General features: G+C 68.9%; 53 protein-coding genes (1 of these 53 only partly in view). 31 read left to right on the top strand and 22 right to left on the bottom strand.

Going from position 1 to position 56,122, the window contains the following annotated elements:
* The first annotated feature begins 347 nt into the window (after positions 1–347).
* The 9 genes from flgK (at position 348) to ACW174_RS00645 (ending at position 10,186) form a co-directional block, all read left to right on the top strand.
* A complete protein-coding gene (flgK, locus tag ACW174_RS00685) occupies positions 348–2,465 on the top strand; it encodes a flagellar hook-associated protein FlgK (protein ID WP_492015779.1) in 2,118 nt (705 codons plus the stop codon).
* A complete protein-coding gene (locus ACW174_RS00680) occupies positions 2,465–3,391 on the top strand; it encodes a flagellin (RefSeq protein ID WP_492015778.1) in 927 nt (308 codons plus the stop codon). Before flgK ends, ACW174_RS00680 begins: the two co-directional genes overlap by 1 nt.
* A gap of 64 nt (positions 3,392–3,455) precedes the next feature.
* Positions 3,456–4,700: a putative DNA modification/repair radical SAM protein gene (locus ACW174_RS00675; protein WP_492015777.1), complete on the top strand. Its 1,245-nt coding sequence runs from the start codon at positions 3,456–3,458 to the stop codon at positions 4,698–4,700.
* Complete coding sequence (locus ACW174_RS00670; protein WP_492015776.1) at positions 4,700–6,127, top strand: UdgX family uracil-DNA binding protein; 1,428 nt, start codon at positions 4,700–4,702, stop codon at positions 6,125–6,127. The genes ACW174_RS00675 and ACW174_RS00670 overlap by 1 nt, the downstream gene beginning before the upstream one ends.
* A gap of 118 nt (positions 6,128–6,245) precedes the next feature.
* Positions 6,246–7,472: an ABC transporter permease gene (locus ACW174_RS00665; RefSeq protein ID WP_492015775.1), complete on the top strand. Its 1,227-nt coding sequence runs from the start codon at positions 6,246–6,248 to the stop codon at positions 7,470–7,472.
* Positions 7,469–8,266: an ABC transporter ATP-binding protein gene (locus ACW174_RS00660; protein ID WP_492015774.1), complete on the top strand. Its 798-nt coding sequence runs from the start codon at positions 7,469–7,471 to the stop codon at positions 8,264–8,266. Before ACW174_RS00665 ends, ACW174_RS00660 begins: the two co-directional genes overlap by 4 nt.
* 13 nt (positions 8,267–8,279) lie before the next feature.
* Entirely contained in the window at positions 8,280–9,218 is a 939-nt protein-coding gene (locus tag ACW174_RS00655; RefSeq protein ID WP_492015773.1) for an MlaD family protein, read from the top strand.
* On the top strand, positions 9,215–9,850 hold the full coding sequence (locus ACW174_RS00650; RefSeq protein WP_492015772.1) for an ABC-type transport auxiliary lipoprotein family protein: 636 nt from the start codon (positions 9,215–9,217) through the stop codon (positions 9,848–9,850). The genes ACW174_RS00655 and ACW174_RS00650 overlap by 4 nt, the downstream gene beginning before the upstream one ends.
* Before the next feature lie 18 nt (positions 9,851–9,868).
* A complete protein-coding gene (locus tag ACW174_RS00645) occupies positions 9,869–10,186 on the top strand; it encodes a hypothetical protein (protein ID WP_492015771.1) in 318 nt (105 codons plus the stop codon).
* Here ACW174_RS00645 and ACW174_RS00640 read toward each other — a convergent pair.
* On the bottom strand, positions 10,183–10,770 hold the full coding sequence (locus ACW174_RS00640) for a TetR/AcrR family transcriptional regulator (protein ID WP_492015770.1): 588 nt from the start codon (positions 10,768–10,770) through the stop codon (positions 10,183–10,185). The two genes, ACW174_RS00645 and ACW174_RS00640, sit on opposite strands and share 4 nt — an antisense overlap.
* Positions 10,771–10,839: 69 nt before the next feature.
* On the opposite strand from ACW174_RS00640, the gene ACW174_RS00635 reads away from it, so the two are divergent.
* Complete coding sequence (locus tag ACW174_RS00635) at positions 10,840–11,466, top strand: hypothetical protein (RefSeq protein WP_492015769.1); 627 nt, start codon at positions 10,840–10,842, stop codon at positions 11,464–11,466.
* On the top strand, positions 11,463–11,819 hold the full coding sequence (locus ACW174_RS00630; protein WP_492015768.1) for a VOC family protein: 357 nt from the start codon (positions 11,463–11,465) through the stop codon (positions 11,817–11,819). Before ACW174_RS00635 ends, ACW174_RS00630 begins: the two co-directional genes overlap by 4 nt.
* On the opposite strand, the gene ACW174_RS00625 is transcribed toward ACW174_RS00630, so the two are convergent.
* From ACW174_RS00625 to ACW174_RS00615, 3 genes are read right to left on the bottom strand one after another with little or no spacing between them, the layout of a single operon-like run.
* On the bottom strand, positions 11,816–12,661 hold the full coding sequence (locus ACW174_RS00625; RefSeq protein WP_492015767.1) for a toxic anion resistance protein: 846 nt from the start codon (positions 12,659–12,661) through the stop codon (positions 11,816–11,818). The genes ACW174_RS00630 and ACW174_RS00625 overlap by 4 nt on opposite strands.
* Before the next feature lie 50 nt (positions 12,662–12,711).
* The gene (locus ACW174_RS00620; protein ID WP_492015766.1) at positions 12,712–13,365 is read right to left on the bottom strand and encodes a 3-oxoacid CoA-transferase subunit B; all 654 of its coding nucleotides are present in this window, start codon (positions 13,363–13,365) and stop codon (positions 12,712–12,714) included.
* A gap of 2 nt (positions 13,366–13,367) precedes the next feature.
* Positions 13,368–14,072 (bottom strand): CoA transferase subunit A, encoded by a 705-nt coding sequence (locus tag ACW174_RS00615; protein WP_492015765.1) that lies wholly within the window; start codon positions 14,070–14,072, stop codon positions 13,368–13,370.
* 144 nt (positions 14,073–14,216) lie between these two features.
* Between ACW174_RS00615 and ACW174_RS00610 the strand changes: the two genes are divergently transcribed.
* The 7 genes from ACW174_RS00610 to ACW174_RS00580 all read left to right on the top strand — a co-directional run bounded on the left by ACW174_RS00610 (position 14,217) and on the right by ACW174_RS00580 (position 22,463).
* Positions 14,217–15,242, top strand: a complete 1,026-nt coding sequence (locus ACW174_RS00610; RefSeq protein WP_492015764.1) for an SAM-dependent methyltransferase — start codon at positions 14,217–14,219, stop codon at positions 15,240–15,242.
* Between the two features lie 13 nt (positions 15,243–15,255).
* Entirely contained in the window at positions 15,256–15,669 is a 414-nt protein-coding gene (locus ACW174_RS00605) for a DUF2177 family protein (protein ID WP_492015763.1), read from the top strand.
* A gap of 120 nt (positions 15,670–15,789) precedes the next feature.
* The gene (locus ACW174_RS00600; RefSeq protein ID WP_492015762.1) at positions 15,790–16,686 is read left to right on the top strand and encodes an SGNH/GDSL hydrolase family protein; all 897 of its coding nucleotides are present in this window, start codon (positions 15,790–15,792) and stop codon (positions 16,684–16,686) included.
* 2 nt (positions 16,687–16,688) lie between these two features.
* Complete coding sequence (locus ACW174_RS00595) at positions 16,689–17,963, top strand: GDSL-type esterase/lipase family protein (RefSeq protein ID WP_492015761.1); 1,275 nt, start codon at positions 16,689–16,691, stop codon at positions 17,961–17,963.
* The gene (locus tag ACW174_RS00590) at positions 17,963–19,378 is read left to right on the top strand and encodes an MBOAT family O-acyltransferase (RefSeq protein ID WP_492015760.1); all 1,416 of its coding nucleotides are present in this window, start codon (positions 17,963–17,965) and stop codon (positions 19,376–19,378) included. Before ACW174_RS00595 ends, ACW174_RS00590 begins: the two co-directional genes overlap by 1 nt.
* Before the next feature lie 16 nt (positions 19,379–19,394).
* Positions 19,395–19,937 carry a hypothetical protein gene (locus ACW174_RS00585; protein ID WP_492015759.1) on the top strand — a complete coding sequence of 181 codons (543 nt, stop codon included), beginning with the start codon at positions 19,395–19,397 and terminating at the stop codon, positions 19,935–19,937.
* A 78-nt stretch (positions 19,938–20,015) separates the two neighbouring features.
* Positions 20,016–22,463 carry a S9 family peptidase gene (locus ACW174_RS00580; RefSeq protein ID WP_492015758.1) on the top strand — a complete coding sequence of 816 codons (2,448 nt, stop codon included), beginning with the start codon at positions 20,016–20,018 and terminating at the stop codon, positions 22,461–22,463.
* A 272-nt stretch (positions 22,464–22,735) separates the two neighbouring features.
* On the opposite strand, the gene ACW174_RS00575 is transcribed toward ACW174_RS00580, so the two are convergent.
* Positions 22,736–24,412, bottom strand: coding sequence for an alkaline phosphatase D family protein (locus ACW174_RS00575; protein ID WP_492015757.1), 1,677 nt, complete (start codon positions 24,410–24,412; stop codon positions 22,736–22,738).
* 8 nt (positions 24,413–24,420) lie between these two features.
* On the bottom strand, positions 24,421–27,000 hold the full coding sequence (locus tag ACW174_RS00570; RefSeq protein ID WP_492015756.1) for a TonB-dependent receptor: 2,580 nt from the start codon (positions 26,998–27,000) through the stop codon (positions 24,421–24,423).
* Between the two features lie 231 nt (positions 27,001–27,231).
* Here ACW174_RS00570 and ACW174_RS00565 point away from each other — a divergent pair, with 231 nt between their 5' ends.
* The 6 genes from ACW174_RS00565 (at position 27,232) to ACW174_RS00540 (ending at position 33,251) form a co-directional block, all read left to right on the top strand.
* Complete coding sequence (locus ACW174_RS00565) at positions 27,232–28,644, top strand: circularly permuted type 2 ATP-grasp protein (protein ID WP_492015755.1); 1,413 nt, start codon at positions 27,232–27,234, stop codon at positions 28,642–28,644.
* A 51-nt stretch (positions 28,645–28,695) separates the two neighbouring features.
* Positions 28,696–29,628, top strand: a complete 933-nt coding sequence (locus ACW174_RS00560) for an alpha-E domain-containing protein (RefSeq protein WP_492015754.1) — start codon at positions 28,696–28,698, stop codon at positions 29,626–29,628.
* Between the two features lies 1 nt (position 29,629).
* Positions 29,630–30,454 carry a transglutaminase family protein gene (locus ACW174_RS00555; RefSeq protein WP_492015753.1) on the top strand — a complete coding sequence of 275 codons (825 nt, stop codon included), beginning with the start codon at positions 29,630–29,632 and terminating at the stop codon, positions 30,452–30,454.
* Between the two features lie 73 nt (positions 30,455–30,527).
* Positions 30,528–31,292 (top strand): proteasome-type protease, encoded by a 765-nt coding sequence (locus ACW174_RS00550; protein ID WP_492015752.1) that lies wholly within the window; start codon positions 30,528–30,530, stop codon positions 31,290–31,292.
* A gap of 62 nt (positions 31,293–31,354) precedes the next feature.
* Positions 31,355–31,807, top strand: a complete 453-nt coding sequence (locus ACW174_RS00545) for an acyl-CoA thioesterase (RefSeq protein ID WP_492015751.1) — start codon at positions 31,355–31,357, stop codon at positions 31,805–31,807.
* Positions 31,808–31,844: 37 nt separating this feature from the next.
* Entirely contained in the window at positions 31,845–33,251 is a 1,407-nt protein-coding gene (locus ACW174_RS00540; RefSeq protein ID WP_492015750.1) for a glycoside hydrolase family 47 protein, read from the top strand.
* Between the two features lies 1 nt (position 33,252).
* Here ACW174_RS00540 and ACW174_RS00535 read toward each other — a convergent pair whose 3' ends face one another.
* Both ACW174_RS00535 and ACW174_RS00530 read right to left on the bottom strand, forming a co-directional pair.
* Complete coding sequence (locus tag ACW174_RS00535) at positions 33,253–34,812, bottom strand: sensor histidine kinase (RefSeq protein WP_492015749.1); 1,560 nt, start codon at positions 34,810–34,812, stop codon at positions 33,253–33,255.
* Positions 34,813–34,955: 143 nt separating this feature from the next.
* Positions 34,956–37,292 carry a GH92 family glycosyl hydrolase gene (locus tag ACW174_RS00530; protein WP_492015748.1) on the bottom strand — a complete coding sequence of 779 codons (2,337 nt, stop codon included), beginning with the start codon at positions 37,290–37,292 and terminating at the stop codon, positions 34,956–34,958.
* Between the two features lie 225 nt (positions 37,293–37,517).
* On the opposite strand from ACW174_RS00530, the gene ACW174_RS00525 reads away from it, so the two are divergent.
* Positions 37,518–38,087, top strand: coding sequence for a cytochrome b (locus ACW174_RS00525; RefSeq protein ID WP_492015747.1), 570 nt, complete (start codon positions 37,518–37,520; stop codon positions 38,085–38,087).
* Positions 38,088–38,098: 11 nt separating this feature from the next.
* Here ACW174_RS00525 and ACW174_RS00520 read toward each other — a convergent pair whose 3' ends face one another.
* Genes ACW174_RS00520 through ACW174_RS00495 form a run of 6 tightly spaced genes read right to left on the bottom strand, consistent with a single transcriptional unit; the run spans position 38,099 to position 42,834 of the window.
* Positions 38,099–38,731 carry a methyltransferase family protein gene (locus tag ACW174_RS00520; RefSeq protein ID WP_492015746.1) on the bottom strand — a complete coding sequence of 211 codons (633 nt, stop codon included), beginning with the start codon at positions 38,729–38,731 and terminating at the stop codon, positions 38,099–38,101.
* Between the two features lie 11 nt (positions 38,732–38,742).
* Positions 38,743–39,390: a tetratricopeptide repeat protein gene (locus ACW174_RS00515; RefSeq protein ID WP_492015745.1), complete on the bottom strand. Its 648-nt coding sequence runs from the start codon at positions 39,388–39,390 to the stop codon at positions 38,743–38,745.
* Between the two features lie 22 nt (positions 39,391–39,412).
* The gene (locus tag ACW174_RS00510) at positions 39,413–40,165 is read right to left on the bottom strand and encodes an SDR family NAD(P)-dependent oxidoreductase (RefSeq protein WP_492015744.1); all 753 of its coding nucleotides are present in this window, start codon (positions 40,163–40,165) and stop codon (positions 39,413–39,415) included.
* Positions 40,155–40,832 (bottom strand): iron-containing redox enzyme family protein, encoded by a 678-nt coding sequence (locus tag ACW174_RS00505; protein ID WP_492015743.1) that lies wholly within the window; start codon positions 40,830–40,832, stop codon positions 40,155–40,157. The genes ACW174_RS00510 and ACW174_RS00505 overlap by 11 nt, the downstream gene beginning before the upstream one ends.
* An 8-nt stretch (positions 40,833–40,840) precedes the next feature.
* Positions 40,841–42,265 carry an AMP-binding protein gene (locus ACW174_RS00500; RefSeq protein ID WP_492015742.1) on the bottom strand — a complete coding sequence of 475 codons (1,425 nt, stop codon included), beginning with the start codon at positions 42,263–42,265 and terminating at the stop codon, positions 40,841–40,843.
* A complete protein-coding gene (locus ACW174_RS00495) occupies positions 42,262–42,834 on the bottom strand; it encodes a thermostable hemolysin (RefSeq protein WP_492015741.1) in 573 nt (190 codons plus the stop codon). Before ACW174_RS00495 ends, ACW174_RS00500 begins: the two co-directional genes overlap by 4 nt.
* Positions 42,835–43,071: 237 nt before the next feature.
* Here ACW174_RS00495 and ACW174_RS00490 point away from each other — a divergent pair, with 237 nt between their 5' ends.
* The 3 genes from ACW174_RS00490 to ACW174_RS00480 all read left to right on the top strand — a co-directional run bounded on the left by ACW174_RS00490 (position 43,072) and on the right by ACW174_RS00480 (position 47,086).
* Complete coding sequence (locus tag ACW174_RS00490; protein ID WP_492015740.1) at positions 43,072–43,635, top strand: RNA polymerase sigma factor; 564 nt, start codon at positions 43,072–43,074, stop codon at positions 43,633–43,635.
* A gap of 85 nt (positions 43,636–43,720) precedes the next feature.
* Positions 43,721–44,692, top strand: a complete 972-nt coding sequence (locus ACW174_RS00485; protein ID WP_492015739.1) for a FecR family protein — start codon at positions 43,721–43,723, stop codon at positions 44,690–44,692.
* A 21-nt stretch (positions 44,693–44,713) separates the two neighbouring features.
* The gene (locus ACW174_RS00480; protein ID WP_492015738.1) at positions 44,714–47,086 is read left to right on the top strand and encodes a TonB-dependent receptor; all 2,373 of its coding nucleotides are present in this window, start codon (positions 44,714–44,716) and stop codon (positions 47,084–47,086) included.
* Here the strand turns inward: ACW174_RS00480 and ACW174_RS00475 are convergent, their stop codons facing one another.
* The 6 genes from ACW174_RS00475 to ACW174_RS00450 form a co-directional block, all read right to left on the bottom strand.
* Positions 47,087–47,776 carry a VIT1/CCC1 transporter family protein gene (locus ACW174_RS00475; protein WP_492015737.1) on the bottom strand — a complete coding sequence of 230 codons (690 nt, stop codon included), beginning with the start codon at positions 47,774–47,776 and terminating at the stop codon, positions 47,087–47,089.
* A gap of 214 nt (positions 47,777–47,990) precedes the next feature.
* On the bottom strand, positions 47,991–48,182 hold the full coding sequence (locus ACW174_RS00470; RefSeq protein ID WP_492015736.1) for a ComEA family DNA-binding protein: 192 nt from the start codon (positions 48,180–48,182) through the stop codon (positions 47,991–47,993).
* Positions 48,179–48,388, bottom strand: coding sequence for a hypothetical protein (locus ACW174_RS00465; RefSeq protein WP_492015735.1), 210 nt, complete (start codon positions 48,386–48,388; stop codon positions 48,179–48,181). Before ACW174_RS00465 ends, ACW174_RS00470 begins: the two co-directional genes overlap by 4 nt.
* 6 nt (positions 48,389–48,394) lie before the next feature.
* Positions 48,395–48,658 carry a DUF2171 domain-containing protein gene (locus ACW174_RS00460; protein ID WP_492015734.1) on the bottom strand — a complete coding sequence of 88 codons (264 nt, stop codon included), beginning with the start codon at positions 48,656–48,658 and terminating at the stop codon, positions 48,395–48,397.
* Positions 48,659–48,860: 202 nt separating this feature from the next.
* Positions 48,861–49,160 (bottom strand): hypothetical protein, encoded by a 300-nt coding sequence (locus tag ACW174_RS00455; protein WP_492015733.1) that lies wholly within the window; start codon positions 49,158–49,160, stop codon positions 48,861–48,863.
* A 73-nt stretch (positions 49,161–49,233) separates the two neighbouring features.
* A complete protein-coding gene (locus tag ACW174_RS00450) occupies positions 49,234–50,544 on the bottom strand; it encodes a cation:proton antiporter (protein WP_492015732.1) in 1,311 nt (436 codons plus the stop codon).
* Between the two features lie 351 nt (positions 50,545–50,895).
* On the opposite strand from ACW174_RS00450, the gene ACW174_RS00445 reads away from it, so the two are divergent.
* The gene (locus tag ACW174_RS00445; protein WP_492015731.1) at positions 50,896–52,551 is read left to right on the top strand and encodes an ATP-binding protein; all 1,656 of its coding nucleotides are present in this window, start codon (positions 50,896–50,898) and stop codon (positions 52,549–52,551) included.
* Between the two features lie 241 nt (positions 52,552–52,792).
* Here ACW174_RS00445 and ACW174_RS00440 read toward each other — a convergent pair whose 3' ends face one another.
* Positions 52,793–53,557 (bottom strand): sterol desaturase family protein, encoded by a 765-nt coding sequence (locus ACW174_RS00440; RefSeq protein WP_492015730.1) that lies wholly within the window; start codon positions 53,555–53,557, stop codon positions 52,793–52,795.
* Positions 53,558–53,594: 37 nt separating this feature from the next.
* Here ACW174_RS00440 and ACW174_RS00435 point away from each other — a divergent pair, with 37 nt between their 5' ends.
* On the top strand, positions 53,595–54,116 hold the full coding sequence (locus tag ACW174_RS00435; RefSeq protein ID WP_492015729.1) for a sterol desaturase family protein: 522 nt from the start codon (positions 53,595–53,597) through the stop codon (positions 54,114–54,116).
* On the opposite strand, the gene fni is transcribed toward ACW174_RS00435, so the two are convergent.
* Entirely contained in the window at positions 54,083–55,126 is a 1,044-nt protein-coding gene (fni, locus tag ACW174_RS00430; RefSeq protein WP_492015728.1) for a type 2 isopentenyl-diphosphate Delta-isomerase, read from the bottom strand. The genes ACW174_RS00435 and fni overlap by 34 nt on opposite strands.
* A 124-nt stretch (positions 55,127–55,250) precedes the next feature.
* Here fni and ACW174_RS00425 point away from each other — a divergent pair, with 124 nt between their 5' ends.
* Positions 55,251–56,122 carry the 5' portion of a polyprenyl synthetase family protein gene (locus ACW174_RS00425; RefSeq protein WP_492015727.1) on the top strand. The gene runs 58 nt beyond the window's last position, so 872 of the gene's 930 nt are visible here — the first part of the coding sequence; the start codon lies at positions 55,251–55,253; its stop codon lies beyond the right edge, outside the window.

The following is a 56,122-nucleotide window of genomic DNA, read 5'->3' as shown; positions in this document are numbered from 1 at the left end:
CGGAAGGCCCGGCGCAAGTCGCGGGCCACAGCGGGTTTGACCTCCAGACGTCTGATTTTGCTGACATTTGTTATCTGGTGATCGGGCCCGGGCGGCAGGCCGTGCGGTCATATCTTGCCGCGTGCCGACCAAACTTGCCCGGCGCCGTTCGCCGCCCCCGGGCCGCCCCGGGCCCCGTCCGGCCAACTGGCCCGGCGTTTGCGCCCCTTGCCGGTCATGAGACAGGCGCGAAACGCGATCTTGCGTAAATACAATGAGTTGTCTGGCGGAGCTGATCGGGCTGCCGGGCAAAAAGCGCGCGCCGACTGGCAGACCTTGCCGGGCGCCCGTTCGATGGAGGTCCGCGCATGTCGGTAACCAGCATCCTGAACAACGCCAACACCGGGCTGATCGCGGCCCAGACCCAGTTGCGCGTGGTTTCGGACAACGTCTCCAACGTCAACACGCCCGGCTATGTCCGTAAGGTCGCCGATCAGGTCGCTCTGTCCAGTCAGGGGGTCGGCAGCGGCGTCGAGGTCACCCGCGTTCGTCTGGCCACCGACCGCTTCCTGCAAGCCGCCAGCATGAGCGCCAATTCCGAGGCGTCGCGCCAGGGCGTGCGGTACGAGCTGTATGACCGCATCCAGTCGCTGTTCGGTGATCCGGGCGGGACCAGCGGCTTCTTCTCGCAGGTGGACAGCATCTTCGCCTCGTTCGCGTCGAGCGCCGAAGACCCGACCTCATCGCCCCGCCGTCAGGACGCCCTGTTCAAGACCCAGGCGCTGTTCGACGAGTCCACCCGGATCGCCAACCAGATCCAGGCGGTGCGCGAGGACGCGGACGGCCGGATCCAGACCGCGGTTGAGTCCGCCAACAACCTGCTGACGCAGATCGAGGCGCTCAACGTCCAGATCTCGCGGGCCAAGGTCAGCAACGGCGATGCGTCCGGCGCCGAGACGGCGCAGGCCGCGCTGGTGGATCAGCTGTCCAGCCTGATGGACATCCGGGTTTCGGCCCGCGGTGTCGGCGGCGTCTCGATCCGCACGGGCAACGGCGCCCTGCTGGCGGGGGAGGGGGCGGCGACCCTGTCCTACCAGCGCGCGGGCACCGTCACGAGCGAGACGTCCTTCAACGAAATCTGGATCACGGAGCCGGGCGGCACCAAGCTGTCGCTGATCGACAGCGTGACCTCGGGCGAGATCAAGGGACTGGTCGAGCTGCGCGACACCGAGGCGCCGGCCGCCGCGGCGCGTCTGGCCGAACTGGTGACCCATGTCGCGGACGAGCTGAACCGCGCGCACAACGCCAATGCCTCGGCGCCGGCGCCGAACAGCCTGAACGGCCGCAATGTCGGGCAGTCGCTGGAAAGCGCCGTGGCCGGTTTCACCGGTCGCACGACCATCGCGGTGACCAATCAGGCCGGAGTGATCCAGCAGCGGGTGGACATCGTTTTCAGTGGCGCGACCATGACGGTCAACGGCGTCGCGGCCGACCCCACGACCTTCCTGGCGACCCTGAACACCCAGCTGGGCGGGGCGGCGACGGCGGCGTTCGTCGACGGCAAGCTGTCGATCGCGACCACCAATACGGCCAATGGCGTCGCCATCGCCGACGATCCGACGTCCCCGTCGACCAAGGCGGGGCGGGGTTTTTCGCACTATTTCGGCCTGAACGATCTGATCACGACGGATCGTCCCGCGCTGTACGACACCGGCCTGACCCTGGCGTCGCCGCACGGCTTCACCGCCGGCGAGAAGATGACCTTCCGCTTCAGCAGCGAGACCGGGTCCAGGATCCGAGACATCGAGGTGGCGGTGCCCGCGGGCGGCACGGTCGGCGACCTGATCAACGCCCTGAACAACGCCGCCACCGGCGTCGGCGCGCACGGAAACTTCTCGCTGGGCGCCGACGGGTCGTTGACCTTCAACGGCAACGGCAATCCGCCGTCGACGCTGAGCGTTCTGAACGACAATACGGTCCAGATTCCGTCCGGCGTGTCGGCGTCGGAGCTGTTCGGGATCGGCGCGGGCGTGCGCGCGTCGCGGGCGGACGGCTTCGCGCTGCGGGCGGACATCCGGCAGAACCCGACGAAGCTGGCGCTGGGGCAGTTGAATCTGTCGGCGGCCGTCGGAACGGTGGCGCTGAGCACCGGTGACGGCCGCGGCGCCCTGGGGCTGGCGGATGCGGGTCAGCGGACGGCGAATTTCCAGGCGGCGGGCGGGTCGTCCGGCGGCGCGATCTCCGTCTCTCGCTACGCTTCGGAACTGGCGGGCGATATCGGCGGCAAGGCCACCGCCGCCAAGAACCGCAAGGAAACCACGGAGGCCCTCTTCACCGAGGCGACCGCGCGCCGGACCGGGCACGAGGGGGTCAATCTGGATGAGGAGCTGGTGCTGATGACGACCTACCAGCAGGCCTTCAACGCTTCGGCCCGCCTGATCCAGGCGGCCCGCGACATGTATGACACGCTTCTGGGGATGATCTGATGACCCGCGTCGCGACCTTCGGCAACTACCAGACGGCCCTTCTCAACCTCATGAGCGCCCAGAGCCGGGGCGCCGAGGCGCAGGCGCGGGTCTCGACCCAGAAGAACGCCACCGACCTGACCGGCTTCGGGCGGCAATCCGAGACGCTGACGGCCCTCAAGGGGTCGCAGAGCCGGATCCAGGGCTTCATGGACACGGCGGAGGCGGTGTCGGCGCGACTGACGACGCAGGATCTGGCGCTGACCCAGATCGGCGACGGGGTCGAGGCCCTGCGCACCGCGATCGGCAACGCCCTGTCCTCGGATTCCTCGACCTCGCTGATGCTGGAGATGGAGGGACAGTTCCAGACCATCCGCGGCGGCCTGAACATGCGCCACCAGGGCGGCTATCTGTTCGCCGGGGCGCAGGTGAACACCCCGCCGATGGACATCTCCAACCTGTCCCAGCTGGGGGCGGCGCCGAGCGTGGCCTCGGTCTTCCACAACGACACTCTCAAGACCGCCAGCCGCGTCGCCGAGGGCACGACGCTGGAGACCGGCTTCCTGGCCAACGAGATCGGGACCGACGTCATGGGCATCCTGCGCGATATCCAGCAGTTCAATGACGGCGCCAACGGGCCGCTGACCGGCAAGCTGACCGAGACGCAGAAGACCTTCCTGACCACCCAACTGTCGAGGCTGGAGGCGGCGGGCAAGGGCGTGATCGACAAGACCGCCACCACCGGCTCGCTGGCCAATCAGGTCGAAAGCATCGGCAAGGGCCACAAGGCGCAGATGGAATCGCTGGACGAACTGGTCTCGAACCGCACCGACGCCGACATGGCCAAGGCGGTGACGGACCTGGAGCTGTCGCAGATCGCCATCCAGGCCTCGGCCCAGGTGATCAGCCAGCTGCGTCAGGTCTCGCTGCTCAACTTCCTGAGTTAAATCCGGAAAATCGGCAACGGCCACGCTGGACAGTTGCTCTCCCTATGGAACATAGTGGGAACAAATGGCTCAACTCGATCTCCGGCAGAAGCTTTCCGTCCTCGCCGACGCGGCCAAATATGACGCCAGTTGCTCATCCTCCGGCACGTCGAAACGCGACTCGATGGGCGGCAAGGGCATCGGCTCGACGGAAGGCATGGGCATTTGTCACGCCTACACGCCGGACGGACGCTGCGTGTCCCTGCTCAAAATCCTGCTGACCAATTTCTGCATCTACGACTGCGCCTACTGCATCAACCGGGCGAGTTCGAACGTGCCGCGCGCCCGGTTCAATGTGCAGGAGGTGGTGGACCTGACGCTGAACTTCTATCGCCGGAACTATATCGAGGGCCTGTTCCTGTCGTCGGGCATCATCCGCTCGGGCGACTATACGATGGAGCAGCTGGTCCTGGTGGCGAAGACCCTGCGCGAGGATCACGACTTCCGCGGCTATATCCACCTGAAGCTGATCCCGGAGGCGGATCCGAAACTGGTCGAGCAGGCGGGGCTGTATGCCGACCGGCTGTCGGCCAATATCGAACTGCCGCGCGACGAGGCGCTGAAACGGCTGGCGCCGCAGAAGGACGTCGGCGTCATCAAGAAGGCGATGGGGCAGGTGCGGCTGGGCGTCGAGGCGGCCAAGCCGGAGAAGCGCGACCGGATCAAGCCGCCCAAATTCGCGCCGGCGGGCCAGTCGACCCAGCTGATCGTGGGCGCCGATGGGGCGCCGGACACGGAGATCATCGACCGGTCGGCGTCGCTGTACGGCGGCTATGGCCTGCGCCGGGTCTATTATTCCGCCTTCAGCCCGATCCCGGACGCCTCGTCCAGCCTGCCGCTGTCGAAGCCGCCGTTGATGCGCGAGCATCGGCTGTACCAGGCCGATTGGCTGATGCGGTTCTACGGCTTCGCGCCGGGGGAGATCGGCGAGGCGGCGACGCCGGACGGGATGCTGGATCTGGCCATCGATCCCAAGCTGGCCTGGGCGCTGAACCGGCGTGAGCAGTTCCCGGTCAATGTGAACACCGCGCCGCGCGAGGCGCTGCTGCGGGTGCCGGGATTGGGGGTGAAGTCGGTGAACCGGATGATTTCGGTGCGGCGCTACCGGACCCTGCGGCTGGAGGATGTGGCGCGGCTGTGCCGGGGCATCGACAAGGTGCGGCCCTTCATTACGGCGCTGGACTGGACGCCGGGCGGGCTGACCGACGCCGTCGACCTGCGCGCCCGCATCGCGCCGGACCCGAAGCCGGTGCAGATGAGCCTGTTCTGATGCCTGTCGCAGTGCTGGACGGCGAAACGGATTTCGACGGCTGGCGCAAGGCGGCGCGGCGGTTCCGCTCGGCCGGGGTGAGACCGGAAGAGGCGTCGTTCCGGGTCGGCGAAGGGAGCGCCGGCCTGTTCGACCAGATCGCGGCGCCGGTCGGGGAGGGGGCGCAGTTTCCGGTGCCCCGGGCCTTCGTCGATCTGGCCGAAAACGTGATCCTGCATCGCTCGGTCGACCGGTTCGACCTGCTGTATCGCCTGCTGTGGCGGCTGGAGCGGGAGCCGGACCTGATCAAGGTGGTGTCGGACCGCGATGTGGCCGACGCCTTCGAGCGCGCGAAGAACGTCAGCCGGGCCAGCCACAAGATGAAGGCCTTCGCCCGTTTCCGGCTGGCCGAGGACGAGAAGGGCGAGGCCTGGGTGGCCTGGTTCGAGCCTGCGCATCGGGTGCTGGAGAAGACCGCGCCCTTCTTCGCGCGGCGGTACACGACCATGCGCTGGTCGATCCTGACGCCGGACGGATCCGCCTTCTGGGATCTGGAGCGGTTGACCTTCGGCCCGTCGGCGACGCGCGACATGGCGCCGGCGGAGGACGAGGTCGAGGATTTCTGGAAGACCTATTATGCGTCGACCTTCAATCCGGCGCGGCTGAAGACGAAGACCATGCAGGGCGAGATGCCCAAGCGGTACTGGGCCAACCTGCCGGAAGCGGCGCTGATCCCCGAGATGATCGCGGCGGCGTCGTCGCGGACGGAGGCGATGGTCGCCGCGCCGGCGCCCGAGCCGAACGCGCGTCTGGCCAAGACCCTGTCGCGAATGAACCGGGACCGGTCGTTCGACGAAGGCTTCACGCCGTCCAGTCTGGAGGAACTGGACCAGGCGGTTCAGGCCTGTCGCCGGTGCCCGCTGTGGCGGGACGCGACGCAGGGGGTGTGCGGGCAGGGGCCGCGACGCGCGCGGCTGATGATCGTGGGCGAGCAGCCGGGGGATCACGAGGACCTGTCGGGCCAGCCGTTCGTCGGGCCGGCGGGGCAGGTGCTGGACGCCGCCCTGGAAGAGGCGGGCATCGACCGCGACGACACCTTCGTCACCAATGCGGTCAAGCATTTCAAGCACGAGCCGCGCGGCAAGAAGCGGATCCACCAGACGCCGACCACCAGTGAGATCAGCGCCTGTCGCTGGTGGCTGGACGCCGAGCGGACGCTGGTGAAGCCCAAGGTGATCTTGACCCTGGGCGGGACGGCGGCGCTGGGCGTGCTGGGCCGCAAGGTGGCGGTGACGAAGGAGCGGGGGCAGCCGCTGCCGCTGTCCGACGCGACGGCCCTGCTGACGGTGCACCCCTCCTATCTGCTGCGGATTCCGGATCGGGAGGCGGCGGCGATGGAGCGGGCGCGGTTCGTTGAGGATCTGAAAAAGGTCCGGCAGCTGCTTTGATACGTAAATGGCGGAAACCGTGGCTGAACGAATACGGTTGAACCGCGTTGTGACAGGCGCCGGAGCTTTGCCGTAGAGCAGTCATAGGCAATCGATACGCGGCGTTTTAGGTAGGGGCATGGCTGCAGCGGATTTCCAGATCGACGAGGGCGGGCAGGGCCTGACCCTGCGTCTCACCGGTGACTGGACCGCGACCGAACTGGGTCGTGTTTCCGGACGGCTGGACGACGGCCTGAACGGGCGCGAAGTGACGGCGGTGGACCTGTCTGAACTGGGCCGGTTCGACACCGCCGGGGCGCTGGCCGTCATCCAGGCCGGTCACGCCAAATTGCCGAAAACCGCCTGGGACGAACGCCCCGAGGCGGGGCGAACCTATGCGATGGTCGAGCGGCTGGAGCGCGAGAGCGCGGGACCGCCGAAACGCTCGCCGGGCTGGATCCGCACCTTCGCCAAGGTCGGGCGCGGCGTGCAGGACATCGTCGCCGAGGCGACGCTGTCGATGGCCTTCCTGGGCCGTCTGATCGTCGCGACGGGAACGACCGTTCGATACCTGCTTCTGGCGGTTCTGGGCTGGCTGGTGCTGGCCTGGGGCGCGGTGGTCAAGGGCGTCAACCGCGCCGAGGGCGATCGCCTGATCTCCAAGGGTCGGGCGCTGAAGAGCCACCAATTCATACGTTGGCCCGCCTGGTTCAGCCAGGGCGAGCGCGCGGGACTGGACGCCATTCCCATCGTGGCGGTCACCAACTTCTTCATCGGGGCCGTCATCGCCTTCCTGGGCGCCAATCTGCTGACCCAGTTCGGGGCCGGGGTGTTCACGGTGCAGCTGGTCGCCGTGGCGACCCTGCGCGAGCTGGCCGTGCTGATCACCGCCATCCTGCTGGCCGGTCGATCCGCCTCGTCCTTCGCGGCCGAGATCGGCTCGATGCGGATGAACCAGGAGGTCGACGCCATGCAGGTGATGGGCGTCAATCCGTTCCAGGCCCTGGTCATTCCAAGGCTGGCCGCCATGGTCGTCATGATGCCGATCCTGACCTTCATCGGCATGCTGGCCGGGCTGCTGGGCGGGCTTCTGGTGACGTGGAGCCAGCTCAGCTACGGGCCGTCCTTCTTCATCCAGCGCATCAGCGAAGACCCCAATATGGGCACCCACCTGATGGTCGGCATGATCAAGGCGCCGGTGTTCGCCATCGTCATCGCCGCCATCGGCTGCCGTCAGGGCATGGCCGTCGCCGGGGATGTGGAAAGCCTCGGTCGCCGGGTGACGGCGGCCGTGGTGCAGGCGATCTTCGCCATCATCTCGCTGGACGCCGTCTTCGCCCTGATCTTCCTGGAGCTGAACATATGACGGCTCCCAACAGTCCGGCGTCCGAGCCGAAGACCGAGAACCTGATCGAGGTGCGCGGCCTGCTGAGCCAGTTCGGCGAGCGGACGATCCACGAGAACCTGGATCTCGACCTGCAACGGGGCGAGGTTCTGGGCGTGGTCGGCGGGTCCGGCACCGGCAAGACCGTGCTGCTGAACACCATCATCGGCCTGAAAGAACCCGAGGGCGGGTCGGTCAGCATTCTGGGGCATGACCGCGCCACCATGACCGGTGAGGATGAGGCGGATGTGGAGCGCCGGACCGGCATCCTGTTCCAGCAAGGGGCCCTGTTCTCGTCGCTGAGCGTGATCGACAATGTGGCCTCGCCGCTGGTGGAGCACACCCGTCTGTCCCGCGACGTGATCCGCGAACTGGCCGAGATGAAGATCGCCATGGTCGGGCTGAAGCCGGAATCGCACCATCTGAAGCCGGCTGAACTGTCGGGCGGGATGCGCAAGCGGGTCGGGCTGGCCCGCGCCCTGGCGCTGGACCCGGAGCTGCTGTTCCTCGATGAGCCGACGGCGGGACTGGATCCCATCGGGGCCGCCGCCTTTGACGAGCTGATCCGCCAGCTGTCCGACGACCTCGGCCTGACGGTCTTCATGATCACCCACGACCTCGACAGCCTGTACGCGATCACCGATCAGGTCGCCGTGCTGGCGGACAAGCATGTGGTGGCCAAGGCCCCCGTGCGTGAACTCGAACATTCGGACCATCCGTGGATCCGCGAATATTTCCTTGGTCCGCGCGGTCGCGCGGGCGCCAAGGCGGCTTGAGGAGAGCCGAGGAATGGAAAGAGACGCCCACTACGCCGCCGTCGGCATCGCCACCATCGCCCTTCTGGCGGCGCTGGCCGTGTTCACGATCTGGCTGGCCCGCCTGCAGTTCAACAGCGAGTACGATGTCTATGACATCGTCTTCTACGGCCCCGTGCGCGGGCTGTCGGAAGGCGGCGAGGTGCATTTCAACGGCATCCGCGTCGGCGAGGTCACGGACCTGAACCTGGACCCGAACAAGGGTGACCAGGTCATCGCCCGCATCCGGGTGGACGCGACCACGCCGGTGCGCGTGACCAGCCGCGCCCAACTGGAGCCGCAGGGGATCACCGGTCTGAACTACATCCAGATCACGGCCGGCAACCCGAACAGCAACATCCTGAAGGAGCAGTACCCCGACAACGTGGTGCCGGTGATCCAGAGCCAGCCGTCGCCGATCGCGGAACTGCTGAGCGGCTCGGGCACGGTGCTGGCGCAGACGGTGGACGCCCTGAACCGCATCAACCGGGTGCTGTCGGATGACAACGTCCGCAGCTTCTCGACCAGCCTGAAGAACATCGAGTCCCTGACGACCGAGCTGGAAGCCCGCAAGGGGATGCTGGAGCAGCTGGAGCAGGCCCTGACCCGCGCCAACGCCGCCGTCGGCGAATATGAGCGGCTGGCCATCAGCACCCGTCGGGTGGTCGAGGGCGACGGCGCCGCCGCGGTCCGCAACGTCAACTCCGCCGCCGAGGAGGCCCGCGAGGCCGTGGCCTCGATCAACCGGTCGGCGACCAACCTCGAGCGGCCGCTGGGCGACTTCGCCACCACCGGACTGCCGCAACTGCAGCAGTCGATCCAGCAACTGGACGAGGCGACCCGGTCGCTGCAGTCGCTGATCGATGACGTGCGGGCCAGCCCGCGGGAGTTCATCTCGCGTCCGCAATCCCGCGAAATGGAGGTCCAGCCGTGATCCGCATCCTGAAGGGCGCCGCCGCCCTCGCCGCCGTCGCCGCGCTGGGCGGCTGCTCCCTGTTGTCGACGCCCGATCCGGTGCAGCTGTACCGCTTCGGCAATCTGCCCTCGGGGGTCAGCGAGCATGAAACGCCGGCCGCGTCCGTGCAGGTGGCCATGCGTCGTCCCGAGTTCGCCCAGGCCGTGCGCGAGGATCGCATTCTGGGCGTCACCGGCACCGAGGCGGCCTATATCGCCGGCGCGCGCTGGGTCAGCTCGGCCGACATCCTGTTCAGCGACTCGCTGGAGAGCGCCTTCGCCTCGCAGGCCCGGCGGGTGCGGCTGATCGGGCCGCGCGAGCTGACCCGGGCGTCGCAGGCGCTGGACATCGACGTGCGCACCTTCGAGGCCCGCTACGCCTCGCCCGGGGCGGCGCCCGTGGCCACCATCATCGCCCGCGTCCGTCTGCTGAATGCGCAGGAGCGGTCGGTGACGGCCGAGCGCGTCTTCACGGTCGAGCAGCCGGCGAGCGAGAACCGCGTCGGTCCCATCGTCAGCGCCTTTGACGCGGCGACCCGCGACCTGAATACCCAGATCGTCGAGTGGACGGACCAGAACGCCCGCAACCTGCCGACGACGCTGGCGAACTAGCGCGCGGGCAACGAGCAGGTGCTGGGCTGGATCAAGCGCTACCATGCCGGTCTTGTCCGGCGGGGGGAGACCGTGCCCGACATCCGGCGTTACGGTCAGGCTCAGATCATCGCCGGGCCATGGATGATTGGGCTGCTGATCACCATTGTGGGCACAGCTGTCATTGAGCATTTCACGAGCCCCGCATCGTGGGGCGTCAGGCTGGCGATCACGCTATCCATAATGGTCCCGTTGATCGTGGGCATGATCTACTCAATGTGTGTCTTCCTGTTCGCCGCTATCCGAACGGACGTCCGACGCCATCGCGCGACCAAGCAGGCGGCCGCGCGGGATTAGCGCGTCAGCAGACGACGGGCCAAAACGCCGGACGCACAGGCGACCTCACCCGCCAGCCACATCCTCAGCATGGCCAGCGTGCCTGCGGCGGCGCCCATGGCGACGAGGGAGGCGGGCGGCGATCCCGCCCCGGGCTCGGGCAGGCGATCCTCGATCATGCCCGCCAGCTTGCGCTGCAGCTTGGCGCCCAGCGGGGGTTCGAACAGCAGGCGGGCGTTCGCCCGCTGCTCCCAGACATGATCGAGCATGAACTGGATGGAGCCGAGCTGACCCCGGCCCGCCGCGGCGTCGGCCAGCGGGGTAAACAGGGGCTCGATGACGGCGACGAGCACGTCGTCCTTGTTGCGGAAATGCTCATAGAAGGTCGAGCGGCCGACCCCCGCCGCCTCGATCAGATCGGCGGTGCGGATCGCGCCGTAGCGGCGGCTGAACAGCAGGCCGACGAAGGCGTCCGAGATCGCCTTGCGGGTGCGCTGTGTGCGGCGGTCGAGGGCCTGATCCATCGGCGGACGATAGCCATCCGGCGCGCCCGGGTCACGGAGCCGATGGCGGACAATCCGGCCGGATCGTCCGGAAGCGGACATCGGGGCAGGTTCGTCTCTCGTGTTCGCGGATCGCCTTGCCCAGACCTGCGGCATCAACGGGAGGTCGGGATGGATATGAGACAGGAAGCGCGGCAGGCGGGAGCCCTGATGCTGGCGGGGACCGGGGCGTCGGTGATGCTGATGCTGCATCACCCCACGTCCCTGAAAGGGGCGGACGACGGCCTGTTGATGCACGACTGGAGCAATGGGGCGGTGCATGGGGGGATGATCGTCTGCCTGCTGGTCATCGCGCTGGGCGTCTCGACGGTGCCGCGCTGGCTGGGCGAGCGTCATCTGTCGGTGAGGGCGGGGCGGATGCTGTTCACGGGCGGGGTCGCCGCGCTGGTCGTGGCGGCGCTGGTGAACGGGTTCGCGGCGGAGCGGCTGGCGGGGCCGGCGGCGGCAATCCAGTTTCCGGTGCTGGCGGCGCTGAACCAGACCGCGGCCGTGTTCGGCATGCTGTCTGTGGCGGCGGCGACGGCGCTGTGGGCGATGCGGATGCTGAGGCTGGGTCCGGTCGCGAAGGCGGCCGGAGGCGCGGGGCTGGCGGCGGCGGTGCTGGCGATCGGCTGGCTGATCCATGGCGGCGGCGCCTTTGGCCTGATCCCGGCTGTTGTCGCGACAGGGGTGTTCGCGGCATGGTCCGCGCTGACTGCGGCCTGCCTGTTGCGGGTCCCTTCGGAGCCGAGCGCATGACCGACCTGCACCGCGTCACCGCCATCGTGCCGGCCCGCGACCTGGACGCCAGCACGGCCTTCTACGGACGGCTGGGGCTGGAGGTGGTCAGCGACCACGGCGACTACCGCATCCTGTCGGACGGACGGGGCTGGCATCTGCACCTGACCCGGACGCCGGACTGGCCCGCGCGGATCGAGGACAATGCGCTGGGCCTGTACCTCTATGTCGAGGACGTGGACGCCGTGGCCGGGCGGGTGCGCGAGCGGATCATCAACGACGACCAGCCTCGTCTGAAGCCGTGGGGGACCTATGAGTTCGCCGTGAGCGACCCGAACGGGACGCTGGTCCGGATCGGGCGGGTCGTCACCTAGAGCGGGCGGCGGATTTCGGCCAGTCGGGCTTCCACTCCGGCCCTGCGGTCGCGGGCGGCCGTGATGCCGGCGAGGGCGCGGTCGATGCGGACCAGCAGGTCGCCGCGGAGGCGCAGCAGGCGCTCGCGGTCGGGGCGAACCGTCTTCGGACGGCGACCGGACAGGCCGAGCGCCTCCTTCCAGTCGTCCCGCCACAGGGCGGCGCCCTCGGCGCAGGGCTTCAGCAGGTCGGCGAAGCGGGCGTCGGTGTTCTGGGCGTTGCGCAGCAGGGGCAGGGCGGCGACGGCGGCGTTGCGGCAGGCGTCCAGCGTGGCCTTGCGGGCTTTCAGCGGATGGGCGGTGTCGGTCTCGGCGGCCGCGTGACCGCTGATGCGGCGGGCGGCGGCGGCGAGGTGGGCGTCGAGGCTGATGACGGCGTTGCGGACCTCGCCCCAGGCGCCGTCCAGCGCGCCCGAGCGGCGGCTGACGCCCTCGATCCAGCCGGTCAGGTCGCGGGCGACCTCATCGACGGAGGCGGCGGCGCGGGCGTAGGCGGCGCGAAAGGCCTTGAGGCGACGGCCCCGGCTGTCGAACAGGCCCGCCAGACCCCGGCGCGGCTCCAGCGCCTCGGGACGGAGGCTCTCCAGCACCGAGCGGGCATGGGTCAGCCGGGCATGGGCCTCGGTCAGGTCGCCGGTGCGGGCGGCGGACAGGGCGCGCTCGATGGTCTGGACGGCCGCGAGACGCGCGGGCTCGGCGAAGGCGTCGGCCTGCTCGTCCTGCCAAGCGTCATGGATGGCGTCCACCTGTGCGGCGTCGGGCGCGGGCGCATTGCCCTGCCAGCGATAGGAACCGTCCGCCATGTGATACTCCCACCCAACAGGCTCTCCCGGCCCATTGGGTGGAAGGTTAACTACGCCTTCAGGCTGTCGGCAACGGTGTAGCTCGCTTCGGTCTTGGCGGCGACCTCCTCGAGGGTGACGCCGTCGGCCAGTTCGATCAGTTCCAGGCCCGCGCCGTCCGGCTTGACGTCGAAGACGCACAGGTCGGTGATGATGCGGCTGACCACGCCCGTGCCGGTCAGGGGCAGGGTGCAGGATTTCAGCACCTTGGACTGGCCGTGCTTGTTGGCGTGATCCATGACCACGACCACGCGCTTGACGCCCGCGACCAGATCCATGGCGCCGCCCATGCCCTTCACCAGCTTGCCCGGGATCATCCAGTTGGCGATGTCGCCGTTCTCGGCCACTTCCATGGCGCCCAGGATGGACAGGTTGATGTGGCCGCCGCGGATCATGGCGAAGCTGTCGGAACTGGAGAAGTACGACGACTCCGGGATCGCCGTGATCGTCTGCTTCCCGGCGTTGATCAGGTCGGCGTCCACATCCTCATCATAGGGGAAGGGGCCCATGCCCAGCATGCCGTTCTCGGACTGGAGGGTGACCTCCATGCCGTCGGGAATGTAGTTGGCGACCAGGGTCGGGATGCCGATGCCGAGGTTGACGTAGAACCCGTCCTGGAGCTCTTTCGCGGCGCGCTCAGCCAGTTGTTCGCGAGTACGGGCCATGGTTACGCGGTCTCCCGGCTGCGGATGGTGCGCTGTTCGATGCGCTTTTCGGACACGGTCTGGACGATGCGGTCGACGTAGATGCCCGGCGTGTGGATGTGGTCCGGGTCGAGGGAGCCGACGGGGACGATTTCCTCGACCTCGACGACGGTGGTCTTGCCGGCCGTCGCCATCATCGGATTGAAGTTGCGGGCCGTCTTGCGGAAGACGAGGTTGCCGCGCTCGTCGGCCTTCCACGCCTTGACGATGGCCAGGTCGGCGACGAGGCCGGTTTCCATGACGTAGTCGCGGCCCCCGAAGTTGCGGACCTCCTTGCCGTCGGCGACCAGGGTGCCGACGCCGGTGGCGGTGAAGAAGGCGGGGATGCCCGCGCCGCCGGCGCGGATGCGCTCGGCGAGAGTGCCCTGGGGGTTGAACTCCAGCTGGAGCTCGCCGGCCAGATACTGGCGCTCGAACTCCTTGTTCTCGCCGACGTAGGACGAGATCATCTTGGCGATCTGCTTCGTCTCCAGCAGCTGGCCGAGGCCGAAGCCGTCGACGCCGGCGTTGTTGGAGATGACGGTGATCCCCTTGACGCCGCTGTCGCGCAGGCCGGCGATCAGCTTTTCAGGGATGCCGCACAGGCCGAAGCCGCCGGACATGACGGTCATGCCGTCGAACGTCAGGCCCTCGAGCGCAGACGCCACGTCGGGGAAGATCTTCCGCATCGCTTCCTCATGTTTTCACTGTCTGATGAATATCGACAGCCTTTGGTCGTCCCTAACGCGGGGGACGGGGCGGGGCAAGTGTGGCGGATCGTGCGGAAGAGAAACAGGCCGCATCCAAACGGCAGCGCTGGGCGTATTCAGCCCATGAGCATCGTCAACGCCGCCATTCGTCATCTGCAGGACGCGCCCTTCCCGGACTTCGTCACGCGTCCGGCCATCGACAGCCTGGTCAGCGAGGCGCGGCGCCGGCTGGATCGGGACGGGCCGCACGACGAGGCGGGGTTCGCCCGGGAGATGGCGGCCCGCGCCATCGCCGAGCACACGGCGGCGGCCAATGAGCAGCACTATGAACTGCCGCCCGAGTTCTTCCGCATCTGTCTGGGCGAGCGGCTGAAATATTCCTGCTGCCTGTATCCGGAGGCCACCACGACGCTGGATCAGGCGGAGGTCGAGGCGCTGACGGCGACGTGCGACCATGCGGAACTGGCCGACGGGCAGACCATCCTGGAACTGGGCTGCGGCTGGGGCTCGCTGAGCCTGTGGATGGCCGAGCACTATCCGAACAGCCGGATTACGGCGGTGTCGAACAGCCATGGCCAGCGCGGCCATATCGAGGCGCAGGCGGCGGCGCGGGGGCTGACCAATCTGACGGTCATCACCTGCGACATGAACGACTTCCAGACCGACGCCCTGTTCGACCGGATCGTCTCGGTGGAGATGTTCGAGCACATGGCCAACTGGCGGGCGCTGCTGACGCGGGCCAGGGGCTGGCTGAAGGCGGACGGGCGGGTGTTCGTGCACATTTTCACCCACCGCGACGCGCCCTATCGCTTCGACCACACCGACAGCGGCGACTTCATCGCCCAGCATTTCTTCACCGGCGGGGTGATGCCCAGCCGGGGCCTGATGCGCCAGTTCCCCGACCTGTTCGAGGTCGAGCAGGAGTGGACCTGGAACGGGGTCAACTACCAGCGGACCGCCGACGACTGGCTGAAGAACATGGACGCGCAGTCCGAGCGGGTGATGGAACTGATGCGCGAGACCTATGGCGCCGACGCCGAGCTTTGGCGGCGGCGCTGGCGGCGGTTCTACATGGCGACGGCGGGCCTGTTCGGGAACGACGGCGGCAACACATGGGCGGTCAGCCACTACCGGCTGAAGCCCGCCTGAGGGGAGAGATGCGATGCTGAAATATGTGGTCGCCTATCTGGGCGCGGGACTGACCTTCGCGGCGATCGACGCGGTCTGGCTGACGACGATGACGGACCGGCTGTACAAGCCGGTGCTGGGCCCGATCCTGGCCGACAAGCCCGACATGAAGGCGGCGGTGGCCTTCTATCTGATCTCGATCGGCGCGACGGTGTTTCTGGCCATCGCCCCGGCCCTGAAGGAGGGAAACTGGACCCGCGCCCTGATCAACGGCGCCGTGCTGGGCTTCGTCTGCTACGCCACCTATGACCTGACCAATCAGGCGACGCTGGCCAACTGGTCGATGAAGCTGACGCTGATCGATCTGGCCTGGGGCACGGTGTTGACCTCGACCTGCGCGACCGTCGGCTATTTCGCGGCGTCGTGGGCGCAGGCGAAGTGGGGCTGACGTCTCGCCCTGACTTTCGGGCAACGCGTTAACCTTTTTCTTCCCCTGAGGCGGGCGTCGGATGGCAGGCGGGCGCTGATCGGGTAAAAGAGCCGGACAGGCAGTGTCCGGGGGCGGCGAGTGAAGGTCGGTATCAACGCATTGACGGCGGTGTTCGTGGTCGGCGTGGTCGCGGGTCTGGCGCTGACGCCGGACGGACGCGACTGGATGCGCCGTCCGACCCTGCTGCTGGGCGGACAGGCCTCGGCCTCCGCGCCGCCGTCCGCGGAAACCGAAAGCGAAACCGAGGCCGCGCCGGTTGTGGCGCCCGTGGCGCCCGCGCCGGTCGCCGTCGCCGTGACCCCGCTGAGCGCCCGTCTGGCGCGCGGTCCGCTGCGGATCGGGGTGTTCGGGGATTCGATGGCCGACGGCCTGTACACCGGCCTGTACCGCGACCTGCACGGCCAGCCGAACGTCAGCGTGACCAAATTCTCGCAGGTGTCGACCGGCCTCAGCCGCTACGACTATGTGGACATCCAGGCGAAGACGCGCGGCCAGCTGGACGCGCAGCCGGTGGATGTGGCGGTGGTGCTGTTCGGCACCAATGACGCCCAGGGGATCGAACTGGACGGAACGGTCCACGCCTTCGGCACCGACGGCTGGAAGGCGGCCTATGCCAAGCGGATCACCGATCTGGTGGCCCTGCTGCGGAGCCGCGACGTGGCCGTCTACTGGATCGGCCTGCCGCGTATGAAGCGCGAGAGCTTTGACGGCCGCATGGCCCTGATCAACGGCGTCGTGTCCGAGCGGATGCGGGCGCTGGGCGTGCCCTATATCGAAACGGCGACCCTGACCTCGAACGGCGCGGGCGGCTATGAGGCCTATCTGCCGAACGGCGAGGGCAAGCGCACCCTGATGCGGGCCAACGACGGGATTCACATGTCGATGGCCGGATACCTGCGGATGAGCGCGCCGGTGGCCGAGCGGCTGAAGCGCGATGCGGGGCTGACCGCCCCGACCCAAACGCCCGCGGCCTGATCGTGAACGCGGCGCCCGGCGCCCTGATCGCTCTGCTGCTGCTCGCCGCGCCTGCCGTGGCCCAGACCCCCTATGTCGCCGCGCCGCCGCTGGAGCCGGGGATCGGCGTGTGCGCGGGCGGGCTGTGTCAGCCGGAGGCGCTGGACGGTGTGTTCGCGGCGCTGGCGGCGACCGAGGCCGGAACGCGCGACCGGCCCGTCCACGTGCTTCAGATCGGCGACAGCCACACGGCGGGAGACCGCATCACCGGCAAGCTGAGGGCCGACCTGCAGCAGCGCTTCGGTCGGGCCGGGCGGGGCGTGATGCCGCCGGGCGTCCCCTACGACGGCTATGCCCCCTATCAGGTCCTCGTGGCCCAACGCGGCTGGCTTATGGAAACGGCGCCGTTGCAGTCGGCGACGCCGTCGGGCTTTCAACGCATGGGCCTGGCGGGCGTGCGGGCCGTGGCGCGGCGTGACGCCGTCATGGGGTTCGAGCTTGAGCCCGGTGCGAGCGCGACGGGGCTGGGGGTCTGCGGGCGCTCCGGGCTGGACGGGCGCGGTGTCGTGATCGAGGCGGGCGGGATCGGCCGCGAGCTGGATCTCGGCGACGGGGTGGTCGAGGTCTGTCGCACCCTGAGCTTTCCGGGGCCGATGTCATCGGTCCGGCTGACGGCGGCGGGCGAAGGGGCGGTGATCGATTCCGTTCGGCTGGTCGGCGCGCAACGGGGCGTCTCCGTGTCCAACCTGGGACGGGTCGGGGCGAGCCTGCGCGACCTGGCGGCGCGGGAGGAAGGGATCGCCTTGGCGGAACTGGCGGCGTGGTCGCCGGACCTGATCGTGCTGGCCTTCGGCACCAATGACGGCTTCGACGACGAGCTGGACGGGGCGGCTTACGAGACGCTGCTGCGCGGGCAGATCGCGCGTCTGCGGCGGCTGGCGCCGGGGGCGGCGCTGATGGTGCTGGGCGCGCCGGATGCGCTGCGCGGCGGCGTGACGGGCGGGTGCAGCGCCGACGGGATGCGGGCGCCGCCGCCGAAGCTGGCGGTGGTCCGGGACGTGCAACGCCGGGTCGCCGCCGATCTGGGCGTTGCGTTCTGGGACTGGCACGGACGGATGGGGGGAGACTGTTCGGCGGATCGTCTGGCGCTGGGGGCCGAGCCCCTGATGCGCGGCGACCGGGTGCATTTCACGAGCGCGGGGGCCGACTGGATCGGCGGCATCCTGTCGGGCGACCTGCTGGGCGCCTATGACGGCTGGAAGGCTGAGCATGCCGTCGAGCCGGGGAGCGCGGAGTAGTGCTGTTCCCCACGCTCGCCTTCGGCGTCTTCTTCCTGTTCGTCTATTTCACCTCGTGGTCGCTGGATCGCGAGAACGGGCGGCGGAAACTGTTTCTGCTGCTGGCCAGCTGGTTCTTCTACGCCCAATGGGACTGGCGGTTCGTCGGGCTGCTGATCGCGTCGGCGGTGCTGAACTGGGGCGTGGCGGCGCTGATCGCGCGGAAGATGGAGCGGGACGGGCCGGAGGCAAGGCGGGCCTGGCTGGTCGGGCTGGGTGTCGCGGCCAATCTGCTGATCCTGGGCTTCTTCAAATACTACGGCTTCTTCGTCGAACAGGCGGGCGACCTGCTGGGGCGGTTCGGCTGGGAGCGCGACCTGCCGCTGCTGCAGATCGTGCTGCCGGTGGGGATCAGCTTCTTCACCTTCCAGGGCATCAGCTATGTCGTGGACGTGCATCGCGGGAAGACGCCGCCAGCCAAGAGCCTGCTCGACGTCATGCTGCTGATGAGCTTCTTCCCGCATCTGGTGGCGGGGCCGATCGTGCGGGCGTCGGACCTGCTGCCCCAGTTCGAGCGGGCGCCGCGGCTGACGCGGGAGATGGCGACGCACGGTTTGCTGCTGATCTGCTGGGGCCTGTTCAAGAAGACGGTGATCGCGTCCGAGCTGTCGGTGAATCTGGTTGATCCGGTCTTCTTCGATCCGTCGGCCCATTCGGCCATCGACATCGCGGCGGCGGTCTATGGCTATGCGGTCCAGATCTACTGCGACTTCTCGGCCTATTCGGACATGGCGATCGGGATCGCGGCCCTGCTGGGCTATTCCTTCCCGCGAAACTTCGACCAGCCTTACCGGGCCAGTTCGATGCAGAGCTTCTGGCGGCGGTGGCATATCAGCCTGTCCAGCTGGCTGCGCGACTATCTGTATGTGCCGTTGGGCGGGGGCCGGAAGGGGCTGTTCGCCAGCTGTATCAACGTCTTCATCACCATGGTGCTGGGCGGGCTGTGGCACGGGGCGGCGTGGACGTTTCTGGCCTGGGGCGCGCTGCACGGCGGGGTGCAGGTGGTCGAGCGGCTCGGTCGCGCGATATTCGGCGACCGCAAGGTGATGCCGACGGTGCTGGAGGTGCTGATCACCTTCCATATCGTCTGCCTGGGCTGGATCCTGTTCCGGGCCGAGACCTTCGAGCTGGCCATGGCCATGCTGGCGGGGCTGGGCCGCGTGGGGCCGGTGACGATGCTGACGCCGCTGCTGCTGACGCTGATCGTCGGCGGGCTGGCGATGCACTGGCTGCCGCCGCGCGCCATCGAGGGGGTGGCCGAGCGGCTGAAGACGGCGCCGTCGATCACCCTGGGACTGCTGGTCGGGATCGCCATCCTGCTGGTCGAGGCCGTGCGGCCCGAGGGCGTGGCGCCCTTCATCTATTTCCAGTTCTGAGGCGTTTGCAGCGACGATGACCGACGAAAAGGATCAGAGCGGGAAGGGCGGGGTTCCGCTGGAGCCCTTCCCGGTGCACCGGCCGGAATCGCCCTTCCCGCCGCTGTACGAGAGCCTGCCGCAGACGCCTGCGCCGCAGGACCCGCCGAGCGACTGGATCGCCGCCGCCGATGCGCACGACCTGCCGACCGCGCCGGAGCCCGAGCCGGCGGTCGGGAACCGGCTGGTGGCGCTGAGCCGGTTCGCCTTTCCACCCGAACCGCCCATCGACGATGAGGGGCTGGCGGCGCGCGACCTGCGCTGGACCAGCCGGGCCATCGTGATCGCGGCGGTCTTCCTGCTGGTGTTCAATGCGGTGTCGCCGCTGAACTGGTCGCACCAGCAGGCGCCGGGCTGGGTGTCAGAGACGGTGGAGAAGGTGTCGGAGGCCTGGGTCGGGCAACTGGCGCTGGTCGGGACCGACCTGCCGCGCCACGGGCTGCGCGACGCCTGGTTCGATGCGAAGGATGCGCGCTTCGTCGGGCAGGACCCGGCGCCCGGGCGCGCCGATACGCCCTGAGACGTTGACTTGACCGGGCCGGGAAACGCCTTCTAGCGTGCGCCGCCCGCAAGTCGGCGGGGCTTAAGGGGCTGTCTCATGCGTCATCGTCTGCTCGGTCGGGCCATGCCCGCCTTCGTGCTTCTGGCCGCCTTCGCGGGACCGGCGCTGGCGCAGGATCCGTTGGCCTACCAGCAGCCGCCCGCGCCGATCGCCGACATTCTCGATACGAAGCCGACGCCGACCCCGAGCCTGAGCCCGGATCATACGACGCTGGCGCTGTTCGACCGCTCGAACCTGCCGCCGATCGCGGAACTGGCCGAGCCGATGCTGCGGCTGGGCGGCTACCGGATCAATCCGCGCAACAACGGACAGGCCAACAGCCGGGTCAGCTGGCTGACGGGGCTGAGCTTCCAGCCGATCGCGGGCGGGGCGGCGCGGACGGTGCAACTGCCGGCCAATGCGCGCTTCCTCTCGCCGACGTGGTCGCCGGACGGGACGTCGGTGGCCCTGCTGATGGATGCCCCGACGGGGCTGGAGCTGTGGGTGGTGGATGTGGCCACGGCCCGCGCGCGCAAGCTGACCGAGGCCCGCGTCAACGCCACCTCGGGCGCGGCCTTCGACTGGACGCCGGACAGCGCCGGACTGGTGGTGCGGATGACGCCGCAGGGCCGCGGCGCCGCGCCGGACGTCACGCGCGCGCCGACCGGACCGACCGTGGCCGAGAGCATGGGGCGGGTGGCCCCGGCCCGGACCTATCAGGATCTGCTGTCCAATCCGGGCGACGAAGCCCTGTTCGACCACTACTTCACCTCGCAGCTGACCTTTGTGCCGATCAACGGCCGGGGCGCGCGGGACCTAGGCGCGCCGGCGGTCTATCTGGGGGCCAACACCTCGCCGGACGGGCGCTATGTGCTGACCACCACGGTCAAGCGGCCCTACAGCTATGTGGTCCCGGCCGCGCTGTTCCCGTCGGAGACGCGGGTGATCGACCTGCAGGGGCGCACCGTGCATCAGGTGTCCGACCTGCCGCTGCGCGACAACATCCCGACCCCGTTCGATGCGGTGGCGCCGGGGCCGCGCTCGGTGCAGTGGCGGGCCGACGCGCCCTCGACCCTGGTCTGGGTCGAGGCGCAGGACGGGGGCGATCCCCGCACGGCGGCGGAGGTGCGTGACCGCGTCTTCATGCTGGCCGCGCCGTTCAACGCCCAGCCCACGACCCTGATCGACCTCAAGGAACGCTATGGCGGCGTGACCTGGGGCGATGCGGATACGGCGCTGGTCAACAGCCGCTGGTTCAACACCCGCCACGAGACGCGCTACGTCGTCGATCCCTCCAATCCGGGGACCGGCCGGGTGCTGCTGGAGCGCAACTATCAGGCCCGCTACGACGATCCCGGCTCGCCGGTGACGGAGGCCAACGCGGCCGGTTTCGAGGTGGCGCAGTTCACCGCCGACGGTCGCCTGCTGGTCAGCGGTCCGGGCGCCACGCGGGAGGGGGAGTATCCCTTCCTCGCCGCCATGGACCTGAACACCGGCCAGAGCGAGCGGCTGTGGACCTCGGCCAGCGGCGACTATGAGAACATCGTCGGGCTTCTGGACGACGGCGCGCGGCGGCTGGTGACGCGGCGCGAGACGCGGAACGATCCGCCGAACCTGTATGTCCGTGATCTGGACGCGGCCGCCCCGACGGCGCTGACGGCCTTCCCCGACCCCGCGCCGCAACTGGCCGGGGTGTCGCGCGAGCTGATCACCTATACCCGCGCCGACGGGGTGCAGCTGTCGGGGACCTTGTATCTGCCGGCGGGCTACGACAAGACCCGCGACGGGCCTCTGCCGCTGGTGATGTGGGCCTATCCGGCCGAGTTCACCGACGCCGCCGTGGCCGGGCAGGTGGTCGACACCGCCAACCGCTTCGTGCGCCCCGGCGGATCAAGCCATCTGTTCCTGCTGACCCAGGGCTATGCGGTGCTGGACAATCCGTCCTTCCCGATCATCGGCAAGGACGGGGCCGAGCCGAACGACACCTATATCGAACAGCTGACGGCCGACGCGCAGGCGGCGGTGGACGCGGTGGTGGCGCTGGGCGTGGCGGACCGCGACCGGATCGCGGTCGGCGGCCACAGCTACGGCGCCTTCATGACCGCCAATCTGCTGGCCCACACCGACCTGTTCCGCACCGGCATCGCGCGGTCGGGAGCCTATAACCGGACCCTGACGCCGTTCGGCTTCCAGTCCGAGCAGCGCACCTACTGGGAGGCGCCGGAGACCTACAACCAGATGTCGCCCTTCGCCTATGCCGACAAGGTCAATGAGCCGATCCTGCTGATCCACGGCGAGGCGGATGACAACTCGGGCACCTTCCCGATCCAGTCGGAGCGGTTCTACGCCGCGCTGAAGGGGCAGGGGGCGACGGTGCGCTATGTGGTCCTGCCGCTGGAGGCCCACGGCTATAGCGCCCGCGAGTCGGTCGGGCACACGCTGTGGGAAACGGTGCGCTGGCTGGACACCTATGTGAAGAACGCGGGGCCGCGGGCGGCGGAGTAGTTACAAGAATGGCCTGACGTCCCTCCCGTCCCTTGTCATCCCGGACACCGCGCAGCGGTGATCCGGGACGTGGAGCGCAACACCTGGAGCCTCCCGGAAATCGCGGTGCGATTGTCCGGGAGACGGGTTGCCGTCGCGCTGAATCCTGACCCTTCTCCCGGATAGCTGCTGGCGCAGCTTCCGGGAGGATGGAATTCGTGAGGCTGTGCGTCCCGGCTCTCCGCTTCGCTTCGGCCGGGATGACAAGCATCCAGCTCATTGAAGGGAGAGGGTCAGCTCCCGACCAGCGGTCCCATACCCGTCGCGGTCTTCGCGACCGTGAAGGTCTTCAGCACGCCCGCGCGATAGGGCTTGGCCATGATGGTCGAGACGGTGCGCAGTTCGGCCCTGGCCTGATCCGGCGTCAGGGTCAGGAGGACGTAGCCCTTGGCCGACTGGTCGCAGAGAACGACTTCGGCGTTGGCGGCGGTCAGGGCGGCGCCGAGGGGGACGCCGGGGACGTGGTCGCCGGGGGAGGGGCTGGAGATCGAACTGGTCCCGAACTCGACGGCGGCGCGGCGACCGGCGGCGTCCTTCAGGTCATTGACCCAGAAGGCGTGGCTGTCGCCGGCCAGGACGATGGGTTCGACCCCGGCGTCGGCGAAGGCGGCGTAGAGGCGCTCGCGGCCGGCGGGGTAGCCGTCCCAGCTGTCGAGGTTGAAGGGGACCCCGAGGCTGAACAGTTGCTGCGCCTGCTGGACCTGGGCGCGGACCTCGGGCTTGAGGCCAGCCATCAGGGCCATGATCTCGATGCGGGAAGCCAGTTTGGAGATGTCGGGGCCCTGCACCCGGCCCATGACCACCTGATTGCCGAGCACCTGCCACGGACGACCGGCGGCCTTCGAGGCGGCGAGCGTGTCGCGGATCCAGCCGCGCTGGCGGTCGCCGAGCAGGTCGCGGCCCGGGTCGTTGCGCTTCGCCTCGAAGGCGGCGACGTCGGGCCCGGCAGCCGTCATCGGCATGTCTGCGGCGTAGCTCAGCTGTTCGTTGCGCGCGGTCAGTCGGGTCTCGACCATCAGCAGGCTGGCCAGATCGCCGAAGTCGAAGCTGCGGTAGATGGCGTCCTCGGACAGCCCGCCTTCCGGCTCGCGGATCGGCATCCATTCGAAATAGGCCTTCAGCGCCGCGGCCTTGCGGGTGGTGAACTCGCCCTCGGTGGCGGCGGTGTGGTTCTCGGCGCCCAGGGTCCAGGTGTCGTTGGCGACCTCGTGGTCGTCCCAGACGCAGATGAAGGCGGCGCGGGCGTGGGCGGCCTGCAGGTCAGGATCGGTCTTGTACTGGGCGTGACGCTGGCGGTAGTCGGCCAAGGTGACGATCTCGTGCGGCGGAAGCGGCGCGCGGTTCAGCGTGGCGCCGTGATCCATGCCGTAGTCGTCGGGCTCGGCGCCGTATTCATAGATGTAATCCCCGAGGTGGACGACGGCGTCGAGGCGGTCGAGTCTGGCGATGGCGTCGTAGGCGTTGAACAGGCCGCCCGGATAGAGCTGGCACGAGACGACGGCCAGAACGGCCTCGGGCGTGGCGCCGACCGGCAGGGTGCGGACGCGGCCCTGATCGGAACGGACCTCGCCGGCCGAGAAGGCGTAGCGATATTCGACGCCGGGCTGGAGGCCCGTGACCGGGACCTTGACCGTGAAATCACGCTGGGGACCGGTCTCGACCGTGCCGCCCGCGACGGCGGCGGAGGCGTCGCCGTCGCGCCAGACCGACCAGTCCACCCGGATCGACCGGGCGGACGAATCAGACGGGGTGACGCGGGTCCAGATCACCGCGCCGTCGGTCCGGGGATCGCCGGAGGCGACCCCGTGGCTGAAGGTGACCGTATCCGAAGTCCGGGCGGCGGCGGGCAGGCTGACGCCCGCCGCGCCGGCGCCGATCAGGCCCAGAAGGCCCCGACGGTGAAGGGACATCGCGAACCTCAGTATTTCAGGCCGAAGACGAGGCCGACGGTGCGGGGCTCGCCCGCGATGAAGGTCGGCAGGCCCAGACCGTCGCCGGTATTGCCCGCGTCCTTGATGAACTCTTCTTCCAGAAGGTTGTCGGCGAAGGCCTCGATCGACCAGTCGCCCTGCGAACCCTCGAAGCGGACGCGCAGGTTCATGACCCCGTAGCTCTCCTGGACCTCGTCCACGATGACGTCGGGGACGAAGTTGCCGGTCTGGAGGTCGGTGCGGTCGTTGTTGTCATCGAAGAACATCTCCGACTGCCAGCTGTACGTCGGCATGACCGAGACCTCGCCGCCGAAGATCGGGGTGCGCCAGATCAGGCCGACCGAGGCGCGATGGTCCGGGGCCAGACGGAAGCGGTTGCCGTCATAGATGCCCGCCTCGAACCGCGAGTGGTTGAAGGCATAGGTGGCGAACAGGTCCAGGGCGTCGTTGGCGCTGAAGACCGCCTGTCCCTCGAAGCCGTAGGCCTTGGCCTCGCCCGCATTGGTGGTCACGAACTGGGTGCCGACCTGAACCGTCGTCTGGAAGTTCGAGTAGTCGTAGAGATAGACCGAGCCGTCGAGATGCAGGGCGCCGTCCAGCAGGCCGGTGGTCTTGGCGCCGACTTCGTAGCTGTCGACCTCTTCGGCGTCGACGAAGGTGAAGGTCGGGGCGGCGAACGGGGTCGAGGGCGCGCGGGGGGCGAGCACGGCCGGGCGGCGACCCCGGGCGTAGTTGGCGTACAGGCTGGTGTCCTCACCCAGGGCGTAGCGGCCGGTGACGCGCCAGGTGAAGCCGTCGTCCGACAGGTCCTGATAGATGAAGTCGCCGTTGTTGGCGGTCGGCTGGAAGGTCAGGCCGAAGCCGGGGAAGGCGGCGCTGAACGGCGCGGTGGCGGCGCCCGGGGTGGCCAGCTGGGTGACCAGACCGTTGGCGAAGGCGCCGAGCTGGGCGGCCTGGGCCAGGGCGGCCGGTGTGCCGACGGCGATCAACTGGTTGATCTGACGCTGCACCTGCTGGACGCCCAGCAGGCTGCCGGCGACCGAGCGGCCGTTGAGGACGGCGGAGGAATAGCCGGTGGTCTTTTCGTCCTGGGTCCAGCGCAGGCCGGCCGAGAACTCCAGACGCTCGCTCGGACGCCAGGTGACGTCGGCGAACAGGTCGATGGACTCCAGCTCGCTGGTGTTGGTGGCGGTCTCGATATGCGAGGCCTTAAGGTTGTTGCGGATGCCCGGAATGGCCAGAGCGGGCAGGCCGAGACCGCCGAGGATCGGATCCAGCAGGGCGGGGTTCGAATAGAAGGCCAGCGGCAGGACGTTCGGGCCGGTGACGCCCGGCGCGCCGTCCAGCAGGCCGGCCAGCTGGGCCAGGGCGATGCGCTCGTTGAACTCGACCGGGGTGCGCTGCGAGCCTTCTTCCTTGAAGTAGCCGGCGCCGAAGAAGCCGGACAGGGTCCCGCCGTTGTCCCAGTTCAGGCGCAGCTCCTGGCTCCACTGCTCGCCCTGCGCGTCCTCCACGGCCGAGAGCAGGGGCAGGGCGATGCCGTCTGCGTCGAACACCTCATAGGAGTCGAAGCTACGGTAGGCGGTGGTCGAGGTCAGGGTCAGGCTGTCGGACAGATCCAGACGGCCGATGCCGGTCACGCCCCAGACTTCGCGGTCCAGGCCGAGCGACTGGCCGCCGTCGATGTTTGTGCCCGGCGTCAGGGCCGCGCCTTCCCAAGGCTCGGCGGATCCAAGGACGGCGCCGGTGTTGGGGTCTTGCGGCGCATAGGCCAGCGACTTGAAGGCGGTGCCGGGCGAGTCGTCGTTCTGGTAGTTGGCGATGAGGTCGAAGCGGAAGCCTTCGGTCGGCTGGACGGCGCCCGACAGGCGGAAGGCCTGGGTGTTGAAGCCGTTGTAGTCCGCGCCGCCCAGCAGGTTCTCGACATAGCCCTCACGCGTTTTCATCCGGGTGGCGAAGCGGATGGCGGCGCTGTCGCCGATGGGGGCGTTCACCATCAGCTCGCCCATCCGGTAGTTCAGGTCGCCGATGCCGAACCGGCCTCCGGACTCCCAGTGACCGATCTCGGCCTTGTTCTGGATCACGTTGACCGCGCCGATCATGGCGCCGCGGCCATAGAGGGTCGACTGCGGGCCGCGGGCGATCTCGACGCGCTCGATGTCGAACAGCTCGACATAGGAGCCGCGCGACTTGGAGATGGAGACGCCGTCCTGGAAGACCGAGACGCGCGGTTCGGTGGTGGATTCCCCCGAGTCGGAGGTGATGCCGCGCATGACGAAGCCGGCGTTGTTGGGCGACTGGTTCTGGACAAGGAAGCCGGGGGTGAAGGCCGACAGCTCCTCGAAGTCTTGCACGCCCAGCTGTTCCAGCCGCTCGCCAGTGTAGGCGGTCAGGGCGAAGGGCACCTCGACGGCGCTCTGTTCGCGCAGCTGGGCGGTGACGACGACCTCGTCCAGCTGGGTGGAGGGTTCGGCCTGCTGGGCGGAAGCGGTTCCGGCCAGGGCCCAGACCACGCCCAGGGCGCTGGCGCCGAGCAGGATGGACGAACGTTGAACGCGATGAATCATGACGGAGCCCCCGAGGTGAGGAGCCCGACCTAGCGGGGCTGTATGCCGCCGAAGCGACGGTGCGGCGACCGGCGCATGAAGCTGGCGAGTCCGGTACGTGACCATTGATCAGTAGGCGGCGTGAGCGGAGAATGATCCGATGCGGGCTGAACCTTTGCCGCAGCGCAACATTCCTGTTGCGCCAGCGTGGCTTGTAGGGTCACGCTGCACTTTGATTGCGGTGGGAGCGGCATGGCGTTCGACGAGATGTCCGGTGACGGCGGGGAAGTCCGCGAAAGCTATCGCGGACTGGCGCGGTGGCTGGCGGAGGCGCCTGACGGGCTGCTGCAGGCGCGCTCGCGGCAGGCGGAGCTGTTCTTCCGACGGATGGGGGTGACCTTCGCCGTCTATGGCGACGCGGAATCCAGCGAACGGCTGATCCCCTTCGACGTCGTGCCCCGTATCATCGGGGCGGCTGAATGGTCCGGGCTGGAGAAGGGGCTGATCCAGCGGGTGTCCGCGATCAACGCCTTCCTCGCCGATGTGTACGGCAAGCAGGAATGCCTGAGGGCGGGCGTGGTGCCGGCCGAACTGATCCTGACCAATCCGCAGTATGCGCCCGAGATGCAGGGGCGCCGGCCGCCGCGCGATATCTGGGTGCAGATCGCGGGCGTGGATCTGGTGCGGACCGGCGAGGACGGCTTCTATGTGCTGGAAGACAACTGCCGCACGCCGTCGGGGGTCTCCTATATGCTGGAGAACCGCGAAATGATGATGCGGTTGTTCCCCGACCTGTTCGCCGACTATCCGGTGCGGCCGGTCGAGACCTATACGGACATGCTGCTGGCGTCCCTGAGGGCCTGCGCGCCCGAGGCGGCAGGGGCAGACCCGACGATCGTGGTGCTGACGCCCGGGCCGTTCAACTCCGCCTATTACGAACACAGCTTCCTGGCCGACAAGCTGGGGGTCGAGCTGGTCGAGGGGCGCGACCTCTTCGTCGACGACGGCAAGGTCTACATGCGCACGACCGAGGGGCGCCAGCAGGTGGATGTCGTCTATCGCCGCATCGACGACGCCTTCCTCGACCCGCTGACCTTCCGCCCGGATTCGGCGCTGGGCGTGCCGGGGCTGATGGCGGCCTATGAGGCGGGGACGGTGACGCTGGCGAACGCGGTGGGCACCGGCGTGGCCGACGACAAGGCGGTCTATACCTATATGCCGGAGATCATCCGCTTCTTCACCGGCGAGGAGCCGATCCTCAATAATGTGCCGACCTGGCGATGTCGCGAGCCCGACGCGCTGAAGCATGTGCTGGCCAATCTCGGCGACCTGGTGGTCAAGGAGGTCGGCGGGTCCGGCGGTTACGGCATGCTGGTCGGCCCGGCCTCGACCAAGGCGGAGATCGAGAATTTCCGCAAGAAGTTGATCAACGATCCGGACGACTTCATCGCCCAGCCGACGCTGGCGCTGTCGACCGCGCCGACGCTGGACAAGGGCGAGTTGCACGGGCGGCACGTCGATCTGAGGCCCTTCGTGCTGTCCAGCCCGGACGGGGTCAAGGTGGCGCCTGGCGGGCTGACGCGCGTGGCGCTGAAGCCCGGCTCGCTGGTGGTGAACTCCAGCCAGGGCGGTGGAACCAAGGACACTTGGGTGCTGGATGTTTGAGATGGTCCTGACACACCCCCTCCATCATCCTTCCCCGAGGGGGGAGGGATAATGCTCTCAAGAACCGCAGACAGCCTGTACTGGACGGGCCGCTATATCGAGCGGGCGGACTTCCTCGCCCGGATCCTGGAGGCGACCATCCGCCTCGCCGCCATTCCGACGCGGGGCGACGGCGACGCCGAGACGGTGTGGGCCAGCGCCCTGGCGTCGGCCAGCGTGCCCAAGGCCCTCGGCCGGGCGCCGACCGAGAAGTCGGTGCGGGAGTATCTGGCCTTCGCGCCGGAGAACGCCTCGTCGATCACCGCCTGCATCACCCGGGCGCGGACCAATGCGCGGTCGGTGCGCACGGCGCTGACGGTCGAGCTGTGGGAGGCCATCAACGGCGCCTGGAACGGTCTGGCCGAGCAGGGCCAGCCGACCCGCCGCGACGACTTCGGGCATTTCCTGGAGTGGGTGAAGACCGTCACCCTGTCGGTCGAGGGCGCGACGTCGCGGACCATGCTGCGCAACGACGGCTACTATTTCCTGCGCCTCGGCGCCGCGATCGAACGGGCGGACAACACCGCCCGTCTGCTGGATGTGAAATACCATCTGCTGCTGCCGGAGGGCGAGCGGGTCGGGGGGCAGCTGGACTATTTCCAGTGGACCACCCTTCTGCGCGAGGTCTCGGCGCTGACGGCCTACCGTTGGGTCTACCGGGACAGTGTGAAGCCGTGGCTGGTGGCCGACCTGCTGGTGCTGAACCGGCAGATGCCGCGCTCGCTGGCCAGCTGTCAGGCCTCCATCGTCCGGTATCTGGAGAAGCTGTCGAGCGACTATGGCCGTCGCGGCCCGGCCCAGCGGCTGGCGGCGGACCGGATGCGGGCGTTTGATAACTCCCGCATCGAGACCATCTTCCAGTCCGGCCTGCACGAGTACATCCAGTCGTTCCTGAACGAGAACGGGCGGCTGGGGCAGGCGATCACCGAACAGTATCTGAGCTGACATGCGTATCCGGATCGACCACGCGACGACCTACGCCTACGACCGGGCGGCGCGTTTCATCATCCAGACCCTGCGTCTGTCGCCACGCTCCAGCGAAGCCCAGACGGTGCGGCACTGGCAGGTGGAGACCGATGTGGACGCGCGCCTGCGCCGGTCCGAGGACGCGTTCGGCAACATCGTGCATTCGCTCTACACCGAGCAGCCGACCAAGAGCCTGACCATCCGCGTGACCGGCGAGGTGGTCACGGCGAATACCGCAGGCGTGATCCCGCCGGATCAGGAGCGGTTATCGCCGCTGGTCTTTCTGCGCGACACCGATCTGACGAAGCGGGACAAGCTGATCTCGGTCTTCGCGTCCGAGTTTCAGGCCCACCCGCCGCTGGACCGGATGCACCGGCTTATGGCGGCGATCAACGGCTCGGTCGCGTTCGAGGTCGGTGTGACGACCCCGACGCATACGGCCAGCGAGGTTCTGGCGCTGGGGCGGGGGGTCTGTCAGGACCACGCCCACGTCTTCATCGCCTGCGCCCGGCAGATGGGGGTGCCCGCCCGCTATGTCTCGGGCCATCTGGCGCGACGCGACCGGGCCGATCAGGAGGCCGCCCACGCCTGGGCGGAGGCCTGGATCGAGGGGCTGGGCTGGGTCGGCTTCGATCCGGCCAACGGCATCTGCCCGACCGAGCGCTATGTCCGCATCGCCACGGGTCTGGACTACCTCGGGGCCGCCCCGGTGCGCGGGGCCAGCTACGGCGGCAGCGGCGAGACGCTGGCGGTACGGCTGACCGTACATGATGCCGACATGCAACAGGGGCAACAACAGGCGTGAGCGCGGGGTCGACTGTCGCGGGAATCTGTTACGCTCAGTCGAATTCTGACGTTGGCGGGATACGACGCGTCCAATGACCTATTGCGTAGGCCTGCTGGTCGATGAGGGGCTGGCGATGATCGCCGACACTCGCACCAATGCGGGCGTCGACAATATCTCGTCATATCGCAAGCTCCATGTCGTGGATAAGCCCGGCGACCGGGTGCTGGCCGTCGCCACCGCGGGCAATCTGTCGGTGACTCAGACGGCGCTGGCCATGGTCCGCGAAGGCGTTCACCTGAATGTCGGGGAAGAGGCGGAAACGCTGGAGACGGCGTCGTCGCTGTTCCGGTGCGCCCAACTGCTGGGCCACGCGCTGCGCAATGTGCGCCAGTCCATCGCGCCGGCGCTGGAGGCGGACAGCCTGAACACCTCGGCCTCGATGCTGCTGGGCGGCCAGATCGCCGGCGGGCCGATGCAGCTGTTCCTGATCTACAGCCAGGGCAATTTCATCGAGTGCGGGGCCGACACGCCCTTCATGCAGATCGGCGAGGCCAAATACGGAAAGCCGATCCTGGTCAGCGGCATGCGCGGCAGCACATCGTTGTCGGAGGCGGTGAAGCTGGGCCTGATCTCGTTCTCGACCACCATGCGCTGCAACGTCGGCGTGGGCGCGCCGTTCGACATGCTGACCCTGCGGCGGGACATGATCTCGGGCGACGAGCGGCGGATCGAGCAGGACGATCCCTATTTCGAGGACCTGCACGACCGCTGGACCCGCGCCCAGGCGCAGGCGCGCGCGGCCATGCCCGAGCCGCCGTGGATGCCGAACAGCGGCGGGGCCTCGGCCTTCGACTGAGACGCGCCCGCTGACGTGGCGGCGCCTTGCGGGGCGGGTGAAGCGCGGCCTAGCCTGAGCCCATGCCCGCTTTCGACACCCCTTCGACGCCCGCCGATTTCGCCTTCTTCGAGCCCCTGCGCGTGCGCTGGGCGGAGGTGGACATGCAGGGGGTGGTCTTCAACCCGAACTACTTCGTCTACGCCGACGTGGCGATGAGCGAATATATGCGCGCGATCGGTCTGGCCGGGCCGGGCGGCCTGGCCGCGCTGGGCATAGACATGTTCGCGGCGGGGGCCTCGGCGGATTTCCGCGCCTCGGCGATGTTCGATGACGAGCTCAGACTGGGGGCGCGGATCGAGCGGTTCGGGCGCACCTCGTTCCAGCCGCGCGTGGCGGTGTTCCGGGGCGACGAACTGCTGGCCGACGTGGGCCTGACCTATGTCTGCGTGGCGCCGGAGGGCCCGCGCCGCAGCGTGCCGGTGCCGGAGGCCTTCATCGCGGCGTGCCGCGCCATGGACGGGACCGCGTGCTGAGCGGTTGCAGCCGCGGCCTCCCGCGATAGGGTGCGGCATGACCCAGTCCCGCCTGACTCGCCGCCATGCCCTCGCCCTGTCCGGCGGTCTCGCCGCGCTTGGACTGACGGGACTGCCCGCGCGGGCGGCGCCATCGCTGCAATCCGAAGATTGGGCCGCGCTGGGCGCCGATGTGAAGGCCGAGTTCAAATGGGCCTGGGATCACTATGTCGCCAAGGCGTGGGGCAAGGACGAGATCAATCCGGTGTCTGGCACGGCGCGGTCTTTCTTCATTGAAGGGCATGACCTCGGCCTGTCGCTGGTCGAGGCGCTGGACACCCTGTGGATCATGGAGCTGGACGAGGAGTTCCAGGCCGGCGTCGACTGGGTGAAGGCCCATCTGAACTTCGACATCGACGACTATTCGCAGGTGTTCGAGACCAATATCCGTCTGGTCGGCGGGCTGATCTCGGCGCATCTGGCCTGTGGCGATCCGATGCTGCTGGACAAGGCAAAGGATCTGGCCGACCGGCTGATGAAGGCCTTCGACGCGTCGCCGCACGGCCTGCCGTATCGCTATGTGAACCTGAAGACCGGGGCGGTGCGGGACCCGGAGACCAACCTGGCCGAGATCGGCACCTATGCGACCGAGTTCGGCGTGCTGAGCCAGCTGACGGGTGATGACCGCTATTACGTCGCCGCCAAGCGGGCGATGAAGCACGCGCTGGATCTGCGCTCCGACAAGGGGCTGATGGCCGCCAACATCCACGCCGAAACGGGGCTGTTCACCAGCCGCAACGCCTCGATCGACGTCTATGCCGACAGCTTCTACGAATACCTGTGGGACAGCTGGGAGATGTTCGGCGACACGGACATGAAGCGCTGGGCCGAGGAATGTATGGGCGCGATGGTCGCCCATCAGGGCCAGCGGTTCGACGGCCGCCTGTGGTTCCCGATGGTGGACTATGAGACCGCCCAACCGACCGCCTGGTCGCAGACGGTGCTGGGCGCCTATCTGGCCGGCCTGCTGGGACAGGTGGGTCTGAAAGCGGCGGGCGACGACTTCCTGGCCACCTATACCGAGATGCAGGACCGGTACGTCATCATCCCGGAGTCGACCGACGTGCGGACCCGCACGCCGCGCGGCAAGGGCACCGGTCTGCGGCCCGAGTTCGCCGACGCCTGCCTGAACCTGTGGCTGGGTGACCGCGACGACCGCTATCGCGCCCTGACGGCCATCCACTATCGCAACATGAAGGCCACCTCGAAGGCGGCCTACGGCTACACGTCGCTGAAGGACATCACGACCCGGCCGATGGAACAGGGCGACAACTGCCCCGGCTACTGGTGGTCCGAGCAGATGAAATACTACTTCATCATGTTCGCCGAACCGAAGCGGATCGACCTGGACCGGCTGCAGCTGAGCACCGAGGCGTGCGTGCTGCGGGGGTTTGTCGCCTCCTGATCTAGTCCGCCGCCGCCCGCTCCAGGGGAAGCGTCACACGGAACAGGCTGCCCTCGCCGGGTTGGCTCTCGACCTCGATACGGCCCTTCATGACGGTGGTCAGGCCGTGGCTTATGGCCAGGCCCAGGCCGGCGCCGTCGGTGGCGCGGGTGGAGGTCTCATCCAGCTGGGTGAAGGCGTTGAACAGGTCGGCGACGACCTCGGGCGGGACGCCGGGACCGGTGTCGGCGACCTCGAAAATCAGGGCGTTGTGGGTTTCGCGGGCCCGGACGGTGACCGTGCCGACGGCGGTGAAGCGCACGGCGTTGTCGATGATCGGTTCGATCAGCCGGGCGATCTGGCCCTCGTCACCCAGACGGCGGGTCGGGGCCTTGGTTTCGACGCGGAATGTCAGGCCCTTCGCCGCCGCGCCGCCACGATAGTCAGCCGCCATCTGGCGCAGCAGGTGGTCGGGCGAGAAGGGCGCGGGATGCAGGACCACGACGTCGTTCTGAAGCCGCATGGCGACCAGCAGGTTCTCGATCAGACGCAACTGGGCCTTTCCGGCCTCCTTGAGAAGCGCCATGCGGTCGCGCTGTTGCGGCGTCAGCAGATCGTCCTCGATCACCTGGGCGATGCCGAGCACGCCGTTCAGGGGCGTGCGCAGCTCGTGGCTGATGTTGGACAGGAAGCGGGACTTGGCGGCGCTGCCGGCCTCGGCCTTCCTGAGGGCCACGGCGAGGGCCTGTTCGCTGTCGCTGAGCCGGCGCACATCGTCGGCCACCTTGCGGAACAGCACCGCCCCGGCCAGCAGAGTGGCCAGCAGCAGGATCAGCATCAGGGGCACGGCATCGCGCAGGACGCGGGCGCCCGGCGCCTCGGCGGTCCAGACGATCCAGCCCTGGGTCCGGCCCTCGATGTCGCGCACGGCCACGGCGGTCTGATGGCCGTGAAGGGCGGGCGTTGCGGCGCCCGAATGATAGGCGGCGGCCTTCAGCCCCAGTTCGTCCCCCAGAGGAGCGACCACGGTTTCGAAGGGCTTGAAGGAGGCGATGACCGGGTCGGCGGGCGGGACCGGTCCATTGTCCGTGTGCCGCACGACAGTGGAGGCGGCGGCGAGCCAGGTCTGGCCGTTGACGCCGACCACGCCACTGCGAACACGAACGGCCTGCATGGCCACAGCGGTCCGGTCGCGCACGGCGGCGCGGTTGCGCACGTCGGCGACGAGGGAGGCGGCGGCGTGGGCGAACGGGTGGGCCGGATCCGCGCCGGCGGGCTTGCCCCCCAGACTGACGCGCAGCAGGCGCCCGTCGCCGTCATAGGACAAGGTGGCGACGTGACCGCTCTGGGCCGCATAGAAGGCCCCGACATGATGATCAATCCAGTCTGTGTCGGGCGGTCCGCTCAACCGGGTGACGGCCTCGTCCCAGGTGGTGGCGGCGGTCAGATCGACGGTGACGGCCTTCAGCGCGCCGGCGACGCGGAGCTCGACCAGCTGCTGTTCCTTGATGCGCTGGTGCGCGTCGATGCTGGTGCTGACGACGCCCAGCACAGCCAGCATGCCGAGGCTGGCGACGGCCACGAGGATGACCGCGACCCGTAAGGTCGCCCACGTCCGCCTGCCCACAACCCCAACTCCACACTCCCCGCCGCAGTTACGCGCGGCGATCGAGGGCGGGGTGTAGGGCAGGGAAGATGAATGCCCGGTTAGCTTACTGTGACGGTTCAGCGACCATAGGCGCTCATCGCATAGGGCCGTTCGGCGGCCGTCGCGCCCCACAGCAGGTTGGGCTCGGCGCCCATGACGAAGCGGAGTTCGCCGCCGGCCTGGATTTCGTCGTGGCCGATCCAGGTGCGGTTCAGGGGACGGCCGTTCAGGGTGACCGACTGGACGTACAGATGGGCGTCCGACAGGCCCTCGGTGGAGATGGTGAAGCGGTTGCCGTTGGGCAGGTTCAGGGTGGCCCGCTCCACGAACGGCCGGCCGATCACATACTGACCGGAGGCGGGGGTGACCGGGTAGAAGCCCATGGCCGTGAACATCAGCCAGGCGGACATCTGGCCCACGTCGTCGTTCCCCGCCAGACCGGCCGGACCGGCGTGATACTGGCTGTCCATGATCTGCTTCAGCCGCGCCTGGGTGCGCCACGGGGCGCCGGCGAAGACATAGGCATAGGCCGAATGGTGGCTGGGCTCGTTGCCGTGGATGTACTGGCCGATCAGGCCCGCGATGTCCTCGGCGTGTGAATAGTCCAGCCCGGTGTTGTCGTGATCAAACATGGCGTCCAGCCTGGTCACCGTCGCCGCGTCGCCGCCCATGACATTGACCAGCGCGGCCATGTCCTGCGGCACGAACCACGAATACTGCCAGGCGTTGCCCTCGGTGTAGTCCGAGCCGTAGTTGATGGCGGTCGGATCGAAGGGCGTGCGGAAGCTGCCGTCGGCCAGACGGGCGCGGACGAAGCCGGTCTCGGCATCGAAGGTGTTGCGCCAGAAGCCCGCCCGCCGGTCGAAGACGGCCTGCACATCGGTGCGGCCCAGGCGCTGGGCCATGCGGGCGATGGTCCAGTCGTCATAGGCGTATTCGACAGTCTTGGACGCGGCCTCGGGCTCGCGGTCGATGGGGACGTAGCCGAGGTCCATATAGTCGCCCAGACCGCCGTAGGGACGGTAGGTGGCGCTGGCGGTCATGGCGTTCAGCGCGGCCTCGCCGTCGATGCCCTTCACGCCCTTCAGATACGCGTCGGCGATGACCGGGACGGCGTGATAGCCGATCATGGTCCAGGTCTCCTGACCCGCGAACGACCAGACCGGCAGGATGCCGTAGGGGCTGACCTGCTGGGCGGCGATCAGCGAGTTGACCATGTCGGCGTTGCGGCTGTCCGGCTGCACCAACGTCAGCAGCGGATGCTCGGCGCGGAAGGTGTCCCACAGGCTGAAGGTCGAGTGGACGGTGAAGTCAGACTGGTGGACCGCATTGTCCGGCCCGCGCCAACGGCCATCGGCATCGCCATGGACGGAAGGGGCGATGAGGGCGTGGTAGAGGGCGGTGTAGAGGCTTGTCCGCATCTCTTCCGGCGCGTCGATGTCGACGGCGCCGAGGGCTTGGGTCCAGGCGCCTCGGCTTTCAGCGCGGACGCCGTCAAAGTCGAAGGTCCCGCCTTCGGACTCCAGATTGCGGATGGCCCCGGCCTCGTCGACCGAGGAGACGGCGACCTTGACCAGCAGGGGGCCGGTGATGGACCCGAAGTCGAAGGCGGCCTCCAGCTGACGCCCCTGCACCTGGGCGCGGTCGGTCATGTCGCGACCGGGCTGGCGGAAGCCGCGATAGGGGGCGTCGGTCTCACGGTCCTGCAGCTGGTAGCCGACCAGCGGCTTGGAGAAGCGCATGGCGAAATAGAGCTGGCGACCCGGCGCCCAGCCGCGCGTCTCGCGGAAGCCGGTCACCGTGCCGTCCGGATGCACCCGGATACGCGACCACAGCACCTTACCCGGGTAGTCGTAGATGGAGGGGCGGAAGTCGAGCAGGATGCGGGCGGGCTGGGAGCGGGGGAAGCTGTAGCGGTGCAGGCCGACGCGGACGCCGGCCGTCAGCTCCGCGCGCACCCCCGAGTCCGTCAGGCTGACAGCGTAATAGCCGGGCTCAGCGACTTCCGACGCCTTGTTGTAGCGCGAGCGATAGCCCGAGCCGGGCTGGGCCGGATCCCCGGCGTCCCACTTAACCTCGCCCGAGATGGGGGTGATCAGGACATCGCCGAGGTCGGAATGGCCGGTGCCGGAGAAATGGGTGTGGGAAAAGCCGAGGATGGTCGGATCGTCGTAGCGATAGCCGGCGGCCCAGTCATAGGACTGACGGAACGGCTTGTAGTCGGTGTCGGGGCTGAGCTGCACCATGCCGAAGGGGGCGACAGCGCCGGGGAAGGTATGACCCTTGCCGGCGGTGCCGATGAACGGGTCCACGGCGTCATAAGGCGTGGCGAGCGCCGGCGGCGTCTCCTGCGCGGTGGCGCAGCCGGCGAGGTTCAGGGCCGCAAGGGCCGCGACAAGTCCGATACGCCGCATCCGAGAATCCCTCCGCCGTGATGCCCGAAACTAGGCAGGTCGGCGCTGTCTTGGAAGGGACGATGGCGAAGGGCCGCCGGGGGTCGGCTTCAGGCGCGGAGGCCCCTCGGGTGATCCGCGGGTGGGGCGAGGCGACAGTCGAGATCGGGGCGGGCCGCGGCTTCTGGCGATAGCGCCGGCGGCGACAAGCTGTCACTGTCGCGCGTCACATTCCGAGGATGTCCCATGACCCCGCCATTTGTCACGCGTCATCGCTACAACGCCGTCGCCGCCGGACTTCACTGGCTGATCGCGGTCCTGCTGTTCGTGCAGATCTATGTCGGCTGGACGTTTGGCGACATGGAGCGGGGCGCGGCCCGGGACCTGTGGTTCGACTGGCACAAGACGCTCGGTTTCATGATCCTTTTCCTTAGCCTGATCCGGTTGGGCTGGCGCATCGCCAATCCGCCGCCGGCCTTGCCCGCCGAGATGCCGCGCTGGGAAAAGACCGCGGCCGGGCTCAGCCATCTGGCCTTCTATGTGATCCTGATCGGCCTGCCCTTGACCGGATGGGCGGCGGTTTCGACCGGTCGGGCGGCCCTGACCAGCGACATGACCTCCCTGATCGGCGGCCTGTCCTGGCCGCTGATCCCCGGCCTGCCTCGCGCGCTGCATGGCCCGATGGAAAACGTCCATGAGCTGCTGGTGAAGGTCACCTACGCCATGGTCATTCTGCATGTCGGGGCCGCGCTGAAGCACCAGTTCCTCGACAAGGGTCGTATGGCCGGCCGGATGTGGCCATTCCCGCGCCGCTGACGGTCGGCGACCTAGAACAGCCCGATCGGGAAACCGATCAGCCCCGCCGACTGCAGGTGCTCGATCCCTTCCATGACGGGTATGGCCGCCAGGAAGGTCAGGCCGTCGCGCAGCGTGCGGAGAAAGAAGGCCGGGCGAACGGTCAGCTCCTCGGCGTCGCGCCAGCGGGCGGGGTTTGGCCAGAAGCGCGGGGTTCGCGCGCAATAGGCGGCATAGGGCGCGCCGAAATGCTCCGCCAGCCAGGCCTCCTCCCGCCCCACTGTCCGCAGGAAGACCAGGAAGGCGGCGATGGCGAAGACCGCGCCGATGACCAGACTGCCGGTCTGGGCGCCGATGCCGAACGCGCCGATGAAGCTGAACACATAGAGCGGATTGCGAGTGATGGAGTAGGGGCCGCGATCGACGATTTCGGCCTTCTTGCGCCCGCCGATGTAGAGCGAGCACCAGCCGCGGCCGACGATGGCGATGATGATCATCGCCAGGCCGAGCGCTTCCACGTCATCGTGCCAGTCGCCGCCGAAGGCCGTGACAGAGCGCACGCTGGCCGTGAGACCGAGAAGCACCACGAGCACAAGGCCCGCGAACCATTTCCGACGTCGCTGGACGATGTCCAGCGACAGGGCGACAGGAGGATGGGAGCTCATTCCTCGGGCCCTCAGTGGTGCTGCTGGGCGCGGACGAGCAGGGCGCGGGCCTCGATCTTGCGCCCCCGGTCGGCGACGGCGCGGCCGGGACGGGCCGGGGCGTCGATGGCCTTCTGCAGATAGCGCGCCGCGCCCGCCCAGTCGTGTTCCCGCACCAGCAGATCGCCCATGAAGAAGTTGGCGTCGATGTCGTTGGGCGCCATGGCCAGACCCCGTTGGAGATAGTCGCGGGCGCGTTGGCGATTGCCGAAGCCGATGGGGGCGCCCGGCACCTGGGCGTAGAGCGAGCCGAGGGTCACATAGACGGAGCCGTTCATCGCACGGGGATTGATGCGCTCGGCCGCCTCAAGCCGGGACCGCGCCTCCCGGACCAGGCCCAGGGCGCCCAGCCCGCCGCGCAGGCCGGCTTCCGACGCGGTGATGATGGCGTCCCAGACCAGAGGCTCGGCGCGATTGGCGCACTGGGCGACGACGGCGTCGGCCTGGATGTTCAGGCGCGCCATCTCGGCGGTGCGAACCCCCTCCGGGACCTCGAAATTCACATGGTCCCAGGACTGTTGAAGACCGCGCACGCGGTCGTCGCAGGCGTCGGCGTGGGCGACGGACGCCGTCGCGAGCGGGGCGGCCATCAGGGCCAGGGCGAACAGGGGGCGTTTCATGGGTTTGTCTCCTCGTGTGGGTTCAGCCCGCGAACAGGGCGCGGGCCTTCAGGTCATTGGCTTTCAGGGCGCCGTCGATCAGGCCGGGCGCAAGGGCGTTGAGCCGGACGAACAGGCTCTCGGGGAAGCCGAGATAGACGTCGCGGCGGTCGGCGCGGATGGCGGCGACGATGCGGTCGGCGATCCGGTCAGGATCGTCGACCGCCATGCCGGTCAGACGGGCGTATTCATCGACCTTGGCCGAGTTGAACGATGTGGCGACGGCCCGCGGCGCGACATAGGTCACGCCGACCCCCGTGCCCGCCAGCTCGCGACGGAGCGACTGGCTGAGCGCCCGCATCCCCGCCTTGGCGCTGGAATAGGTGGCGAAATGCGCAAAGTTGATCGAGCCGAAGATGGAGCCGACGTTGGCGATCTGTCCCCGGCCGCGCGCCTTCATGCCGGGCAATACGGCCTGGGCCAGCCGCGCGGGCGCGACCAGATTGACCATGTAGGTCGCCAGCAGGTGCTCGGGCGTCTGCTGTTCCAGCGGCCCGAAATGCTGGATGCCGGCGATGTTGATGAGCAGGTCCCAGCGCCCGCCGCTGACCTGTGTCGCGACGGCTTCAAGACCCTGGGGGGTGGACAGGTCGCCGACGAGGGTGCGGCGACCCGGCGCCCGTGCGCGCGCGACGATGACGACGCGGCCGCCTTCACGTTCGATCCGCTCCACCACGCGGCGACCCAGGGCGCCCGAGCCCCCGGTGATCAGGATGTCGCGATCCTCAAAACGCATCGACCATCTCCCGCGCCGTGACATGAGGGATCGACGCGAAGACGCCGCCGAACAGGCCGAACATCATCCTGGCCATATGGACGATGGCGGCGCGGTCGCCCGCGTCCGTGACCCCGTCCAGAAGCTGCTTCAGGAACAGGATATGGTCCTGGTCCAGCGCGCCGTGGGAGACGAGGTAGGAGAAGGCTGCGGGCGGGAGGCCAAGGCTCTGCTGAACGGCTTCGGCGCCCACGCTGGCCAGCTGGATGCTGGTCCCTTCCAGGACATAGACCATGCCGAAGAAGGCCATGGGGTTGACCCGCTGGATGGTGTCGTAGGCGTAGGCGACCATCAGTTCGGTCGCGACATTGGGACCGTCGCGGACGGCCTGCTCAGGATCGCCGCCGGCGGCCCGGATGTCGTTCAGGATCCACTGCTCGTGACCGGTTTCCTCGGCGATATAGTCGTCGAGCGCCGTCCTGAAGACGGCGTGCTCGTCATCAAGGCGGGCCCGCGCCGCCTGCATCAGGGGTACGGTATGGCTGACGTGGTGGTAGGCCTGGGCCAGGTAGGCGACGTAGGTGTCGCGGCTGATCCGGCCCGCGAGACCATCCCGGATTTGCGGGATGGCGGAGAAGGCGGCGCGTTCGGCGGCGGTCGCGGCGATCAGGTCATCGAAAAAGGACATGCGAACTCTCAGGCGACGGGGGAGGAGGGGGGATAGGCGCGGCGGAGGACGTCCCGACGTGGACGACCGTTGGCGGTCACCTGACCGGCGGCGGGATCGAACGGCGGGACCAGACGCCAGTCGCCGACGTGGGCGTAGTCCGGCAGGCGCCCGTTGGCGCGGGCCACGGCGGCTTCGATCCGGGCCGGATCGACGCCCGGCATCGGCACGATCAGGGCTGACAGGGACGGCTGCGCCTCGCCCATGACCATGGCCTGCAGGATTTGCGGCTCGGCCAGAAGCTCGCTCTCGACCCATTCCGGCGCGACGTTGCGACCGAAGGCGGTGATGAGGGTGTTGGCCTTGCGGCCCTCGATCCACAGGCGGCCATCGACATCCAGACGGCCGATGTCGCCGGTGTGCAGCACTTCGGGCGCCGGCTCGCCGCCCACATAGCCGAGGAAGGGACGGGGCGAGACGAGGATTTCTCCGTCGTCAGCGAGGGTGACTGACAGGTGGGGCAGGGGGCGGCCCACGGCGCCGGGCCGGGCATCGTCCGGCGTGTTGAGCGCCACGACCGACGCGCACTCGCTGAGGCCGTAACCTTCGACCACGGGCAGGCCGGCGGCCGCAGCGGCGTCGAGAAGGGCGGGTGATACGCGCGCGCCGCCGACGGCGATCATCGCCAGCCGATGATCCAAACGCAGCGCGCTCTGTGCGGCGATCAGGCCGCGCAGCAACTCGGGCACCAGAATGAGGGTCGTCGCGCCCGTCTCGACCACGGTGGTCAGCAGGCGGGCGAAGTCGGGGCGGAAGGCCTCGCCCATCCCGGCCTCGGCCAGGGTGACGGCATGGTATCGACCGCCGGCCAGAAGGGTGGCGTAGAGGCCGGCGACGTTCTCGAGCAGAACCGCCAGCGGCAGCACGGGCAGATGCAGGCCGGCGCGGTCCTGACCCAGCACCCGGACCAGGGAGGCGGCGACCGCTTCCATCTGGTCCTGCGACAGACACACGCCCTTGGGCGCGCCGGTCGAGCCGGAGGTGTAGGTGATCTTCGCCGTGCCGGCAGGCAGGGAACGGGCCGGAATTCCGGTCGCCATGATGCGAAGACGAGCGTCCGCGACGGGGAGGTCCTCGTCGGCGTCTCCGGGGGTGATAAGCAGTCCGGCGCCCGCATCGGCCAAGGCGTGATAGCGCTGGGCGGCGGTGAAGAAGGGCGGGATCGGCACGCTGGCGCGGCCGGCGAGAACGAGAGCGAGGTCCGTCACGACCCAGCCGGGACCGTTGTCGAGGGCAACGCCGACCGGCGAGGGGTCGTCCACCAGCCGCGCCGCCAGGCAGGCGACCTCGGTCATCAGCCCGGCGGCGGTCAGCGCGCCTCCGGTCCAGCTGAGGACGACCTCATCCGGCCGGGCTTGCGCGCGCCGCATCAGGGCGTCCAGAACGGCGCTCATCGGCCCGTCTCATAGTGAAGGCGGGTGCGAACCGCGCGGCCCACCGGCGCCGCCTCGGAGAAATGGTCCAGCGCTCCCGTTGCGCCCGCGATGCAGCCGGCCAGCACCACAGGATCGGTCTGATAGTAGGCGCCCCAGGCGCCGCCGCCGTCGTCGAGACGGCGCGGATCCGCCTTGGCGAGTTGCAGGGCGCCAAGCCCCGCGCGGCTGAAGATGCGGCGCAACTCTCCGGTGGCGGTCGCCACCGCAAATCTCAGGCCCTCGCGCTCGAGGTGGCGGGCCATGGCGGCGAACAGGAAGACCGTCGCGCCCTGGCCACTGGATGCAAGCCCGCCGATCTCCACGACGTGGGCGCGTTCGACGGGCGCGCCGATGGCCTGTCCGAGAACGACTTCCGCGGGCGCGTCCAGATACTGTTCGAGGAACAGGCGCTCCTCGGAGGCGTGTCTGAAGCCGACGACGGCATAGATGACGCCCGCCTCGTCCTGAACGCTCATCAGTGTCGGATAGTGGACCTGTATCCGACTGCCGTAGGCCTCGGCGTAGGTGTCCTCGATGAACCGTTCCACGCGTCGGCGCTCGCTTGTTCGGGGATCATCAAACCGGATGACGCTGGACGAAAGCGTCCGACGTGGACGCGGCGAAGGCGTCTCTGGGTCGATGGCGGGGAGCCGAACTGGAAACATGCGGGCCTCGGACCGGGGGTCTGTGGGCCTGAGACGACGCGGGGCGGCGACTCCCACAAAAAAATCTCACGGATCGGAAACCCGGTTGCCGCAGCCCGCGGTGCGACCCACGATGGAACGGTGAAGCCGCCGCCCGGACCCCTGCAGGACGACCCGCCCGCCCATGCCCGACAGGCGTTGGCGGATGTCTGGCTGGACGCCCGGCCGGCGCTGGTCCGCTTCCTGACGGCGCGGACAGGGTCCTCCGCCACGGCCGAGGATCTGGCGCAGGATGTCTGGTTGCGTGTGCAGGCCCTGACCGAGGAGGCGGCCGCCGAGGTCCGCCATCCCGAGGCCTTCCTCTATCGCATGGCGGCCAATCTGGCGCTCGACGGGTCGAAGGCGCAGCGGCGCGCCGGCGCCCGGGATCTGGAATGGCGACGCGCCCATGTCGCCGGCGATGCCGACGATGCGCAGGACGCGCCCTCCGCCGAGGACGCCGTCTGGGCCCGACAGAAGCTTGAGAAGGTCAGGGCGGCGATCGGCCAGATGCCGCCGAAGGCCGCGGAAGCCTTCCGCCTGCACAAGCTGGAGGGATTGAGCCAGAGCGAGGTCGCGGACCGGATGGGCGTCTCGCGCAGCGCCGTCGAGAAATACATCTCTGCTTCCCTGAAGACGCTGCTGCTGAGGGTCGGTTGGCCATGACGACGCCATTTCGCCATTTTTCCTTGAGGGTCAGTCGCGCCCGCGTCGTCTCTCCCTCGAAGCCCGTTCGGGCGCGGACAGGATCATGACCCAGGACACCGTCATCAAGGACGAGGAGATCGCCGCCCGGGCTGCCGCCTGGGTCGTGCGTCTGCGCGCCGATGACGTCACGATCGAGGACTGGGCGGCGGCGACGGACTGGCTTGAGTCTGACCCGGCTCACCGGCGCGCCTTCGACGAAGCCGAGGGGCTGTGGGCGGCGATGGACGATGTCGCGATCGCCCAGGCCCCGCCGGTGGTCGATCTGGCCGCCCATCGGGAGCGCCGCAAGGGCATGGGGCGCCGGTGGCTGGTCGCCGCGCCGGCGATGGCGGCGGCTGTCGCCGCGGCTGTGCTGCTGGCGCCCCTGCTCGGGTCGACCCCGACGGTGGTCTATCGCACCGCGCCCGGCGAGATCCGGTCTGTGACGCTTGAAGACGGCTCCAAGCTTCAGATCAACGGCGGTTCGACCCTGTCGGTGAAGATGGAGCGGGGACGGCGGCTCGTTCATATGGAACAGGCCGAGGCGGTGTTCGATATCGCGCACGATGCCGGGCGTCCCTTCCTGATCGATGTCGGCGAAAGCCAGGTCCGTGTCCTCGGTACGGCGTTCAACATCCGCCGCACGGCGCAGGTGACGGAAGTCTCGGTGTTGCGCGGGGTTGTGCAGGTCTCCGATCTCGATCAGCCCGCACGGAAGGCGCGGCTGACGGTGGGGCAGTCGGTCCGACGCGCGGACATCGACAACCGGATGGACGTGGCGCCCGTGGATGTCCGCACGGCCGCCGCCTGGACGCAGGGCCGGCGCGCCTATGACGACCGGCCGCTGGGCGACATCGCCGCCGATCTCAGCCGGGCCTTTTCCACCCCGGTGACGGTGGCGCCGGACGCGGCGGACCTTCGCTTCTCCGGTGTCCTGCTGCTGGATGACGAGGCGGCGGTGATCGACCGTCTCGAGCGCTTCCTGCCGATCAAGGCCACTCGCAGCCCGCAAGGGGTTCGTCTAGAAAGACGCTGAACCTGCTTCGGACGTCGCCCCTTGGTAAGAGCCTCCCTCAGCGCCCTGGTCGTCGTTCTCGGAGCCGCGGCGCCTGTGGCGGCCGAGGCGCAGGAGAATCCTCCAGTCCAGGTGTCGATCGCCCCGCAGCCGCTGCGGACCGCCTTGCTCGAATTCGGACTGCAGGCGGGCGTCAGCATCGACGCGGCGGGAAGCGAGCGATGCGGGTCCAGTCGCGGGGTCCGGGGGCGCCTTTCCGCTGATGCGGCCCTGTCCCGACTGACGCTGGGAACGCGCTGCGTCGCAAGCCGCGTCGGTCCCGGCGCCTGGCGGATCGTCCGGCTTGCCCCGACCGCGCCCACAGCGGCCCGGTCTCTCCCGGCGCCGGAGCCTTCGCTTCCGACCTTGCTCGATGAGGTGGTGGTGACGGCCGCGCGGTCGGACAATCTGTTGCTCTCGCGCGCGCCCTACGGCCTGTCCTCCCTCGACGGCCTGACGCTGGAGCGCGCCGGCGTGACCGACCTTGAGGGCGTGGCCGCGCGGGTCGCGGGGCTCACCGTCACCAATCTCGGACCGGGCCGGGACAAGCTGTTCATCCGCGGCATGGCGGACGGGCCGGTGGCGGGGCAGGCGCAGGCCCTGATCGGTCTGTATCTCGATGATGTCCGGTTGACCTATGACGCCCCGGATCCGGCCCTGCGGCTGGCCGACATCGAGCGGGTCGAGGTGCTGCGGGGACCCCAGGGCGCCCTGTACGGGGCGGGGTCGATGGGCGGCGTCGTGCAGGTGGTGACCCGCGCGCCGGATCTTGCGGGCGTCTATGGCCGCGTCGTCGTGGAGGGAGCCCTAACAGCGGGCGGATCGCCCGGCGAGGCCGCCGAGTTGATGGTCAACCTGCCTCTGGTCCGCGATCGGGTCGCGGTGCGTCTGGTCGGCTATGACGAAACCGTCGGCGGCTATGTCGATGATGCGGCGCTGGGTCTGAGGAACAGCGGCGACATGCGTCGCCAGGGGCTGAGGCTTTCCGGCCTGTGGCGGGTCACTCCGGCCTGGACCTTGCGGGCGGGCTTCCTCGCCCAGACCATCAACGTCGACGACAGCCAGTATTCGACCTTGGGGGCGGAGGCGCCCTATGTGCGCCGACGTCGCCTGGGCGAGCCCAGCCGAAACGACTTCGACGGTTTCTGGGCGTCAGCCGAGGGCGATCTGGGCTGGGCGCGCTTGCGGGCGTCCTCGAGCGTCCAGTCTCACGGTCTCGATGCCCGATACGACGCGACCCCTTCAGCGGCGATGTTCGGTCTGACCGGTACGGCGGCGCTGGATCAGTCTGACGACCTGTCCGCTGCGGTCCACGAAATCCGTCTCAACGGCGAGTTCGGGCCCCGGCTGAGCTGGAGCGCGGGCCTGTTCTTCTCCGAATACACCCACAACCGCGCCGTCGCCGTGTCGGACGGGCAGGGCGGCGTGGCGGTCCTGCAGCAGCAGCGCCGCGATCACGTCGACGAGGCCGCCTTGTTCGGCGACGTCGTCTATGCGCTGGGCGACCATCTGAAGATCACCGCGGGCGCGCGCGTGTTCCGCGTCGGCGTGGAGCATCGCAGCGAGATCAGCGGCGTGGCGACCACTTTCGACGGTGAGGACGAACTGGTCGGCGTCGCGCCACGTCTGGTGGTGGAGTACGATCGAGGCCCCTTCGTCTTTTACGCGCTGGCGACCGAAGGCTATCGCGGGCCGGGTTTCAACGCCGGGGGGCTCGGCGCCGGGGGGCGGCAGCCTTCCCGCGCCGTGCGCCCGGACGAGATCGTCGCAGGCGAAGTCGGGGCGCGGTTCCGTCTTCTTGACGGTCGGCTTCGCGGCCGCGCCGCCGTCTTCGTGGCGGACTGGCGCGACATCCAGTCGGATCGCTTCGACGAACGCGGCCTGCCGTTCACCGCCAACCTCGGGGACGGGAGAAACCGCGGCGTTGAAGGCGAGGTGGAGTGGCGTGTCGGGGCCTGGACCCTGGATGGCCACGCGGTCGTCAACGATCCCGAACTCACACACCCGGATCCGGGGTTCGCCCTGGGGGCAGACAGTCGGTTGCCCGCCGTGGCGGACTTCAGCGTTCAGGCGGGTCTGGTGCATGAGGCCCGGCTGGCGCAGGCGTCGGTGCGATCGGAGTTGCGCCTCGGCTATGTCGGCCCGACGGACATCGCCCTGTCGCCGACCTCGACGGGCGCGTCCGCCGGCTATCTGACCAGCCAGATCGGCGTCAGCGCCGAGATCGGTCGTTGGGGCGTCCGGGCGTCGGTCGACAATCTGTTCAACCGTGACGACGACACCTTCAGTTTCGGCAACCCCTTCTACGCCGCGGGCGACATCAGCACGCCGCAGCGGCCGATCACCGGTCGCGTGGCGCTGACGGCCCGGTTCTGATCAGGCGGCGACGCCGAACAGGCGGCCTACGCCTGCGGTGATGGCCATGGCCAGCGCGCCCCAGAAGACCACGCGCACGACGGACCGTCCGACCGGCGCGCCCCCGGTCCGCGCACCAAGCGCGCCGAGCGTCGCCAGACCGATCAAGGCCGACCCCGCGACCCACAGGGCCAGACCCGCCATGGGCGCGACCGCCGCGACGATCAGGGGCAGGGCGGCGCCGGCCGAGAAGGTTACGGCAGACGTCAGCGCCGCCTGGATGGGCCGCGCCGTCGTGATCTCCGAGATGCCGAGCTCATCGCGCGCATGGGCGCCCAAGGCGTCGTGGGTCATCATCTGCTTCGCCACTTCCGCCGCCAGGTCCGGGCTCACGCCGCGGTCGACATAGATGCCGGCCAATTCGCGCAATTCGGCCTCATGATCGCTGGCCAGTTCGGAGGCTTCGCGCGCGAGGTCGGCCTTTTCGGTATCGGATTGCGAACTGACGGAAACGTATTCGCCCGCGGCCATCGACATGGCACCGGCGGCGAGTCCCGCGACGCCGGCGACAAGGATGCCGCCATGGCTGGTCGCCGCCGCCGCGACGCCGACGACCAGGCTGGCGGTCGACACCAGTCCGTCGTTGGCGCCGAGCACCGCCGCCCTGAGCCAGCCGATGCGATCGACCCGATGCGCTTCCCTGTGTGCCATTGTCTGTCCTCTGCCGCGACAACTGGCGCGCAAAGTTCAGCGAGGACAAGGTGTGATCGTTCACGCGAGCCGGTCGATGTCCGGTTGTGGCGCGGAGCCGGACTTGGGGCCGTCGATCCTTACGGCAGAGTGGAGGGACGGCAGGCATCCCCTCAGGTCCGAAACCCGGCGCCCACATTCGCCGTGCCGGGATGCGCCCGCGGCCTGAGCGGCCTCAGCCCAGCTCGACCGAAACCTGCGCGCCGACGCCGTCGGTCTTGCCGGCAAGGCCCGGCACTTCGTCCAGTTGGCGAAGGCTGGTGAAGCGACCACGCTCCTCGCGATAGCGAACGATCTCGAAGCCATGCCCCCGCAGACGTGGGACGCCGTCGAACTCCTCGGCGGTCGCGGTGTTGAGGTCGATCACGCCGCGCTGTCCTCGCGATCCCCGGTGGTGCGATGCGCGAGCGCGAAGTCGATCGCCTCAATGTCGACCTTCAGCTTGACCAGATCGCGGATGCGTTCGTGGTCGCCGGACGCCGCCGCCTCGACGGCCGTGGGCCAGACCTTTGCTTCCAGCGCCTCGCGGATCGCCACGAGCCTGGCGGCGACCGCCGAATTATCCGGGTTCATGATGCGCTATTTCAGGTCGGCGATCGCCTCGCCGGCCTCTTCTTCTTCGAGCAGGGCGGCGTTGTCGGCGTTGGCGGACAGGCGGACCTGATTGCCTTCGACCGCGGCGACCAGACCGCCGGAGAGGTAGTGGTGGTGGTCGCTGTGCGACCCGCTGTCGGCCTTGGTGAGCTTGATCCGATCGCCTTCGATCTTGTCGACCTTGCCCAGGTGGACGCCGTCGGCGCCGATGACTTCCATATGTTCTTTTATCTGCGAGAGGTCAGTCATGGCGGGTCTCCTTGTGACTACCCTAGCTAACGGGGACTGGACCGCGACGTTCCCGGCGGTTTCGGGTCCGGGACGTTTGGAGAGCACTCCGGGGTTGGCGGATCGAAGCAGGCCACGCAGGCGGCGGGAAGGTCGTCGTGGCGGTCGGGCTGCGCGCCGACGATCACCGCCGACGGCCGCCTCGATCGTGGCCCTGCAGCCGTCAGCTCGGCTCGCCGCCGAACTCGCTGAAGGCGTTTCGAACCGCGTCCGCGTCGGGGCGGTCCCCCATATCCACGGAGACCTGGATGCGACCCTCGAGGGGGGCGTCGTCCCGGGCGTCGGCGTCCGGGCTGCCGGCCTGTTCGTCGCCACCGGACGGCGCGGTCCCGACGGAGTTGCGTGCGCCGTCAGGACCGACGGTGATCGCCTTGCGATCCACGGCGAAGGTCTGGACCAATCTTTCGATCACCAGTTCGGCGTCGCGCCGGGTCTCGAAGGTCGCCGTCAGTGTCGAAGCCATGGATCTCACCTGTCTGTGTCGGGCAGGGTCAACGCGCCGGGGCGCGGCCCGCTCCATGCGATCATCAACCGTCTCACGCCGTCGAGACCGGCGGGGCGCCCGGCGCGTCCGGCAGGCCGGAGCCGGGCGCGTCCGGATCGCGTCCGTGCCGACGGTCCAGCCGGCGCATGATCGGGGTGACCGTCAGTCCGTGCAGGAGGATCGAGAGCAGGATGACGAGGCCGACGATGGCCCAGAGCCTGTCCGCCTGCGGGAAGGCGGCGTGGTTCAGGGCATAGGCGACGTAGTAGATCGATCCGACCCCCCGGATGCCGAAGAAGGCGAGCGTCAGTTTTTCGCTGCGCGTCGCCTTGACCCCGATCAGCCCGATCAGACCCGTCAGAGGGCGCACGACGAGCAGGATCGCGACGGCGATGCCGCCGTCGATCCAGGTCAGGGGCGACAGGAGCCCCTTGACGAGCGCCCCGCCGAACAGGAGCAGCAGGACCATCATCGACAGCCGCTCCACCTGTTCGGTGACGTCATGCATCTCCCGCTGGAACGCGTGTTCGCGATGGGCGTGCCGAAGGGTCAGGGCTGTGACGAAGACGGCCAGGAAGCCGTAGCAGTGCACCATCTCCGTCAAGCCGTAGGAGAGGAAGGTGGCGGCGATCGCGATCAGCCCGTCGCCGGTGCGGGCCAGCTTGCTGTCGGAATCGATCCGGAAGGTCAGCCAGCCGAAAAGCCGGCCCACGAGCCAGCCGCCGACCACGCCGACACCGATCTCCCAGACGACATTGTAGGTCAGCCAGTCGATCAGCCAGGGTTCTCCGGTCTGGGCCGCCAGGGCCAGGGCGATGGCGAGATGGACGAAGGGGAAGGCCAGGCCGTCGTTGAGGCCGGCTTCGGACGTCAGGCCGAAGCGGACCTCATCCTCCTCGCCGGTCTTCGGTGGACCGACCTGGACGTCCGCCGCGAGGACGGGATCGGTCGGGGCCAGGCTGGCGCCCAGAAGGATCGCCGCGATCCAGGGCAGGCCGCCCCAGACGCCCAGGAGCGCGATCGCCGCGATGCTCAGCGGCATGGTGATGGCCAGAAGACGCCAGGTCACGGCCCAGCGCCTGAAGTGGAAAACGCGGTCGATCTTCAGCCCGGCGCCCATCAGCGCGATAATGACCACGAACTCGGTGAAGCGCTCGGTGACGTCCGGATGATCCATCGGCAGGGGATCCAGGGTCACCGCGGGGATGGAGAAAATCGCGCCGCCCAGCGCAATGCAGATGATGGGCAGGGAGAGGGGCAGCCGTTTCAGCGCGGTCGGCAGCCACGCCACCAGGGCGATCAGGAGACCCGCGCCGGTCAGGCCGACGATATAGGGCGCGGGGGCGAGGTCTGCGAACGACATATCGCGCAACAAGGCCGTCGCCGTTCGGTTCAGTCCTGAACGAACAGCCTCCGTTCCGGGAGGGCAGGCGACGGTGCGCCTGTCGGCCGGGGTCGCTTGAGACCGGATCGGGCTGCAGCGGGACCTGACCGGCTGCCCAAGCCGGTTCTCAGGCGCTTTGTCCGCTGCCGTACATTGAAAAATCACGACATTTTACCACGCCTTAGGCAATTGCGCCCAACGATGTTCTGTCGCTGTTCCGTGCGATGGAAGGCGGTGGTCATGTCAGAAACTCAATCCAGACACTTGAGCCGTCTCCAGAGATTCGTGGTCGCCGGCCGGCTGCGATACTGGATCATCACAAGTTGGGCCGTGGCGCTCCTCACGGTCATCGAGTTGAAGTGGGTCGCCGCCTGGTACGTCGTGACCATGGCGTCCGGTCTGGTGCGGGGGGCTGTCGATCAGAAGGCGCGGGGCCTGCCGAAAGGGACCGGCACGGCGGTGGCCACACTGGCCTGCGTCGCCTGGGCGGTTGCGCCGCTGATCGCCTGGTTCATGGGCGGAGCCCATGGCGACACCCTCGCGGCGGTGCTGTTGTGCGCCGGCTATTTCCTGGTCTTCACCCAGATGCGCGCGGCCCCGAGGGAGGCGTTGATCGTCTCCTCGCCCTACACCGTCGCCACGATCGTCATTCTCGTGACCATGGCGGACGAGGCGGAGTTCTGGACGGTTCTCGCCGCCCTTCCGGTCCTCGCCGTGGCCCTGCTGGTCAAGGTGCTCGTGACCCAGTTGAAGGACCGCGAGCTATCGACGGTGGCGGAACGTCAGGCCGAGCTCATCGTCGAACTGGAGCAGGCCCGCGACCGGGCGAACGCGGCGTCCGAGGCGAAGTCCAACTTCCTCGCCGTCATTTCGCATGAACTGCGGACCCCGATGAACGGCGTGCTCGGCGCCGCCCAGTTGCTGGACCATGACGGTCTCCCCGACCGGGACCGGGACTATGTCCGCATTATCCGGGGATCGGGTGAAGGCCTGCTGGATCTGCTCAACGACCTGCTCGATGTCAGCAAGATGGAGGCCGGCAAGCTCGAACTGCATCCCCAGCCCATCGTCATCGAGGACTTCCAGGCGCGCCTCGTCGGCCCCTGCCGGGCCCAGGCCGAGGCCAAGGGGCTGGACCTGCGCGTGACGCTGGCGCCCGGGCTGCCCCGGCGCATCGTCGCCGATCCGATCCGGTTGGGCCAGGTCGTCCAGAACCTTCTCAGCAACGCCATCAAATTCACGGACGCGGGGCATGTCGCCCTCACCCTCCGGTGCGCCTCGGCTGACGACCAGAGCCTGCTGTCCTTCATTGTCGAGGACACGGGCCCCGGCATTACGCCGGACGGCCAGGCCCGCCTGTTCCAGCCCTTCCAGCAACTCGACGATTCCTCCACCCGTCGCTTTGGCGGGACGGGCCTGGGCCTGACCATCGCCCGGCGTATCGCGAACCAGATGGACGGCGATGTCGTCGTTCGATCCACCCCGGGCCTCGGCTCGGTGTTCACCTTCACGGCGCGCGTCGAATGCCTGCCTGACGTTGAACCGGTCATGATGCAGGACGTGGCGGCGCCGGGCGATGAGGACGCGCTGAGGATTCTGGTGGTTGAGGATCACGCGGTGAATCGCATGATCCTGAACGCGTGGCTGACATCGCAGGGCCACCGGACCGAGATGGCCGAGGATGGAGAGCAGGGGCTTGCCGCGGCGTCCCGGCAGGCCTTCGACATCATCCTGATGGATGTGAACATGCCAGTGATGGATGGGCTGACGGCGACGCGTCACCTTCGCGCCCGACCCGGGCCGAACGCCGCGACACCGGTCGTCATCCTGTCCGCCTCGGCCCGTCGGCAGGATCATGAGGTCGGTCTGGCGGCCGGCGCGGACGCCTATTTGAACAAGCCCATCGACTTCGCCGGGCTGGCGCGAATGCTCTCGGACCTGACCCGGCCTTCCTTCACCCGGGCCGAGGCCTCGGCGGCGGCCTGAAGCCTGACGCTGCGCCCGGGAGGGGCTGATCGCGGCCCGGACCCGATGCCGGTCGTGAGGCGAAGGCGCGGTCGAGGTCACCTTTCGGGCCGGCGGGATCGACCCTCCCGGGCCCGACAGCGGCCATCCACGCCTTCAGTCGCCAGCCGTCTTTCGGGGGCGTCTCCGGCGCGGCGCAGACGCCGGCGCCCGATGGGCGCGTCAGCGTCCGTCGGCGGACACGACGGGCCCGATGGGCGCGTCAGCGTCCGTCGGCGGACACGACGGGGCGACGCGAGTCCGGCTCGGGGCGGGGCGTGAGGTTTGTCCCGCCGATCCTGTCCCAGACCTGAAGATAGAGGCCGTAGTTGCCGCTGAACCGCTTGTGGTGAAGGTCGTGGTGGGTGGCGGTGATGAACCAGCGAAGCGGCGGTCGCGTGAGCCAGGCGGCGGGCCAGACCTCGCGGCCCGCATGATTGAGCACCGCGGTGGCGGACATCAGGGTCAGCAGCGCGAGGGCCACGCCCCAGTGGATGGGGATGACCAAGGCCAGGGCCGGCAGGAACCAGGCCGTCGCGACGGCCTCGGCCGGATCGAAGGCGAACGAGGCGAAGGCGCTGGGATCACGGGAGCGGTGATGCTCCGCATGCGCCCAGCCGAAGACCCCGGGATGATGCAGGCCGCGGTGAACCCAGTAGTAGAAGGCGTCGTGGGCCAGCAGGTAGATCACGAAGCTGATCGGCAGCCACCACAGCGGCCACGCGTCCAGGCGGTCATAGACCGCGCTCCCGCCACGCTTCCACAACTCCAGCACCGCCGCCGCCGGGAGGGCGTAGATCGGGCAGGCGATCAGCGAGGCCCCGATTTCGCGGAGAATGCGGGCGCGCGCGGGGGGCTTGTGATTGAGCTGTCGTCCCCGGCCCCGACCGGACCACATCAGGAGATGGGCGATCGCGGCGACCAGCAGATACCGCAGGCCGATGATGAGGCTCAGGGCAAAGGTCGTGAGGGCGAGGTCGAGAACCATAGCTCACACACAATCAATCGGGGCGCCGGGTCAAGCCATGGTCGGCGACGGGGACTGGGTCTATGCTGACGGCATGACGCTGATGGGCTCCATCCTGCTGTTCGTGGCGACCGTGGTCGGCATGGAAGTCTTCGCCTGGGCGATGCATCGCTACGTGATGCACGGCGTGCTCTGGTCCTGGCACCGGAGCCACCACGAGCCGCACGACGGCGTGCTGGAGAAAAACGATCTCTTCGCCCTCGTCTTCGCCCTGCCGGCCATCGCCCTGCTGGCGTTCGGGCAGGACCTCTGGAGCTGGGCGCGCCCGGTCGGGCTGGGGATCACCGCCTATGGCCTGATCTACGCCTGGTTCCACGACGGCCTGGTCCACAGGCGCTACCCGACGGGTCTGTCAGGCCGCTCGGCCTTCTGGCGCAAGCGCATCCAGGCGCACCGGCTTCACCACGCGGTGCGGACCCGGGACGGCGGCGTCTCGTTCGGCTTTTTGTGGGTGCGCCCCGTGCGCGCGCTCAAGGCCGAGCTGGTTCAGAAGCGGACGTCCTCCAGCAGCGGCGCCTGAGCCAGGGCCGCCAGGTTGGCCGAGCCCGTGCAGAAGCAGGCCAGCCTCAGCTGGGCGCTGAGTATCTCGAAATGGTCGATCACGGCCTCGGTCGAGACCAGCGCCGCCTCCAGCACCCCCGCCGCCTGCCCGACGACACGGGCGCCGAGCCGGATCGCCCGGGCGGCGTCCAGTCCGTCGCGGATGCCGCCGGAGCCGATCAGCGGCAGACCGGGGGCGGCGCGAGCGGCCGCGATCAGGGACCCGGCCGTCGGCACGCCCCAGGCGGCGAAGGGCCGCGCGACGGCTTCGGCCCGACCGCCGGCCTCCCGTGCGCCTTCGATCAGACCCCAGTTGGTGCCTCCCGCGCCGGCGACATCCAGGGCGGCGACCCCCAGATCGGCGAGGCGGCGAACCACCGCCCCGGACAGGCCGGCGCCGGTCTCCTTGATCATCAGCCGGCCCGGGAAAGCGCTTGCCAGGCGCGCGATGGCCGCCTCGACGCCGCGCCAGTCCCGGTCGCCCTCTGGCTGCACCGCTTCCTGAAGCGGGTTGAGGTGGAGGATCAGGCCATCCGCGCCGATCATCTCGACCGCCCGGCGCGCCTGATCCAGCCCGTAGCCCTTCACGAACTGGACGGCGCCCAGATTGGCCAGGATCAGGGCGTCGGGCGCGCGGCGACGCAGGTCGGCGCCGAGCCCGAGATCGGCATTGCTCTCGAGCGCAACCCTTTGCGAGCCGACGGCGAGGGCGATGCCGAGATGCTGGGCCGCCTCCGCCAGCCGCGCATTGATGCCGGCCGCGCGGCTGGGGCCGCCCGTCATCGAGCTGATCAGAAACGGGCTTTTCAGGGTGCGGCCGAACAGGGTTGCGGACAGGTCGATCGCGTCATGGTCGAGTTCGGGCAGGGCGTTGTGAACGAAGCGGACGGCGTCGAGTCCGGACCCCACGGCGCTGCGTCCCTTGCCGGCCCTCACATGGTCGATGTGTTCGTCCTTGCGCCGGACGAGATCGTCGCGTGACGAGTCCATGAAAATCAGTCCCTGTGAAGGTTGCATCCGAAACTCACGTGATGCCGTATGAGACCATAGCGGCGTGTCCGGTGGTCGCAACGCCGCGGACCGTCCACCGCCCGTCATCGTCTCGGAGAAATGCATGGGGACCGCCGGCGTCCAGCCTCGAGACACACGCGCCGAAGCCGACGGCGACACCGACGTCGCCGCCCTGTTCCGTCTGACCGAGGCGCGACTGCCCGCGCTCATTCCCCCGGGGCACGCCGGCGAGACCGCGATCCTGTTCGAGGCGGCCCGGTCGGCCCTGCTCGGCCGCGGAAAGCGCGCCCGCCCGATCCTGAGCATGCTCGCGTGCGCCCACGTGGGTGGGCGGGCGCAGGACGCCCTGGACTACGGCTGCGCGGTGGAGATCGTCCACGCCGCCTCCCTCGTGCTGGATGACCTGCCGTGCATGGACGACGCCACCCTGCGGCGCGGCGCGACCGCCCTGCACCTGGCCCACGGCGAGGATGCGGCGGTGCTGGTCTCCATCGCCCTGCTCAACCAGGCGCATCGGACCGTGCTCGGCGTGGAGGGTCTGACGGCTGAACAACGGCTGGGGCTTCTGAACGAGCTGACCTCGGCGGTCGGATTCGGCGGCCTGGCCCATGGGCAGGTCCGCGATCTGAGGGACGGGGCGGAGGCCCGCACCGAGGCGGGCCTGCGTCGTCTGAACCATCTGAAGACCGGCGCCCTGATCGTCGCGGCCCTGCGCGGGGGCGGGATCATCGGCGGCGCCACGGCCGCCCAGCTTGAGGCCCTGACCCGCTTCGGCGACTGCATCGGCTTCGCCTTCCAGCTCAGCGACGACCTCGCTGACGTGAGCTCGACGGCCGAGACGCTCGGCAAGGACGTCGCCCAGGACCGCGACAAGCTGACCTTCGTGGACCTCTGGGGCGTCGGACGGGTTCGCGCCGCCGTGCGCCAGGCCGTGGACCGGGCGGAAGAAGCCCTGACCGCGCAGTGCTCCGGCGA

Source organism: Brevundimonas sp. AVps31, from assembly GCF_058681355.1.
This window is presented reverse-complemented; position numbering and strand designations above follow the sequence as displayed.

What these genes read in the sequence shown, in the direction of transcription:
- flgK (WP_492015779.1), top strand. Translation starts at nt 348, where the DNA reads ATGTCGGTAACCAGCATCCTGAACAACGCCAACACCGGGCTGATCGCG.
- ACW174_RS00680 (WP_492015778.1), top strand. Translation starts at nt 2,465, where the DNA reads ATGACCCGCGTCGCGACCTTCGGCAACTACCAGACGGCCCTTCTCAAC.
- ACW174_RS00675 (WP_492015777.1), top strand. Translation starts at nt 3,456, where the DNA reads ATGGCTCAACTCGATCTCCGGCAGAAGCTTTCCGTCCTCGCCGACGCG.
- ACW174_RS00670 (WP_492015776.1), top strand. Translation starts at nt 4,700, where the DNA reads ATGCCTGTCGCAGTGCTGGACGGCGAAACGGATTTCGACGGCTGGCGC.
- ACW174_RS00665 (WP_492015775.1), top strand. Translation starts at nt 6,246, where the DNA reads ATGGCTGCAGCGGATTTCCAGATCGACGAGGGCGGGCAGGGCCTGACC.
- ACW174_RS00660 (WP_492015774.1), top strand. Translation starts at nt 7,469, where the DNA reads ATGACGGCTCCCAACAGTCCGGCGTCCGAGCCGAAGACCGAGAACCTG.
- ACW174_RS00655 (WP_492015773.1), top strand. Translation starts at nt 8,280, where the DNA reads ATGGAAAGAGACGCCCACTACGCCGCCGTCGGCATCGCCACCATCGCC.
- ACW174_RS00640 (WP_492015770.1), bottom strand. Translation starts at nt 10,770, where the DNA reads ATGTCCGCTTCCGGACGATCCGGCCGGATTGTCCGCCATCGGCTCCGT.
- ACW174_RS00635 (WP_492015769.1), top strand. Translation starts at nt 10,840, where the DNA reads ATGGATATGAGACAGGAAGCGCGGCAGGCGGGAGCCCTGATGCTGGCG.
- ACW174_RS00630 (WP_492015768.1), top strand. Translation starts at nt 11,463, where the DNA reads ATGACCGACCTGCACCGCGTCACCGCCATCGTGCCGGCCCGCGACCTG.
- ACW174_RS00625 (WP_492015767.1), bottom strand. Translation starts at nt 12,661, where the DNA reads ATGGCGGACGGTTCCTATCGCTGGCAGGGCAATGCGCCCGCGCCCGAC.
- ACW174_RS00620 (WP_492015766.1), bottom strand. Translation starts at nt 13,365, where the DNA reads ATGGCCCGTACTCGCGAACAACTGGCTGAGCGCGCCGCGAAAGAGCTC.
- ACW174_RS00615 (WP_492015765.1), bottom strand. Translation starts at nt 14,072, where the DNA reads ATGCGGAAGATCTTCCCCGACGTGGCGTCTGCGCTCGAGGGCCTGACG.
- ACW174_RS00610 (WP_492015764.1), top strand. Translation starts at nt 14,217, where the DNA reads ATGAGCATCGTCAACGCCGCCATTCGTCATCTGCAGGACGCGCCCTTC.
- ACW174_RS00605 (WP_492015763.1), top strand. Translation starts at nt 15,256, where the DNA reads ATGCTGAAATATGTGGTCGCCTATCTGGGCGCGGGACTGACCTTCGCG.
- ACW174_RS00585 (WP_492015759.1), top strand. Translation starts at nt 19,395, where the DNA reads ATGACCGACGAAAAGGATCAGAGCGGGAAGGGCGGGGTTCCGCTGGAG.
- ACW174_RS00580 (WP_492015758.1), top strand. Translation starts at nt 20,016, where the DNA reads ATGCGTCATCGTCTGCTCGGTCGGGCCATGCCCGCCTTCGTGCTTCTG.
- ACW174_RS00575 (WP_492015757.1), bottom strand. Translation starts at nt 24,412, where the DNA reads ATGTCCCTTCACCGTCGGGGCCTTCTGGGCCTGATCGGCGCCGGCGCG.
- ACW174_RS00570 (WP_492015756.1), bottom strand. Translation starts at nt 27,000, where the DNA reads ATGATTCATCGCGTTCAACGTTCGTCCATCCTGCTCGGCGCCAGCGCC.
- ACW174_RS00565 (WP_492015755.1), top strand. Translation starts at nt 27,232, where the DNA reads ATGGCGTTCGACGAGATGTCCGGTGACGGCGGGGAAGTCCGCGAAAGC.
- ACW174_RS00560 (WP_492015754.1), top strand. Translation starts at nt 28,696, where the DNA reads ATGCTCTCAAGAACCGCAGACAGCCTGTACTGGACGGGCCGCTATATC.
- ACW174_RS00555 (WP_492015753.1), top strand. Translation starts at nt 29,630, where the DNA reads ATGCGTATCCGGATCGACCACGCGACGACCTACGCCTACGACCGGGCG.
- ACW174_RS00550 (WP_492015752.1), top strand. Translation starts at nt 30,528, where the DNA reads ATGACCTATTGCGTAGGCCTGCTGGTCGATGAGGGGCTGGCGATGATC.
- ACW174_RS00545 (WP_492015751.1), top strand. Translation starts at nt 31,355, where the DNA reads ATGCCCGCTTTCGACACCCCTTCGACGCCCGCCGATTTCGCCTTCTTC.
- ACW174_RS00540 (WP_492015750.1), top strand. Translation starts at nt 31,845, where the DNA reads ATGACCCAGTCCCGCCTGACTCGCCGCCATGCCCTCGCCCTGTCCGGC.
- ACW174_RS00530 (WP_492015748.1), bottom strand. Translation starts at nt 37,292, where the DNA reads ATGCGGCGTATCGGACTTGTCGCGGCCCTTGCGGCCCTGAACCTCGCC.
- ACW174_RS00525 (WP_492015747.1), top strand. Translation starts at nt 37,518, where the DNA reads ATGACCCCGCCATTTGTCACGCGTCATCGCTACAACGCCGTCGCCGCC.
- ACW174_RS00520 (WP_492015746.1), bottom strand. Translation starts at nt 38,731, where the DNA reads ATGAGCTCCCATCCTCCTGTCGCCCTGTCGCTGGACATCGTCCAGCGA.
- ACW174_RS00515 (WP_492015745.1), bottom strand. Translation starts at nt 39,390, where the DNA reads ATGAAACGCCCCCTGTTCGCCCTGGCCCTGATGGCCGCCCCGCTCGCG.
- ACW174_RS00510 (WP_492015744.1), bottom strand. Translation starts at nt 40,165, where the DNA reads ATGCGTTTTGAGGATCGCGACATCCTGATCACCGGGGGCTCGGGCGCC.
- ACW174_RS00505 (WP_492015743.1), bottom strand. Translation starts at nt 40,832, where the DNA reads ATGTCCTTTTTCGATGACCTGATCGCCGCGACCGCCGCCGAACGCGCC.
- ACW174_RS00500 (WP_492015742.1), bottom strand. Translation starts at nt 42,265, where the DNA reads ATGAGCGCCGTTCTGGACGCCCTGATGCGGCGCGCGCAAGCCCGGCCG.
- ACW174_RS00485 (WP_492015739.1), top strand. Translation starts at nt 43,721, where the DNA reads ATGACCCAGGACACCGTCATCAAGGACGAGGAGATCGCCGCCCGGGCT.
- ACW174_RS00475 (WP_492015737.1), bottom strand. Translation starts at nt 47,776, where the DNA reads ATGGCACACAGGGAAGCGCATCGGGTCGATCGCATCGGCTGGCTCAGG.
- ACW174_RS00465 (WP_492015735.1), bottom strand. Translation starts at nt 48,388, where the DNA reads ATGAACCCGGATAATTCGGCGGTCGCCGCCAGGCTCGTGGCGATCCGC.
- ACW174_RS00460 (WP_492015734.1), bottom strand. Translation starts at nt 48,658, where the DNA reads ATGACTGACCTCTCGCAGATAAAAGAACATATGGAAGTCATCGGCGCC.
- ACW174_RS00455 (WP_492015733.1), bottom strand. Translation starts at nt 49,160, where the DNA reads ATGGCTTCGACACTGACGGCGACCTTCGAGACCCGGCGCGACGCCGAA.
- ACW174_RS00450 (WP_492015732.1), bottom strand. Translation starts at nt 50,544, where the DNA reads ATGTCGTTCGCAGACCTCGCCCCCGCGCCCTATATCGTCGGCCTGACC.
- ACW174_RS00440 (WP_492015730.1), bottom strand. Translation starts at nt 53,557, where the DNA reads ATGGTTCTCGACCTCGCCCTCACGACCTTTGCCCTGAGCCTCATCATC.
- ACW174_RS00435 (WP_492015729.1), top strand. Translation starts at nt 53,595, where the DNA reads ATGGTCGGCGACGGGGACTGGGTCTATGCTGACGGCATGACGCTGATG.
- fni (WP_492015728.1), bottom strand. Translation starts at nt 55,126, where the DNA reads ATGGACTCGTCACGCGACGATCTCGTCCGGCGCAAGGACGAACACATC.